Source organism: Roseospira visakhapatnamensis (assembly GCF_014197915.1).
Taxonomy (GTDB): domain Bacteria; phylum Pseudomonadota; class Alphaproteobacteria; order Rhodospirillales; family Rhodospirillaceae; genus Rhodospira; species Rhodospira visakhapatnamensis.
In genome coordinates this window covers 1-57671 of the sequence record NZ_JACIGK010000020.1, presented here as the reverse complement: position 1 = coordinate 57671, position 57671 = coordinate 1, and the positions used below count along the sequence as shown (strand labels likewise).

Sequence of the window (57671 nt, the reverse complement as noted above, 5' to 3'; positions counted from 1 at the left end):
AGGCTCCCAGGGACCTTCCTTGGCGACGGCCCTGATCAGGGCGTGGGACGGCCGGTCATGGTTGCGCGGCATCTGCACGGCCAGCACGCCGCCCGGGGCCAGGGCGTCCAGAAGACGCGGGAACAGCACGTCGTGCCCGTCCAGCCAGTGCAGCGCGGCATTGGATGTGATCAGGTCCGGAGAACCCTGGTCGTCCGGCGTCCAGGTGGCGATATCGCCCTGAACCCAGGTGATGGTCTTGCCGCCGTCCTCGGCTTGGGCGCGGCTCAGCATCTCGGCCGACGTGTCCAGCCCGGTGATCTCCGCGTTGGGCCAGCGCGCCGCCAAGTGACGGGTCAGCGCGCCGGTGCCGCATCCCAGGTCGACGATCCGTCTCGGCGCATCCATCGGGATGCGGGCCAGCAGGTCCAGGGCCGGCCGCAGGCGATGGTCGGCGAAGGTCAGGTAGGTGTCGGGCGTCCAGTCGGTCATGAGGATCCTTCTCCCTTGCCGCCGTCCCTCGCAGCCGGCACGATGGCGGCCAAACGGTGGCGTATGGACTCCGCGCCACCGCGATCCGTCACAGTGTTGGGAGGTGCTCGCCCCATGCCCGTCTATGCCTTCGAAAACCTGGTGCCCGTGGTGCACTCGACCGCCTTCGTTCACCCCACCGCCATCCTGATCGGTGACGTGATCGTCGGTCCCGGCGTCTACGTGGGGCCGTCGGCCTCGCTGCGCGGCGACTTCGGGCGCATCATCCTCGAAGACGGCAGCAACATCCAGGACAACTGCACCATGCATGGTTTCCAGGGCACGGATACGGTGGTCGAGGTGGACGGCCACATTGGCCACGGCGCCATCCTGCACAGCGCGCGCGTCGGCCGCGGCGCCCTGGTGGGCATGAACAGCGTGGTGATGGACGGGGCGGTGGTCGGCGCCGAGAGCATCGTCGCCGCGCAGTGCTTCGTGAAGGCCGGGACCGTGTTTCCGGAGCGCTCGCTGGTGGCCGGTGTGCCGGGCAAGGTGGTGCGCCAGGTCACCGACGCGGAGTACGCCTGGAAGATGGAAGGCACCAAGCAATATCAGCAACTCGCGCAACGCTGCCGGGTGGGACTTCGCGAGACCACGCCCCTGACCGAGCCGGAACCCGACCGGCCCACCGTTCAGTGGGAAGACCTGAAGCCACTCTACCAGTCAAGGGGGTAGGGCGCGGCGGTCTCAGGCATGCAAGGGGGCCTGGGGGAACGGCAGGACGGTGCCGCCCTGGCCGGACGAGGCGGCCAGGGCGCCGGTTCCGGTGCCGGTGGTGGCGGACACCAGGGCGACCACCTTCTCGGTCTGGGCCACCAGGGCGGCGGCGCGGCTGTCGTGGGCGTCGTCGTCGTTGCTGGGGATCGCGCGGTCCGGGTCGCGGGCCTGGCGGGCCACGGTCGCCAGGGACTCCAGGTCGCCCAGCGTGACCACATCGTCGTCACCCAGCACGCCAAGCTCGATCAGGTCGACCGCCAGCAGCGCCGGATTGCTGGTGGACAGGGGGCGATGTCCTGACTCCAGGGCCAGCCCCTTCAGCGCCCGCTCCGCCGCCTGATGGGCCGCGAAGCAGGCCCAGTCCAGATGACCCGCCTGCAACGACCATTGGGCATGAATCAGATCGTTGTGCGCCTGTCGCAGCCACCCCTGGGCCGATTCGCGCGGGGTCATGGATTGGGCCTCCCCCCTGTCATGTTGGATCACCGTCGTACCGAGTTCGCCTCCAGGATGACAGCAGGCTCGGGCGATGGTCAATCGCGCCAAAGGAACGAGGCCCCTCCGCTGAAGGAAGGGCGTCGCGCGGATTTTCGCCCCCCTCGTGGCCAAAGGAGCACGGCGGTGGCGCGAACGGCGGCCAGCGGGGCTACCCGAAGAAGACGCTCGGCAGCCAGGTGGCCATCTGCGGAAACATCGCCAGCAGGCCAAGGCCAATGAGCTGGATGACGATGAACGGCAGCACGCCCCGGTAGATGGACTGGGTGCGGATGGAGGGTGGCGCCACGCCGCGCAGGTAGAACAGCGCGAAGCCGAACGGCGGCGTCAGGAAGGAGGTCTGGAGGTTCATGGCGATCATCACGCCCAGCCACACCGGGTCCAGGTCCATGCGCAGCAGCACCGGCCCGACGATGGGCACGACGACGAAGATGATCTCGATGAAGTCCAGGAAGAAGCCCAGCACGAACATCACCAGCATCACCACCAGCATGGCGCCGAAGGCGCCGCCGGGCAGGTTGGTGAGGAACGCGTGCACCATCTCCTCGCCGCCCAGGCCCCGGAACACCAGCGAGAACAGGCCGGCGCCGACGATGATCACGAACACCATGGAGGAGATCTTGAGGGTCTGGCGCATCACATCCTGAAGGATCGCCATGCGCCAGACCCGCCGCAGGCTCTCGCCGATCCCCAGGAAGACGATCGCGGTGCAGGCCACGGCCACCCAGATCCAGACGGTCTCGGCGGGGCCGATCACCTCGCGCGCGACTCGCAGATCCACGGTGCGCGCCAGCACCAGCATCAGCACCAGGGCGGCGAAAGTGGCCAGGATGGGCCAGCGGCTGCTGGCCTGAAGCTTCAGGCCGGCGAGCAGCAGGGCGCCGACGGCGCCGACGGCGGCGGCCTCGGTCGGGGTCGCCACGCCGGTCAGGATGGAGCCCAGCACGGCGACGATGAGGATCACCGGCGGCAGCAGGGCGTTGGCCAGCGTCGCGATGGTCTGCCAGGGGCTCAGGTCATGATCGGCCTCGTCCCGGATGGAGGGCGCGCGCTTGGGCTGGAGCCAGGCCACCAGCGCCACATACAGCACGTACAGCGCCACCAGGCCCAGGCCGGGCAGCAGCGCCCCGGCGAACAGATCCCCCACCGATACCGGCTCGGGCGACCAGTTGCCGATGGACCGCTGGGCATCGGTGTAGGCGTTGGAGATCTGGTCGCCCAGCAGCACCAGCACGATCGACGGCGGGATGATCTGGCCCAGGGTGCCGGCGGCGCAGATGGTGCCGCAGGACAGCCTCGGGCAATAGCCCCGACGCAGCATGGTGGGCAGGGACAGCAGGCCCATGGTGACCACCGTGGCGCCGACGATGCCGGTGGAGGCGGCCAGCAGGGCGCCGACGATGCACACCGAGATGCCCAGGCCGCCCCGCAGGGTGCCGAACAGCTTGCCCATGCTGTCCAGCAGGTCCTCGGCCACCCGCGAGCGCTCCAGCATGACCCCCATGAACACGAACAACGGGACCGCGATCAGCACCTCGTTGGTCATGGTGCCGAAGATGCGTTGCGGCATGGCCGCCAGGAAGCTCAGGTCGAAGATGCCCAGGCCCCAGCCGATCAGCCCGAATACCAGCGCCGAGCCGCCCAGGGTGAAGGCCACCGGAAAGCCCGCGACCAGGAACAGGCAGGTGCCCGCGAACATGGCCAGGGCGTAGATCTCGCGTTCCAGCATGTGGTCCATCAGCCCGCCTCCCCCTCGCCGGGCCGGGGCGCGTCGCCGTCCCGGCCGGTCAGCGTGAGGAGGGACCGCGCGATGACCGACACGCCTTGCAGGAGGACCAGGGCGCCGAACACCAGGATCACCGACTTGAGCAGGAAGACGCCCTGAATGCCGCTGGTCTCCTTGGAGCCCTCCAGGACGCGCCAGGCGTTGCCCACGTAGTCGATGGAGACCCACAGGATCAGGGTACAGAAGGGAATCAGGAACAGGACCGACCCCGCCAGGTTGACCAGCGCCTGCCGCCGGCGCGAGGCATCCCGGTAAAACACGTCCACCCGCACATGCCCATCCTGGAGCAGGGTATAGCCGGCGCCCACCATGAACAGCAGTCCATGCATGTACACGATGCTTTCCTGCATCCATATGAACCCAAGGCCGAAAACATAGCGCAGAACGACCACCAGGAACTGAACCAGTACCATGAACAGGGCCAGCCAGGCCGTGGCCTGACCGATGCCACGGTTGAGGCCGTCGATCGCGCGGGCTAGCGAGGGTAGCGAGATCACCCCCTGAACTCCTATGGTTTTCGGGTGAGGGGGTCAAAGACACGTCGGCCCCCGAGATCGGGAGCCGACGAGCCCTTGACGGGACAGCAATGGGGTGTGAGGCCGACGTGGTCTCCGGCCCCATCGACGAGACCGACCGGAGGTCGGCCGGACCTATTGTCCGTAGGCGTACGGGAGTTCGCGGGCGGTCCAGTACGCCTGGTCGGCGATCCGCGCCCAGCCGACGGCCTTGGTGCGGAAGTCGATGAAGGAGTCGTAGACCTTCTTGGTCATCGGGTCCTCGGCCGCCACCTCGGCCACCACCTCGCCGGCGGCGTCGCCGATGGCCTTCATGATGTCGTCGGAGAACTTGCGCAGTTCAACGCCGTGCTCATTGACCAGAGTGGCCAGCGCGTCACCGTTGCGGGTGTTGAACTCGGCCAGGGTGTAGTCGTTCTCGGCGGCGGCGGCGGCCTCGATGATCGCCTTGTCGGCGTCGCTCAGGCTGTCCCAGACGGCCAGGTTGACGCCGCCGGACAGGGCCGTGCCGGGTTCGTGGAAGCCGGGATAGTAATAATACTTCGCTACCTTGTAGAACCCGAAAGCCAGGTCGTTCCAGGGGCCGACCCATTCGGTGGCGTCGATGGCGCCGGATTGCAGGGCCGGGAAGACCTCGCCGCCCGGCAGCGACACGGCCGCCGCGCCGATCCGCCGCAGCACCTCGCCCCCCAGGCCCGGAATGCGGATCTTGAGGCCCTTGTAGTCCTCAACGGCGTTGATTTCCTTGTTGAACCAGCCGCCCATCTGGACCCCGGTGTTGGCCACCAGCATGGGTTTGATGTTGAAGCCCGCCGACAACTCATCCCAAAGCTGCTGGCCGCCGGCATGATAGACCCAGGCGTTGATCTCGGTGGCGGTCAGGCCGAAGGGGACGGCGGCGAAGAAGTTGAACGCCTTGGACTTGCCCTGCCAGTAGTATTCGGCGCCGTGATACATGTCGGCGGTGCCGGAGGACACGGCATCGAACGCCTCGAACGCGGGCACCAGTTCGCCGGCCGCGTAGACCTTGACGGTCAGGCGGCCGTCCGACATGGCGGTGATGCGCTGGGCCCAGCGCTCGGCGCTGGTGCCCAGGCCGGGGAAATTCTTCGGCCAGGTGGTGACAAGCTTCAACTCGCGCCTGTCCTGGGCGATCGCCGGGGTCGACAGGGCGGAGGCGACCGTGGTCGCCGTGGCGGCGCCGGTGATGGCGGCGCCGGACAGGAAATCACGACGTTTCATGGACCGATTTCTCCCTCGTATTTTTTGGCGGCGGGCGGCCTTTCCTGGGCACGATCCCGCGTGACACGGACAGCCGCATGTTGCCGGGGAGGCGCGCCAGCGGACACACCCCGAGTGTGCGCAGCATAGCGTCGAACCGGAACGGTGAACAATGGGCAGGGCGTTGTCGCGACCACGAAATGACCAGGACTCGGGAGGGGGGGGATGCGCGGCGCCGTCCATCGCGCCCGCCCATGCCCCAAAGGCCGTCCGTCGCCGACCCCCGCGAGGCCCGGCGGGACCGGCGGTCTGATCAAACACCGGTGTCCCGGGGCGTTTGCGGTATCGTGGGCCGAGCGTCGGAGTCGGGACACTCGGGGGCGGGCCGGGGCATGGGCCGGGACACGGATGGAGACCGAGGCAGGCCATGGAGACGAGGGAGGACGGGGTGAGGCTGATCGCCATCTTCACGGACTTTGGGCTCGACGGTCCGTACACCGGCCAGATGAAGGCGGTGCTGCACCAGGGGGCGCCGGGCGCGCCGGTGGTCGACCTGTTCGCCGATGCGCCGGCGTTCGATGCCCGGGCGTCGGCCTACCTTCTGGCGGCCCATGTGGCGCCACTGCCGCCGGACACCATCGTTCTGGGGGTGGTGGATCCGGGCGTGGGCTCCGACCGCGCCGGCCTGATGGTCGAGGCCGACGGGCGCTGGTTCGTGGGACCGGACAACGGCCTGTTCGCCCTGGTGGCGCGGCGGGCCGCCCGCCTGCGCGCCTATCCGGTGTTTCCGCCGCCCGGTCGTCTCAGCGCCAGTTTCCATGGGCGCGACGTGTTCGCGCCGGCGGCGGCGCGCCTGGCCCGGGGCGATCGGCCGGACGCGCGGGAGGCGCTGGACCCGGGGTGCGTGGACCGCGCCGACTGGCCGGAGGATCTGGCCCGCGTCGTCTATATCGATCGGTACGGCAACGCCATGACGGGCATGCGGGCGTCCACCCTGGCGGCGACCGCCGAGTTGATGGTTCACGGCCGGCCCCTGCGCCGGGCCCGCACGTTCTCGGACGTGCCGGTCGGTCACCCGTTCTGGTACGAGAACGCCAATGGTCTGGCGGAAGTCGCCGTGAACCAGGGGCGGGCCGACGAGGCCTTGGGGGTCCGGCTGGGCGATCGCGTCGACCCCAGACAGGGGACGGTGGCGACAGGCGCGCCGGGGGCCGTGGCATAGGACCGTTCGATGACGTATGGTGGTTGCTGGCATGCAAACAGACGGCAGCCGGTCCCGTCGGGGGCGCGGTCCCCGGTCGGCGGAGGGAACGGGCAACGCAGAGGGACAAGGGCATAGACGCATAGACGCATAGACGCATAGACGTATAGACGCATAGACGCATAAAGAGGCGCCGATGAGTTGCTGGGTGAAGTTCTGGGGTGTGCGCGGTAGTATTCCCTGTCCGTCGCCCGACCACGTGATCTACGGCGGCAACACGAGTTGCGTGGAAGTCCATCTGGACGGACGCCATGTCGTCTTCGATGCCGGCACGGGGCTTCGCCTTCTCGGACGTTCGTTCCTTGACCGCGGCGTGTCCGCCGCGACCCTGCTGATGACGCATACCCACTGGGACCACATCATCGGCTTTCCCTTCTTCGCGCCGGCCTATCGGCCCGATTTCTCGCTGACGGTCATGGCCGGCCATGTGGCCGACAACGGCGGTATTCGCGCCCTGTTCTCCACCCACATGTCCGATCCCATGTTTCCCGTGCCGCTGGAGGCCATGAACGCCCGCATGGCCTTTCGCGACTTCAAGCCTCGGGACGGGTTCGCGCTCGACCCGGCGGTGCGGGTCACCACCACGCCGCTGAACCACCCCAATGGCGCCACCGGCTACCGTCTGGATTACGCGGGCCTGTCGATCTGTTACGTCACGGATACCGAACATGTGCCCGGCGCGCCGGACGAGAATGTCCTGTCCCTGATTGCCGAGGCCGATCTGGTGATCTACGACAGCACCTACACGGACGAGGAGTTCCCGGCCAAGCTGGGGTGGGGCCACTCCACTTGGTGCGAGGGGATGCGCCTGTGCCGCGCGGCCCGGGCCCGCCGGCTGGTGGTCTTCCATCACGACCCGGACCACGATGACGCCTTCATGGGCTGCCTGGAGGACGAGATCCGGCGGGCCTGCCCCGAGGCCCTGGTGGCGCGGGACGGCATGGGCGTGACGCTGCGCCCGTGATCCTGAAACGATGGAGTGACCGATGCCGCCCAGTGATGCCGCCATCCCCGACCCCGACGTTCTGTATCCCCTGGCGGGGTTCACGGGGATGGTGCTTTTGAAGCCGCTGCTGGCGCAACGGCCGCCGATGGCGGGGGCGGATACCGTCGATGTGGGCGCCTACAGTTACTACAGTGACTTCCAGGATCCGCTGGCCTTCTTTGAGCGCAACGTGTGCTACCACTTCGGCTACGGACAAGCGCGCCTGCGCATCGGCCGGTTCTGCGCCATCGCCCACGGCACCACCATCATGATGGCCGACGCCAACCACGCCATGGCCGGACCCAGCACATTCCCGTTCCCGGTCTTTGGCGGGGCCTGGGCGGCGGCCGTGCCGATGCGGGACATGCCCTTTCCCAAGCGTGGCGATACCGTCATCGGCAACGATGTCTGGCTGGGCCACGAGTGTCTGCTGATGCCCGGCGTCACGGTGGGGGACGGGGCCATCGTCGCCGCGCGCGCGGTGGTCAGCCGGGACGTGCCGCCCTACGCGGTGGTCGCCGGCAATCCGGCGCGGGTGGTGCGCCAACGGTTCTCGGACGACGAGATCGCCCGGCTTCGCGCCCTGGCCTGGTGGACCTGGCCGCCCGAGACGCTGATCCGCGCCCTGCCGACCGTGGTCCGGGGCGACGTGGCCGCCCTGGAGACCCTGGCGCCCGAGGGAGTCAGCGTGGCATGACCCGCACCGAGACCCGGCGGTTGATCTCCTGGTTGTTGGGGAGCGGGTTGCCGTCCGGATCGCGGTTGGGCACCTTCGGCGCGGTGTCCGCGAGGCCGACGGCGCGCAGGCGCTGGCTGTCCAGACCCACGTCCTCCAGGAAACGGACCACCCGCGTCGCCCGGGTCGCCGACAGCTCCCAGTTCGAGGGATAGACGCGCGTGCTGACCGGCGTGTCGTCGGTGTGGCCCTGCACCTCGATCTGGAAGTTGCGGTACTTCATCGACCCCAAGGTCACGGCCATGCGCTCCAGCACCGGGAGCGCTTCCTCGCGCAGGTCGGCCGACCCGGGCTTGTAGAACGCGGTGCTCGCGAAGTCGATCACCAGTCCCTGTTGGTCCACGCCCAGGCCGATCACGTCGTCCACCTTCATCAGGTCGATGGCGGCGGTGATGTCGTTGCGCAGGGCCTCGATGGGGCGCTCGATGTCCCGCTGGCCTATGCCCTTGGCCATGCCGGCCTTGACCTGCTCGAACAGCACGGGATCGATCTTCGAAATGGCCGCCAGCAGGATGAAGAACGCCAACAGCAACGTCGCCATGTCGGCGAAGGTGGTGATCCAGTCATCCTCGGCCTCTTTTCGAGAGGCTTTCTTGGACCAATGCTGTCCCTGGTTCTCGAACATCGCTCCGGTGCCTTTTCCCAGGTCGCGGACGGGCTTGCCCTCAGCTTCCGGAGGACCCGCCGGACGGACTGCTGGCGGGGCCGGTGGCGGTGCCAGTCCCGGGGCTGAAGGATGGGGCGCGCCCGCCCCGCGCGCGCATCATGCTGTCGATGCTGAAGTGGAGCCCGGGGTCCAGGTAGCTGTTCATCTTGTCCTGGATGTAGCGCGGGCTCTTGCGCTCGGCGAGCAGGGCCAGGCCCTCCGCCAGCAAGTAATTGCGGAAGCGCACGATTTCCTCGCGCTGCTGCACCTTGTTGGCGGCCGGCAGGAAGATCAGCCGGGCCGACAGCACGCCATAAAGGGTCGTGACCAGCGCCACGGCCATGCCCGGCCCCAGGGACGCCGGGTCCTTGCCCATGTTGTCGAGCATGATGATCAGGCCGACCAGGGTGCCGATCATGCCGAAGGCCGGGGCGGTGGAGCCCATGTTGCGCAGGATGTCCGAGTAGACGGTGTTGCGCATGAACGTGGTTTCCACGGTGTTGGCCAGGATGTCCCGAACCTCCTGGCCGGTATAGCCGGTGATCACCAGTTCGATGCCATAGCCGAGAAAGCGATCCGTCTTGGTGGCGCGGCCGGCGTCCGTCTCCAGGCCCGGCAGGCCGCTTTTCTGAATCACATAGCCCCAGCGGATCACCCGGCCGACCTCGTGCGTGAGGATCGCCCGCGTGACCTCGTGCGTGAACAAAATGGAACTCATCACGCGCAGGGCGTGGACAACGTAGCGGGGCTCGAAGGAAATAAAGGCCGCCGCCAGCGTTCCCCCCAGGACCATGATGAAACTGGGCAGGTTGAGAAAGATGAAAACGTTGTCGGTGCTCAGGACGATGGCGCCGACGAACAGGCCAAATCCGAAGATGACGCCCAGGATGGTGGCGAAGGACATGCGGTCGGTTTCCCTTGACCAGCACACCGTGCTGCGGTGCGCCGCCGGACCTCTGGCGCCGATTCCGCCGACCCGGGTGACGGAGGCGCCCCATACGCCTCATTAACACCCAACCTTTGTGTCAGGGCAAGCGCGGAAGTCGGCGGGAGTTCGGCCCCGGGGGCCGGGCGGCGCCCGCGCGGGGCGGCGGCGGACACCGGTCCGGGCGCAGGCTGACCGTCCGAGAGTTTCCAGGAGATGGCGATCTTTCAGGGGCTTCGCGCCGTCCGGGGGACGACACTTCAAAAGCGGCACGCCTCATCCGGAGCACCTTGACGGTGTGAGGACTCTCCTTCGAAACACAAATTAATTGTTTGTATAGCATATTTCCCGTTTAAGTAACGAGTCTCGTCCGCCTCTTGATTTTTTGATTAAGCTTATTTACCATATGGATCTCCAGCGACGGAGTCCGGGGATCCGGCCTTGAGCGACAATCTTGTTCCAAAATATCCTGCATCGACGACCTGGGGGCGCGGTGTCCAACAGCACCGGCTCGTCCACATAGTAAGGTAACTTAATAAATAAGCGATGGCCATGGTGGCGCCCTCGGCCGCCCTCACGCGCCGTCTCTCTCATGCGAAGGACTGAAGAGATGCCCCTCCCGAAACCCACCTGCCAGTTCGACCCCGTGGAAGAGTTGCTGACCGACGGGATCGCGGCCAAGGTCGTCGAGGACTCCGTGCGTCTGAACCTCTACGACCTATTGGATGATCCCCGGAGCCTGGAGCAGATATCGGCGAGTCTGGGGGGCAACACGGGCGTGACGGAAGCCATGCTGGATGTGCTGCGACTCAAGGGGCTCGTGGTGAAACGGGGCGACACCTACGCGAACACGCCGCTCGCGTCGGAGTTCCTGGTCTCCGGGTCGCCCTTCTGGCAGGGATCCTTTCTGCTGTCCCAACAACAGCGACACGCCGCCATCGCGAACGACCTGTCGGACATCCTGCGGGGCAAGCCGCGCGCCAAACAGGGCGCGCCCGGACAGCATTGGGTCAGTGTCGACGCGTTGAACACGTTGGCCCAGTACAGCATGCAGGGATCCTTGCAGGACATGGTCGCGTTCATCGCCGGCTTGCCCGGCTTCCCGGCCATGCGCCGGATGAGCGACATCGGCGGCAACCATGGCCGGTACACAATGGCCCTGCTGGACGAGAATCCCCAGTTGACGGCGGAGATTCTGGACGTGCCGCCGGCGGTGCCGGCGATCCAGACGGTGTGCCGGGAGTCCGGTCATGGCGACCGTCTGTCGGCGCGGGGATTCGACCTTCGCCAGGACACCCTACCCGTCGCGGCCTACGACCTGATCGTCGTCTCTCATGTCCTGCATATGTTCTCGGAGTCCCTGCCGACGACCGTCAGGACCATCGCCGCCGGCGTCGCGCCCGGGGGATGGCTGGTGTCCCAGACCCTGGATCCCGATGGCCAGGGGTCGCCGATCTTAAAGAGCGTCCGGGAATTGATCACGCGCATGGTGGGCGTCCAGACCCACTTCCTGACGGCGGAGGCGATGGACGGGATGCGCCGCACCCTGGCCGACGAAGGCTTCGGCGACTTCACCTCCCGGGCGGGGGGACCGAACGGGGTCAACCTGATCTTCGCCGCCCGCAAGGCGGGGTGATGTCTTGGGACCCGGATCCAGGGGCCGCCGCCGACGATCACCGCTCGTCGCCCGTCGACGTCGATGGGGGCGGCCTCTTGATCCCATGGTTAAAGCGCCATACTGTCTGAGACATGCACGGCGACAGCAAGGACGATCTGGTCAAGACGACGGTGCGGCAGCTCATGCGGGTTGCCCACCGGGTGGCGCGCGTCGAGGACCTGCCCATCCGGGTCCATGACGACCTGGAGATCACCACCAAGGAAGCGCACACCATCGAGGCCGTCGGCGAACGCCCGGGGCTGAGCGTCACCGACGTGGCGACCACCTTCGGCATCACCAAGAGCGCCGCCTCGCAGATGGTGACCAAGCTGGTGGCCAAGGGGTTCCTGACCAAGGTTCGCGCGCCGCACAGCAACAAGGAATGGGAACTCGGTCTGACTCCGCTGGGATGGACGGCCTTTCGGGCCCATGAGTCGGCCCATGGGCGGGACTTCGCCCGTCTGGTCGATCACCTGAACAGCTTCTCGCTGAGCCAGATCGCGACCCTCACGGTCCTGCTGGAGGCCATCGGCGGAATCATGGAAGACCGCTTGGGGGAGTGACCCGCCCCTGGGTCCGGCGCCGGACCCACGATCCGTCCCCCACGCCAGCCACGCACGGAGTCTCCCAAGCGAGACCAAACCGGGGGACGACGAGATCCACCCTGCCGGAGGCGTTCCCAAGCCCGGACCAGCAGGACTAAGATACGGGTCTCGTCGACCGGATGGGCGCCGATGACCGATCCTGCCTCCGATTCAGAGCCGTCCGACCCGCTGCTGACAAGGGCGGCGGTGCGGCTGCGGACGCCGACGCCGCAGACCCTGCCCCTGGTCGTGGCCTCGCCGCATTCCGGCACCGCCTATCCGGCGGCCTTCCTGGCGGTGGCGCGCCCGCCGCTGGCGAAGCTGCGGGCCAGCGAGGACACCCATGTGGAGGCCATGATGGCGGCCGCGCCGGAGCTGGGCGCGCCGCTGCTGGCCGCGCTGTTCCCGCGCGTGTTCCTGGACGTGAACCGGGAACCGTGGGAGCTGGACCCGGCCATGTTCTCCGACCCGTTGCCGGCCTGCGCCAACACCACCTCGCCCCGGGTGCGCGCGGGCTTGGGCACGCTGCCGCGCCTGGCCGGCGACGGCGCGCCCATCTATGCGCGCCGGCTGCCCCTGGCCGAAGCGGAACGCCGGCTGGCGCGCCACTACTATCCCTATCACGAGACGCTCGCCCGGCTGGTGAGCCAGACGCGGGTTCGATTCGGACACTGCGTGCTGCTGGACTGTCACTCCATGCCGTCCTCCGCGCTGGAGGAGGAACGGGCCTGGACCCGCCCGGACGTGATCCTCGGCGACCGCCACGGCACCGCCTGCGACCCACTGGTCACGGACACCGTGGAGGCGGTGCTGGGGGACATGGGGTTGCGGGTGCGCCGCAACCGGCCCTACGCCGGGGGGCACACCACCCGCCATCACGGCCGGCCCGACGCCGGGATCCATGCCCTGCAGATCGAGGTCAACCGGGCGCTTTACATGGACGAGGGCACCCGCCGGCCCACCGACGGCCTGGCGCGCCTGGGCCGATCCATGGCGGTGCTGATGGAGGCGGTGGGATCGCTGCCCCGCCGGTCGCTGGCGGCGGAGTGACGCCGGAGACGATCTCGTCCGTCCGGCCGGGACAGGCCAGCCGATGGGACAGGTTGGAGCGGGTGATGGGAATCGAACCCACGACATACAGCTTGGGAAGCTGTCGTTCTACCACTGAACTACACCCGCAGGGAGGCCCTGGCGACCGGCCTAGCATGTCCCTACATACGATGCCCGCCGCCGCCGGGCAAGGGGCCTGTCGGGCGTCCGAGGGTCGAGCCCTGACTCATACCAACGGTCATGGAGACTGACCGTTGCAGTCCGTGTGAGCAACCGGGGACATGGGTAACACTCATCCGCCACTGATATCACGCCTCCAGGCAGCCGGCCAGCTGGGCGCGCAGGCGCACCAGCGCCAGCACGGTGTCGAGGGTCGGCGTCGCCGCCCCCACCAGGCGGCCCAGTTCGGCCACCGCGCCCACCAGGGCCTCGATTTCCATCGGCCGGCCGCGCTCCAGGTCCTGAAGCATGGATGTCTTGTGGGCGCCCACGGCGGCGGCGCCGGCGATGCGCCGGTCCACGTCGATGGGAACGTGGATGCCCAGGGACTCGGCCACCGCCTGCGCCTCCAGCATCATCGCCCGGGCGACCCCGCGCGTGCCCGGGTCGGCACACAGCGCGTCCAGCGGCGCGCCGGTCAGCGCGCTCAAGGGATTGAAGCACAGGTTGCCCCACAGCTTCACCCAGATCTCGGTGCGGATGTCGGATCGGACCGGCGCCTTCAGGCCGGCCGCCGACAGCGCCGCCGCCAGCACCAGCGCCCGCCGGGAGCGGTCGCCCGAGGGCTCGCCGAGGGAAAACCGCGTGCCCTCGATGTGGCGCACAACGCCAGGGGCCTCGACCTCGGCGGCGGGATGAACCACGCAGCCCAGCACGCGGTCGGGTCCGATGCCGGTCCATTGGGCGTCGCCGGGATCGACGCTGGCCAGCCGGTGGTCCTCCCAGGGTCCCGGACACCTGTGGAAGTACCACCAGGGCACGCCGTTGACGCCCATCACCACGCAGGTTTCCGGCCCCAGGAGCGCCTGGAGCAGGGGCACGGCGTCCGGCACGGCGTTGGCCTTGAGGGTGACGATGACATAGTCCTGCGGCCCCAGGTCGGCGGGCGTGTCGGTGGCCGGCACCCGCACCGTGTGGTGGCGGTCGCCCTCGATCAGCGTCAGGCCATGGGTGCGCAGGGCCTCCAGATGCGGCCCGCGCGCCACGAGGGAGACCTCGGCGGTTCCGGCCAGGGCAAGCCGCGCCCCCAGGTAGCCGCCGATGGCCCCGGCGCCGAGGATGCAGACCCGGGGGAGGGTCATCGGCCCGCCACCCCAAGGGCCTGGGCCAGCCCGACCCGGCGCGGCTTGCCGGTCGGTCCCTTGGGGATCTCGTCCAGGATGAGCACCGTGCGCGGTACCTTGAAGGGCGCCAGCCGTTCGGCGGCGAAGGCCCGCAGATCCCGGTCGGTGGTGCCGTGCCCCTCGCGCAGCACCACGGCGGCGCCGACGTCCTCGCCCAGGGAGCGGTGGGGCACGGCGAAGGTGATCACCTGGCGCACCGCCGGGTGATCCATCAGCACGCCGTCGACCTCCAGCGGGCTGATCTTCTCGCCGCCGCGATTGATGATCTCCTTCAGGCGCCCGGTGAGGGTCAGCATGCCGTCGGCGTCCATCCACCCCTGGTCCCCGGTGCGGAACCAGCGCCGTCCCTCCGCCCGGAAGAAGGCCGAGGCGTTGGCATCGGGGTTGTTCTCGTAGCCGGGGGTGACGTTGGGGCCGCTGATGACCACCTCGCCGATCTCGGCCGGGCCATCCAGCAGGCGGGGCGCGCCTTCGTCGGCCAGCCGCACCCCGGGTCCGGCCGCCACGCCGACGCAGCCCGCACGGCGCGGGGCCGGCGGCAACCGGTTGGAGGTCATCTGATGACACGCCTCGGTCATGCCGTAGCTTTCGATCACCGGAGCCTGGAAGGCGCCTTCCAGGGCGGTCATCACCTGCGCCGGCAGCGACGCCGACGACGACCGGATGAAGCGCAGCCCGGCGGCCGCCGCCGCGTCCGGGGTGCGCTCGGCCCGGGCCAGGATGGCCTGGTGCATGGTGGGCACGGCGGTATACCACGTGGGCCGCGCCGCCTTCAGCCAGCCCTGGAACCGCAGCGCGTCGAAGCCCGGCGCGCACCACACCGAGGCCCCGTGCGCCAGCGACGCGATGACCGCCGCGATCAGGCCGTGGATATGGAACAGCGGCATGATGTTCAGGCACCGGTCGTCGGGCGTCAGCGCCAGCGTCGCGCCGATGTGCCGGGCCGAGGCGGCCACGTTGCGGTTCAGCAGCGGCACGATCTTCGGCCGCGCGGTGGTGCCCGAGGTGTGCAGCACCAGGGCGCCGTCGTCGGGCCCGGAGGCGCCCGGTCGGGCCGGCGTCCCCAAGGCCGCCGGGCTGGCGCCCTCGCCGGCCATCAGGGTGACGGCCCCGGCCGGGCCGTCGGCCCGGCGCTCCAGGCGGGCCACGGGGATGCCCAGCCCCCGGGCGGCGGCCACGGCCGGGCCGTCGTCGGTCGCCGCCACCACCAGCAGCCGAGCCCGCAGATCGTTCAGATAGAAGGCGACCTCGTCGTGGGTATAGGCCGGGTTGAGGGGCGCCACGTCCACGCAGCACGCCAGGCCGACGAAGGCGGCGGCCATCTCCGGGCCGTTGGGCAGCACCAGCGCCACCCGGTCGCCGCGTCCCACGCCCAGCCCGTTCACGGTGGCGCACAGCTGCGCCGCCACGGCCTCCAGCGCCCCGAAGGTCAGCCAGGGACGGTCGGGGGCGCCGATCGCCGGACGGTCGGGGGCGTGGCCCGCCAGCAGGTCGCGCACGGTGTCGGCCATGAGGGTCACCCCAGCCAGGACAGCAGGCGCACCAGGCGGCGGGTGCGCTCGGAAAACAGGGCCGGCTCGTGGAACGCCCCGGCGGCGCGCTTGCTGGCCTCGGTGCGGGTCGGATAGGGCGCGATCATGGTGGCCAGGGCGCCGAGGCGGATCCGGTGGCGGATGGCCATCACCCAGGGCTGGATCAACTCGCCGGCGTCGCGGCCCACAACCCCGGCGCCCAGCACCCGCCCGCGCGGGGTGGCCACCACCTTGACCATGCCCTCGGACCGGCGCTCGCACCGCGCCCGGTCGTTCTCGGCGAACGTCCAGCGCACCACGCGGGGGGACCGGTCGTGATGCCTGGCCAGGGCCTGGGTCTCGGTCAGGCCCACCCAGGCCAGTTCGGGATCGGTGTAGGTGACATGGGGCACGACCCCGAGGTCCACCCGCGCCGGCAGGCGGAACAGCGCCTGTCGCACCACCACGGAGGCCCCGTGGCTGGCCATGTGGGTGAACATCGGGCCGCCGGTGACGTCGCCGATGGCGAACACCCGGCGGTTGGTGGTGCGCAGGCGGTCGTCCACCCGGATCCCCTGCGGGGTGGCTATGATGTCGGCCGAGGCCAGCTTGAGTCCCTTCAGGGCGGCGCGCCGGCCCAGGGCGACCAGGAGGTGACTGCCGGTCAGGGTATCGACGCCGCCGGCCCCGTCGATGGCGGTGAGGCCGAGGCGGGTCTCCGCGCCACGCCCGGGGCCGTCGTCGGGGCGGGTCTCGACCGAGGTGGCCCGCCAACCCTCGCGCAGGTCCACGCCCTCGGCGATCAGGCGGGTCCGCACCACCGCGGCCATGTCGGGGTCGTCGCCGCCCAGGACTCGGTCAACCTCCAGGATCGTGACCCGGCTGCCAAGCCGGCGAAACGCCTGGCCCAGTTCGCAGCCGATCGGTCCGCCGCCCAGGATCATCAGGTGTGTCGGTCGCTCGCGCAGCGCGAAGACGGTCTCGTTGGTCAGGTAGGGCGAGTCGGCAAGCCCGGGGATGGTCGGCACATGGGGGCGTGATCCGGCGGCCACGACGAAGCGCCGTGCCCGCACCCGGTGCGCGCCAGCCAGGACGGTGTGCGGATCGCCGAAGCGGGCCTCCTCGCGCAGCACCGTGACGCCCAGGGACTCGAAGCGCGCCTGGGAGTCCATGGGCGTGATGCCGTCGATAACGCCCCGCACGTGGTCCATGACGGCGGCGAAGTCGACGGCCGGTTCGCCCGCGTGCACTCCGAAGCGGCCGGCCTCGCGGATGTCCTGCGCGGCGCGGGCGGCGGCCAGCAGCGACTTCGACGGCACGCAGCCCGCGTTCAGGCAGTCGCCGCCCATCTCGCCCTTCTCGATCAACACCACCGACGCCCCCAGCCGCGCGGCGCCGGCGGCCACGCTCAGGCCGCCGGAGCCCGCGCCGATGACGCACAGGTCCGGTGTCAATGTCGGGCCTCTCATGCCTCCGGTCCCTTCCAGCGTCGCCACAGAGTCGGCAGCAGGGCCAGCACCGCCAGCCCCAGCAGCGGTCCCAGGACCTGGGGATCGTACACCACGCCCAGGTCCGGCTGGTCCCCGGCCGCCAGCACCCGGTCCAGCCCGGCGCCGACACCGGCGAAAACGACCGCTCCGGGAATGATACCCAACAGCGTCGCCAGCACATAGACGCGCACCGAGACATCCAGGAAGGCCGGCACAAGATTCACCAGCCAGAACGGGAAGACCGGCACCAAACGCAACACAAGAAGGCCGGTGAAGGCGCTGTCCCGCAGCCGTTCGGCCAGCCGCCGCCCGGTACCCGAGAACGCGCGCCGCCGCCACCCGTCGCCGAGAATGGTGCGCGCCGCCAGGAACACGGCCGTCGCCCCCAGGGTCGCCGCCAGTACGACCAGCGCCGACCCCAGCACTGTGCCGAACAGGTAGCCTCCGGCGATGCTCAGCCACACCGCTCCCGGGACGCTGAAGGTGACGGCCAGGACGTAGGTCAGCACGAAGGCCACCACGGCCATCCCCTGGTGCGCGGAGACCCACGCGGCGATGGCCGCATGGTGCCGGCCCAGCGTGTCGAACGACAGCAGGCGCGGCCCGCCGAGGGCCACGAAGGCGGCAAGACCGGCGACCAGGAGCACGAGCAGCCCGAGTCGCAGCGTCCACCCCCGTCTCGTGTTGGCGAGGCCGTCGGGCGCGCCGGTCGCGGGCGCCTCACCGGCGGCGCCGGCGTTCGGAGGCGTCGGTCCGGCGGCGGGGTCGGCTCCGGTGTGGTTGGCGCTCATGCGGATCCCCTGTCATACCAGTGGCGGATGAGTGTGACTCATCCGCCGAGCGGCACCGGCCCGCTCCCCCTCCCGGCCACCCACGGCAGTATACTTGGGGTGGCCGGGAGGGGGAGCGGGCCGGCCACGGACTGCAACGGTCATTCTCAATGACCGTTGGTATCATAGGATACGGAAGGCGACATCGGACCGGTGCGTCGCGCCAGGGTCTCCGCGCCGGATCCCCGACACCGATCCCGATCATCATAGGTCATGGCTGGCGGCCTCGGCGAGCCCGCGTGTCCGTTCGCCCCGCGTGGGGCCGCACGGTCCTTGGTCTGGCGGATGCCCGACCCCCGACCGGCCACGGGCGTCAACGGTCGTGGTCAAGGACCGTGGGCGCAAGCTCCCTCCGCTCAGGGGCGTGAGGGCGCCCACCGGTCGAGCCGGAGCCGGTGGCGGTCGTCGGTGAGGCGCCGGGCGCCGCCCAGGACGGCCGCCGACAAACCCAGGGACGCGGCCAGGGCCTCCACCCGCGCAGGTGATTCCCTACGCGCTCGGCCCACCAGCCCGGCGCGACCGGTCACGCCCGGCCCGTCTCCCGCCCCGTCGTCTCCTGGCGGCGCAGGCGGACCCGCTGGGTCCACCAGACGACCAGCAGCAGCGCCAGCGCCGGGATGAAGAAGAGCTGGTTGGGGGGCCGCTCCTCGTTCTTCACCATGACCTTGGTGATTTCCCAGTCGAAGTCGAAGCCGAGCTTGTCGGCGGTGCTGTCGAAGACGATGTCGTCCACCAGAACGCGGCCGTCCTCCTCGCGCAGGGCCAGGCCGGCGCTCAACAAACGCTCAGCGCCGGTGCCCAGGCCGCCCATGGGCAGCATGACGGCCTTGCTGACCTCATCGCCTTCCAGGGTCATGCCCTCGACGCGCACCCTGAGGCGGCCGTTCTCGGGGACCTGCTCGGCCATGGCCTCGATGCGGGTGGGATCGATCTCCAGCAGTTCCGGCGCCACCATGTCCATCCAGAAGCCGGGCCGGAACATGGTGAAGGCGATCAGCAGCAGGGCCGCCACCTCGTACGGGCGGCAGCGCACGATGAAATAGCGCTGTGTGGCCGCCGCGAAGGTCAGCATGGCCACCAGGGCGAAGCAGAAGACGACAATGCCGTGTATCCAAGAATTCACGCCGATCAGCAGCAGTTCGGTATTGAAGATGAACAGGAACGGCAGGATCGCGGTGCGGATGTCGTAGGTGAACCCCTGGATGCCGGTCTTGATGGGATCGGATCCCGAGATGGCCGAGGCCGCGAAGGCCGCCAGGCCCACCGGGGGCGTGTCGTCGGCCAGGATGCCGAAGTAGAACACGAACATGTGCGCGGCGATCAGCGGCACGATCAGGCCGTTTTCCGCGCCCAGGGTGACGATCACCGGGGCCATCAGGGTGGAGACGACGATGTAGTTGGCGGTGGTCGGCAAGCCCATGCCCAGCAGCAGGCTGGTGACCGCGGTCAGCAGCAGCATGATCATCAGCGAGCCGCCGGACAGGTACTCGATCATCTCGGTGAGCACCTGTCCGACACCGGTCAGGGTCACCGCGCCGACGATGATGCCGGCGGCGGCGGTGGCCACGCCGATGCCGATCATGTTGCGCGCGGCCATCACCGTGCCGTGATACAGGTCCGTCAGGCCGTGCCAGGCGGCGGACCCGATGGCGCCGCCGTCCAGGCCCCGGAACCGGGCCGCCAACGGGCGCTGGGTCACCACGTTGAACACCATCATGGTGGCCGCCCAGAAGGCGGACAGGCCGGGCGAGAGCTGTTCGATCATCAGGCACCAGACCAGCACCACCACCGGCAGCAGGAAATGCAGGCCCGACAGGACGGTGGGGCCGGCCGCCGGCACCTCGGTGATCTCGGCGGTCTCGGGCATGGGCGGCACGCGGCTGACCACCCAGACCAGCGCCACATGGGCGATCAGCAGGACGCTCGCGGCGATCCAGGGGGTGGCGTCTCCGGCCACCGGCTTCAGCCATCCGAACCCGTAGTAGACCACCGCCGCCATGCCGGAAACCACGAGGAAGCTGCCCAGGAAGCCGATGGCCGCCTGGTGCCAGGGGCGCACGGTCGCGCGCGGCAGGCCCTTCATGCCCGCCTTCACCGCCTCCAGATGGACGATGTAGACCAGCGCGATGTAGCTGATCAGCGCCGGCACGATGGCGTGCTTCATCACCTCCATGTAGCTGATGCCCACGTACTCAACCATCAGGAAGGCCGCCGCGCCCATGATGGGCGGGGTGAGCTGGCCGTTGGTGGAGGAGGCCACCTCGACCGCGCCGGCCTTGGTGCCCGGGAAGCCCACCTTCTTCATCAGCGGGATGGTGAAGGTGCCGGTGGTGACCACGTTGGCGATGGAGGATCCGGAGATCAGCCCCGTCATGGCCGAGGACACCACCGCCGCCTTGGCCGGGCCGCCGCGCAGATGGCCCATGAATGCGAAAGCGACGCGGATGAAGTAGAGGCCGGCGCCGGCGCGCTCCAGGAAGGCGCCGAAGGCCACGAACAGGAACACCATGGTGGTGGAGACGCCGAGTGCGACGCCGAACACGCCCTCGGTCGAGAGCCAGAAGTGCGACATCGCCTTTTCCAGCGAGGCGCCCTTGTGGGCGATCACGTCCGGCATGTACTGCCCACCAAACGTGTAGCCCAGGAACACCAGGGCCACGACCAGGAGGGGAGGGCCGAGCGCGCGTCGCGTGGCTTCCAGCAGCAGCAGCAGGCCGATCACGCCGACCGTCACGTCCGTCGTGGTGGGCGCGCCCGGGCGGGTCGCCAGGGCATCGTTGAACAGCACCAGGTAGGCGGCGCAGAACGCCCCCGCCAGGGCGAACAGCCAGTCCAACACCGGGATATGGTGGCGGGGCGACGCCTTGAAGGCCGGGTAGGCGGTGAAGGCCAGGAACAGCGCGAACGCCAGGTGGATCGAGCGGGCCTCGGTGCCGTTGAAAATCCCGAAGCCCAAGACGAACGGCAGCGGCGAGGCGAACCACAACTGGAACAGGGTCCAGGCCACGCAGGTGACGATGATGATCCGTCCGGAGATGCCCCGGGGGGTGCGGGCGCCGGACTCCACCTGGGCGACGATGTCCTCGGCGGCGCGCGAACCGCCCGATCCTGTCTCGCTCTCGGGGGGGGGCGCTCTGTCGTCGGCGGCCGTGTCATTCGACGGGCGCGCGCGCGTGGTCCGGGTGTCCTCGCTCATGAATAGGGGGCCTCCTGACGCTCGGGCGGAGGCTCGGGCGGGACAGACCCTGATCGGAGCTGGACACCGGGCCGAGCCAACGGGCGGGAGTGTTCGGGCCGGACGACCGGCGGCGCGGTTGGGCGGACCGGCGCCGGGCGCCATGGCGAGGTCCCTGTCCGGGGGCCTCGACCGCCGCGTCCCGGCGCCGACCGATGGAGTCGAGGCCTATTCGATCAGGCCAGCCTCACGATAGTACTTCTCGGCGCCCGGATGCAGGGGCGCGGACAGGGAGGCGGAGACCATCTCCTCCTTTTCCAGCACCGCGAAGGCCGGGTGCAGCTTCTTGAAGTCCTCGAAGTTCTCGAACACCGCCTTGACGAGCTGGTAGACCACCTCGTCGGACACGGCGGCCGAGGTCACCAGGGTCGCGCGCACGCCGAAGGTGGTGGTGTCCTCGTCGCTGCCCCGGTACATGCCGCCGGGAATGGTGGCCATGGAGTAGTACGGGTTCTCGGCCACCAGGGTCGCCGTGGCGTCGTTGTCCACGTTCACCAGATTGGCGTCACAGGCGGTCGTGGCTTCCTTGATGGAGCCGTTGGGATGACCGACGGTGTAGACGAAGGCGTCGATGTTGTTGTCGCACAGGGCCTGCGACTGCTCGGCGGCCTTCAACTCGGCGGCCAGGGAGAAGGTGTCGGGGGTCCAGCCCATGGCCTCCATCAGCACCTCGATGGTGCCGCGCTGGCCGGAGCCGGGATTGCCGATGCTCATCCGCTTGCCTTCGAGATCCTCGAAGTTGGTCACGCCGGCATCGGCCCGGGCGACCACGGTGAACGGTTCGGGGTGCAGGGAGAACACCGCGCGCAGGTCCTCGAAGGCGCCGGCCTCCTCGAACGTGGCGCTGCCGTTGAAGGAATGGAACTGCCAGTCGGACTGGGCGACGCCGAAGTCCAGTTCGCCCGCGCGGATGGTGTTGAGGTTGTAAACGGAGCCGCCGGTGCTCTCCACCGAGCAGCGGATGCCATGATCGGCCCGGTTCTTGTTGACCAGGCGGCAGATGGCCCCGCCGGTGGGATAGTAGACGCCGGTGACGCCCCCGGTGCCGATGGTGATGAACTGCTGGTCGGCGGCCGAAGCGGCCCCGGCCGTCATGAGGCCGGCGGCGAGTACGGCGCCGGCGGTCGCGGCGGTCAGAGTCTTCATGGTGTCAAGCCTCCAGGTTCCCAGGTTGTTGTTCGATGGCCGGCGAGGAGCCCCCACCCGGCCTTGCCGCATCCGCGCCCCCATCCATCCCATCCCGGCAGGCCCGTCGATGCGTTGGGCGGGCCTTCCACGGGCGCGGCCGGGGGGCGGCCACGGCATCACCACCGGTCACGTGGGGTGACCGCTGGTCGTCGGTGTCCTGGCGTGGCGCCCGGGTCATGCCCGGCGCCCCACCGAGGTCTGGTCCGGACAGATGATCCCGGACCTGTTCGGCCGGACCGTCCCCGATGGATGATCCCGGCAACAGGTTGCCCCACCCCACCCGAAGGTGGGCGGGACCCAGTGTTTCGCGCCTGACCGGCGAAGGCAAGCGTTCGCGCGCTCGTCCGCTCCGGTCGGTCGCGTCATGCCGTCGAGGCCGGGGCGCGCGCCGGCGTGTCCAGCGCTTCGGCGAGCGCCTCGCCCAGGCGGTCGACGATCTCGTGCCGATGCGCGTCTTCGATGATGAACGGGGGTGCCAGCAACACATGGTCTCCATGGCGGCCGTCGATGGTCCCGCCCATGGGGTAGACCATCAGGCCCCGGGCCATGGCGGCCCGCTTGACGCGCGCGTGAAGCTTGACGGCCGGATCGAAGGGGGCCTTGGTCTCGCGGTCGGTCACCAGTTCCAGGCCCAGCAGCAGCCCGCGCCCGCGAATGTCGCCGACGTGGGGATGCTGTCCCAGCGTCTCCTCCAGGTCGCGGCGCAGGGCCGCGCCCTGGCGGCGCACGTTGTCCAGCAGGTTGTCGTCCCGCAGGCGCCGCTGCACCGCGAGCGCGCCGGCGCAGGCCGTCACATGCCCCATGTAGGTGTGGCCGTGCTGGAAGAATCCGCTGCCGGCGACCACCGCGTCGAACAGCACGGCCGAGCACAGCATGGCGCCGATGGGCTGGTAGCCGGCGCCCAGCCCCTTGGCGGCGATCAGGATATCCGGGCCGATGCCGTCCTCGGCGCAGGCGAACATGTGGCCGGTGCGGCCCATGCCGCACATCACCTCGTCCAGGATCAGCAGCACGCCGTACCGGTCGCAGATCTCGCGGATGCGCCGGAAGTAGCCCGGCACGGCCGGCACCGCGCCGGCGGTGGCGCCGACCACCGGCTCGGCGATGAAGGCCGCCACCGTCTCCGGTCCCAGGGTCTGGATGGCGGCCTCCAACTGGTCGGCGGCGCGCCGGCCATAGGCTTCGGGGCTTTCGCCTTCGGCCTGCTCGCGATAGGCGTAGCAGGGCGCGATGTGGGTGGCGGGCATGAGCATGGGCTCGAACGGCTGACGCCGCCACTGGTTGCCACCCACCGACAGCGCGCCCAATGTGTTGCCATGGTAGCTTTGCCGGCGGGCGATGACGCGATGCCGGTCGGGCTGGCCGATCTCCAGGAAGTACTGACGCGCGAGCTTCAGCGCCGCCTCGGCCGCCTCGGAGCCGCCGGAGACGAAATAGACCTTGTCGAGGCGGTTGCCGGGGATCACCGCGTTGGCCTGGGCGATCAGGTGCGCGGCCAGGTCCTCGGCCGCCTCGGTGGTGAAGAAGCCGGTATGGGCGTAGGCCAGGGTGTCCACCTGGCTCAGGACGGCGGCGCGCACGGCCGCGTCGCTGTGCCCCAGGCAGGACACGGCCGCGCCGCCGCAGGCGTCCAGGTAGCGGCGCCCGTCGCCATCAATCAGCCAGGGGCCATCCCCGGCGACCGCCACGGGATAGGTGGCGCCGGGCTGGCGATGAAACACGTGAGTCATGAAGGTCTCCGTCGCCTTTTCGGCTCCTGCCAATAGGCGTCCATGATGTCCAACTGGTGTTCGGTCTCGGTGATCGCCGCCAACGTGGCGTCACCGCCCTCGGCCACCACCAGCGCCAGCAGTGCCTGAATCTGGGCCAGCGCCGGCACCAGCGACTGGAAATAGCTGGGCGAGGCCGTGTCGGTCAGTAGCACCTGACTGGCCCGCTCGGCCAGGGGGGAGACCAGACTGTCGGTCAGGGCGATCACGCGCACGCCCTGGTCCGCGGCCATGTCGGTGGCGCGCACGGAGTCGTGGGTGTAAGGGCGAAAACCGATGACCAGCGCCACGTCGGCGGGGTCACCCCGGGCCAGGCGATCGAACAGGGTGCCGGCGTGGCTGTCCACCAGCACCGCGTTGCCATGCACGATCGAGTAGGCGTAGTGGAAGAACGAGGCCAGCGCGTAGCATGAGCGCAGGCCGAGCACGAATACCGTGCGGGCCTCGCAGATCATATCGCGCGCGCGCGTCAGCGCGGTGACGTTGGCGGCGCCGACGGTCTCGCGCAGGGCGGCCATATCGGCGGCGGTCATGTCCTCCAGCAGCGTCCCCGGGCTTCCGGCCTCGCCCCGGCCCCGTTCCTGCAAGGTGCGGGCGCGCGCCACGAAGGCGCTCTCGCCGCCACGCAGCCAGAGCCGATAGGGCTCGCGGAAGGCGTCGTAGCCGTCGAAGCCCAGGGCCCGGGCCAGTCGCACCATGGTCGAGGGCTTGACGCCGGCGTGTTCGGCCAGGCGCCGCATGGAGGTCAGGGCCACGTCCTCGGGGTGCGCCAGCACGTAGCGCGCCGCCTGGCGCAACTGCGGGCTGAGGGCGGCATGGGTCTGCTGGATCCGCTCGCTGATATGGGTCAGGGCCTGGGCGCTCCCGGCGGGCGCGCCGTGGGGGGCGGTCGCGCCCGTCGGTCCGACGTCGTCGTCGCCGTTTCCACCACCACCGCCACGACCGCCGTCGCCGCCGCCCTTGTCCGTCCGATCGGTTTTGTCGGTGATGCCCTCGTCCATGGTACCGGTTCCCCAAGAATCGTCGGGTCCGCGGGGGGCCGGGCCACGCAACCGTCCCGGCTTCCGCCTTTCCGGTGCCTCGCGGCGGCCTGGGTGGAGCCCCGCGACTCCTGGCCGCCAAGGTCAGCCCTGGACCAACGGTCATCGAGAATGACCGGTGCCGCCCTGGCACCTGACTCTGAAGCTTATCCGGTGCCGCCCTGGCACCTGACTCTGAAGCTTATGCGGCGCGCCCCCATGGTGCCAAGGCACAATTGACTCCCGGTCCGGGCGTGGCGTGCCAGTGCACTGATCCAGACAAAAGATGCAATCCGCATTCTTTTTTGAATCGAAATCGCAATAAAAACAATGTTTTGTGCAGCGACGCATGCACGGGGGACTCCCTTGAATGCGTCGCTGCCCTAGGCGTTTCGCGGCCCGGGGGCCGTGACGCGGGGCGTCGGCGCGCCCGGTGGGACGCGGGTCGGCCACGGGCGGTCTCGACCCGTTCCGTTAACCATTGGTGTTGTTATCCGCGTGGTCCTGCTTCTGGTGATCCGGCGTCCGTCGCCCGGGGCGGCCGCGCCGCCGGGGTCTCGGTGCTTTCCTTATGCGATCCAGGGAACTAGGATGCCCCGCCTGAACAAGGGAGGGGTTGCCCAATGGACCTAAAGGACCACATCCGCGAAATTCCTGATTTTCCGAAACCCGGCATTCTGTTCTACGACATCTCGACCCTGCTCGCGCATGCCGACGCTTGGCAGGTGACCATGGGGCGCATGGCCAAGGCGGCGCGGCAGCACCAGCCCGACGTGATCGCGGGGATCGAGTCCCGGGGGTTCCTGGTCGCGGCGCCGCTGGCCCTGAAGCTGGGGTGCGGGTTCATCATGGTGCGCAAGCAAGGCAAGTTGCCCGGCAAGACCATCCGTCACACCTACGCCCTGGAGTACGGCGAGGACACCGTCGAGATCCAGGACAACGCCATCGAACCGGGACAACGGGTGATCCTCGTCGACGACCTGCTGGCCACCGGCGGGACCTTCGCCGCCTCCGTCGAACTGCTGCGCAAGGTTGGGGCCGATGTGACCAGCGCGGCCTGCATCATCGAATTGGAGTTTCTCAAGGGACGCGACAAGCTGGACATTCCGGTGCACGCGCTTGTCAGCTACGATCAGTGATCGGACAGTCCATGACCGAGGGGGCGCGAGGGGACAGGCGCCCGCTCCGCAAGCCGCGTCGCCGTTTCTCACCGCCGTTTCTGACCGGGGTTTCGGCAGGATGGGGTCCGGTGGTCGACGGAGCGGGTTCGGTGACGCGGAGGGCTCGACACCAGCGCGTGTGACCGGCGCGCCCCGGTGACGGCACGGGGCGGCCGCACGCCATCGAAAGCCAGCGCGGGGGGGCCGACACGAGATCGGACCGCTTGGGGGCGCGCCGGCGTCATCCATGGTCCGGTGGGGAGGGAGCGGCGAGGGCATGGAACTTGCCGTCGGCATGGCTCAGGGGGGCGCCGCCTTCGGGTTCGGCATCCTCACCCTGGTGGCTGTCTACGCTCGCACGCTGCCCGCGGCGCCGCCCGCCCTGACGTCATGGACACTCGGTTTTCTAGCATTTTCGATTAGTTATGTCGTTTTGATTGTTCCTGTCGTGCCGCCAGCGGCGCGTCTGATTCTGTCGGACCTGGCCCAGGCGTCGGCCGGCGCGCTGCTGGTGATCGGGACGGCGTCGCTTCGGCGGTGGCGGCTCACCCGGGCCAGGACGGCTGGTCTGTGGGCCGTGGCGATGGCTTGGCCGCTGGTGGCGTCCGCTCTGGCGAGTCCCCTGGGCGTGGTCCCCGACCAGCCGCTGCACGGCATCGCCGGCCTGGCCTTCCTGGTCACCGCCTGGGGTCTTGCGCGCGCGCGGCTCGACGGCGACGACGGCAGCCGTTGGCTGGCCGCCGCCGCCCTCGCCGTGTGCGGGGTGCATCAGGGGCTGGTCCCCGCGTTGCACACCCGGCCTGACCTGATCCCGTGGAGCTACGGGACCGCGCAGGTCACCGCCATCGGCCTTGCGCTCATGCTGGCCCTGATGGTGGTGAACCGCCAGCGGGTCGAGGGCGACGCCCATCGGACGCGCGCCAATCGCCGCGAGGCGCAGTTGCGGGACGCCATCGAGGCGGTGTCGGAGGCCTTCCTGCTTTGCGATGCCGACGACCGCGTGGTCATGTGCAACGCCCGGAGCCGTGCCCTCTATGCCGGCATCGCCGACCTGATGGTGCCCGGAACGCCTTATGAAACCCTGCTGCGCGCGGCGGTCGCGCGCGGCGTCATCGCCGAGCCGGAAACCGCGAACCCGGACGATGAGCGCGAGGCGTGGATCCAGGCCCGCATCGCCCGGCATCGCGACCCACCGCCCTATGCCGTGACCCAGCGTCTGACCGGCGGGGTGGTGGTGGAAATCCATGAGACCCGCGCCGAGGAGGGCGGGCGGGTGCTGATCGCCAACGACATCACCGACCGGGTGCGCTGGGAGGAGGATCTGCGGGACAGCCGCCGGCGGTTCCGCGATCTGGCGGAGATCGCCTCGGACTGGTTCTGGGAAACCGGACCCGACCATCGGTTCACCTTCGTCTCCAACCGGGTGGAGCGCACCCTGGGTGTGACCCCGGCGCACTTCATGGGGCGGACCCTGATCGACGTCTCGGGCATGGAGACGCCGCCGCGAAGCTGGCGCGAACTGGCCGGACTGATGGATCGGCGCGAGCAGTTCCGGGACGTGGTGGTCGAACAGACGCTGCCGAAGGGCGAGACGCGTCACGTGCGCATGAGCGGCCTGCCGATCATCGACATGGCCGGGACCTTCGACGGCTACCGTGGTGCCGCCACCGACATCACCGAACAGAAGCTGACCGAGCATATCCTGCGCGAGACCCGCGATGCCGCCGAGCGCGCGAGCCGGGCCAAGGCGGCGTTCCTGGCGAACGTCAGCCACGAACTGCGCACGCCCCTGAACGCGATCATCGGCTTCTCGGAGATCATGGAGGCCGAATTGCTCGGCCCGCTGGAGAACCAGAGCTACAAGGGCTACGTCGTCGACATCCTGCACAGCGCCCGTCACCTGCTCAGCGTCATCAACGATATCCTCGACATGTCCAAGTCCGAGGCCGGCCGGCTGGACCTGTCCGAGTCCGAGTTCTCGCTGACCGATCTGGTACAGGACGCCCTGCGCATGGTCGGCCCCCTGGCCGGGCCTCGGGGGCTGATCCTGGCGAGCGAATTGCCGCTGCATCCGCCCCGGCTGTTCGGGGACGAGCGCCGCTTGCGCCAGGTGATGCTCAACCTGCTGTCCAACGCCATCAAGTTTTCCGACTGCGGCAGCCGGGTGGCGGTCCGCGCCGGACTCAATGCCACCAGGGACGTGATGGTGGAGGTCAGCGACCAGGGCATCGGCATGACCGAGGCGGAGATGCGCGAGGCGCTGGAAACCTTCGGCCAGGTGGACAACCGACTCGCGCGCCGGAGCGAGGGTACGGGCCTCGGCCTTCCCCTGTCGCGCGTCCTGATGGAGCTTCATGGCGGCAGCCTGACCATGACCAGCGTCAAGGGGTCGGGGACCACCGTCATCCTGACCATGCCGGCCAGCCGCGTGATTGCCGACCGCGACACCTTGGCGGGCCAGGCGCCGGCGCCTGACGACGGGACGCTTGCGGGCGAGTGATACCAGCGGCCTGAGGGTCTGATACCAGCGGCGGATGAGCGTGACTCATCCGCAGAACGGCACCGGCCCGCTCCCCCACCCGGCCACCCCAAGCATACTGTCGTGGGTGGCCGGGTGGGGGAGCGGGCCGGCCAAGGACTGCAACGGTCATTCTCAATGACCGTTGGTCTGACTCTCTGTGGGCACTCTTCGGGGATTCCCAGCCTGTAGGGGATGTGTTTCGGTGGTCTCTCCAGATGTTGTGTTGGGGGGACGCATGGGCACAGCCATTAAGGTCACGTGGGCCGACCACGATGCGGTCTCATTGCGGCGATTGGCGGGAACGTGCGGGGAGGCGGAGGCGACCCGTCGGCTGTTGGCGATGGCGATGGTTCTGGAGGGAACGAACCGTCGGGATGCGGCCCGTCAGGCTGGGATGGATCGGCAGACGCTGTGCGATTGGGTGCACCGCTCCAATGCGGCGGGCCGGGACGCGTTCTCGAACCGTAAACCGCCGGGCCAGGCGCCGTGTGGTTCGCCATGGCCACGGGCCGGAACGGGTGATCCTGACGGGCATCGGTCCTGTCGCCGTGAGACGGCCGAAGGTCCGCGACCGGGCTGGTGAAGGGGGGCGCATCCGCTTGCTTCACCTCGGCCATCCTGCCGCGTTTTGCCCGCCGGTACGTGTACGTCTGGGCCGACGGGATTGACCTTCAGGGCAGGATGGAAGACGAGAAGCCGTGCATCCTGGTCGTCATCGGCGCCACACCCGAGGGCCGGAAGGACCTGGTCGGGGTCCAGGCGGGTTTCCGCGAAAGCACCCAGAACTGGCGCGAACTCCTGAACGACCTGAAAGGACGCGGCCTTTCCAACGGGCCGGACCTGGCCGTCGGCGACGGCGCGCTCGGCTTCTGGACCGCCATCGACGACGTCTTCCCCGGCGCCCGCCACCAGCGCTGCTGGGTTCACAACACGGCCAACGTGCTCAACAAGGTCCCGAAGTCCAAGCAGAAAGCCGCGAAAGACGACCTCCATGCCATCTGGATGGCCGAGGGGCGCGCCGAGGCCGAGAAAGGCGATGGACACCTTCAAAGCCAAGTAGCAACGTGCTCGTCTGCATCGCGCCACTGCGCACGGTGACCCGCCAGCACGCGCCCGTCCTTCTGATGCGCGGCGTCCGGCTGGTCTTCGGCGGGCACCTGTCCTACAGCCGCTCGGCGGGGTTTCGAACCAAGAGTCTGACCTTACCCTTCAAGGTCTTAACCGGCCCGACCGGCACCGAGTGGGGTTTGGTGGGCCCGGCAGGACTCGAACCCGCAACCAGACCGTTATGAGCGGTCGGCTCTAACCAATTGAGCTACAGGCCCCCACCACCACTCCCTCCCGTCTGCAAACCCCGTTGCCACAAGGGAGGTCAGCTTACACCTGCGGCGGATGAGTCACACTCACCCGCCGCAGGTCTCACGTCTCTCATGTCATGGTCGGAGAGGCGGGATTCGAACCCACGACCCCTTGACCCCCAGTCAAGTGCGCTACCAGACTGCGCCACTCTCCGACAGGACTTTCGATCAATTGCCGCGGACCGACGATGCCACGGGTTCGACCAGTGCATGCCCCGAAGACGGGCACGCGGGGGAGGACGTTTCCACCACGTCGCGGCACCGGGGTCAAGGGAATTCCGCGCCGCACCCGGGGATCGCGCCGCGATCATCCGTCCAATGGCATGGAGGGCGGCCGGGTGGCGTTCAGCGCCTGTCCCATCAGGGACCGCAGGGCCACCAAGTCCTCCAGAATCGACTCCAGTTCCTGGCGATGGGCCGGGTCCAGCCCCGCCGGGCCTCTCGCGCCGGACGCCACGGGCTCGGTCCTCATGGCGGCGCCATCATCCACCCCCGGCGCCTCGGCCACCCGCGCCGCCGCGATGCCATCCACCCACGGCTCGTCGGGGGTGGCTGCCTCAGGACCGTCCACGACGGACGGCGTGGCCCCCGCGTCGCCGTCATCGGACACGTCGTCCCCCACCTCGCCCAGGCCGGATGCCGCGTCGCCGATCACCGGCCCCCCGGACACCAGTCCGTCGTCATGGGCCGCCGCCGCCATGCCGACCAGCGTCAGCGCCCCGGCGTCGTCCTCTGCGCGGTCCTGCAAGGCGTTCACGACCGCCTTGGCGCCATTGTCCCGCAGCAGCTTCTGCACGCCCTTGATGGTGTACCCCTCGCGGTACAGCAGATCCCGGATGGTGGTCAGCAGCACCACATCCTCGGGCCGATAGTAGCGCCGGCCGCCTCCCCGCTTCATGGGGCGGATATGCGAGAACTTGGTTTCCCAGAACCGCAGGACGTGCTGTGGGACATCCAGTTCGGTGGCCACCTCACTGATGGTGCGAAAAGCCGCGTCGGACTTCCCTCCCCGACGCGAGGTGCCCCCTTGGGCCTGGCCGTCGGCCAAGGTTTTCTCCTTCTTGTCCGAAGCGCCCGCGTTGCCCATCGTGTCCCCCTCTACTCACCCCGAGGGCCGTCGCCGACGGCGTCCTTGTTGATGCGGTTCTTGAGCAACTGAGAGGGCCGGAAGACCAGAACCTTGCGCGGCATGATCGGGACCTCTTCCCCCGTCTTGGGGTTGCGCCCGACTCGCTGCCCTTTCTCGCGCACGGAAAAACTGCCGAACGATGAAATCTTCACGACCTCGCCGCGAGCCAGCGCCAGGGACATTTCCTCAAGCACGGACTCCAGCAAGTCAGACGACTCGTTGCGGGACAGGCCGACCTCCTGATAGACGGCCTCGCTCAATTGGGCGCGCGTGACGGTTTGCCCACTCATGCCATTCCGTTCCCCACTGTCGCGCGGCGATGTCGTGAGGCCATCTCGCCCGGCGATCCGCCCGACTCCTCGGGACTCAGGGTGCTCACGGGGATCACACCCCTGGTCCCGTGGCCGGGACGTTATCCGGCGATCTTCGACACACGCGTCGTTCCGCGTCCCTGGCATCATCCGGCCATGCCGACTCCCAGGGTCATGTCAAAGAGTACCGGGTCGCCGGAAAACCGTCAATATCAGGGATTTGGCGGGTGGAGGTGAACTGGCGGTGCAAGCTTGGAATGACCCAAGTCCACACGACGCGCGGCGCCGGGCGGGCACACGCCTAGACGCGCGCCAGGACCGAGCCCCAGGTGAACCCGCCGCCCATGCCCTCCAGAAGCACCAACTGGCCGGGCCGGACCCGCCCGTCCCGGATGGCCTCGTCCAGGGCCAGGGGAATGGAGGCCGCCGAGGTATTGGCATGGCGGTCCACGGTCACCACCACCTTCTCCGGCGGCAGGCCCAGCTTGCGGGCGGTGCTGTCGATGATGCGCCGGTTGGCCTGATGCGGCACCAGCCAGTCCAGTTCCTCGGCGGTCACGTCATTGGCCGCCAGGGCCTCTTCCACGGCCATGGACAGCTTGGACACGGCGTGCCGGAACACCTCCCGGCCCTGCATGCGCACCACACCCGTGGTCTGGGTGCTGGACGGCCCCCCGTCCACGTACAGCATGTCGTAGTGCTGGCCGTCGGCGTGCAGGTGCGTCGACAGGATGCCCCGATCGCTCTTGTCGCCCCGCCCGCCGTCCTCGGCCCGCAGCACCACGGCGCCGGCGCCGTCGCCGAACAGCACGCAGGTGCCCCGGTCCTGCCAGTCCAGAATGCGCGAGAAGGTCTCGGCGCCGATGACCAGCGCGGTGCGCGCCTGGCCGCATCGCAGGAAGGCGTCGGCCGTGGCGAGGGCATAGACGAAGCCGGTGCACACCGCCTGAAGGTCAAAGGCCATGCAGCCGGCGGCGCCCAGGGCCGCCTGCACCTTGGTGGCGCTGGCCGGGAAGGTGTTGTCCGGCGTCGCGGTGGCCAGGATGATCAGGTCGAGCGTGGACGGGTCGATGTCGCTGCCGTCCAGGGCGGCGCGGGCGGCGGCGATGGCCAGGTCCGACGTGGTCTCGTCATTGGCCGCGATGCGCCGCTGGGCGATGCCCGACCGCTCGCGGATCCAGGCATCGGAGGTCTCGACGGTGTGAGCCAGGTCTTCGTTGGTCACGATACGGGCCGGAAGATAGGAACCGCAGCCCACGATCACGGAGCGTTTGACCATTAGCCGTTCGCCGCCCGCTCTAGATCGCCCGGCGCCACGCCGGAGGCCCGCTGCACCTTCATGAACTCGCCCTTGATGGTCTCGTTGAACCCATGGGTCACCAGATCCACCGCCACGGAGACGGCATTGGCGAAGCCCAGGGCATCGGTGCCGCCGTGCGATTTGACCGCGATGCCGTTGAGCCCCAGGAACATGGCGCCGTTGTAGCGACGGGGATCGGTCCGCATGCGCACCTTGTTGATGGCCGGCCGCGCCAGCAGGTACCCCAGGCGGGGCAGCAGGGCGCTTTGAAACGCCCCCTTGATGAACGACGTGTACAACTTCGCCGTGCCCTCGATGGCCTTGAGGGCCACGTTGCCGGTGAAGCCGTCCGTGACCACCACGTCCACCGATCCCTTGCCGATGTCGTCGCCCTCAATGAAGCCCTGAAAGCGGATCGGCAAGGTGCTCTCCCGCAACAGCGCCGCGGCCTGTCGCAGGGTCTCGGTGCCCTTCTGGTCCTCGGCGCCGATGTTCAGCAGGCCGATGGTCGGATTCTGCAATCCCAGCACCGTGCGGGCGAAGACCTCGCCCATGACGGCGAACTGGACCAGATTGTCCGTGCTGCACTCGGCGTTGGCGCCCATGTCCAGGGCCACGCAGTCGCCGCGCGCGGTCGGCATGATGGCGGCGATCGCCGGCCGGTCGATGCCCGGCAGGGTCCGCAGGGCCAGCTTGGCCATGGCCATGAAGGCCCCGGTGTTGCCGGCCGAGACCACGCCCGCGGCGTGGCCGTCCTTGACCGCCTGGATGGACTGCCAGAGGCTGCTGTCCCGGCCGCGCCGGACCGCCTGCGAGGGTTTTTCGTCGTTGCCGACCACCGTGGCCGCGTGGCGCACCTCACAGACCGAGGCCAGACCGGATTCGCGCGCGACCAGGGGCGCCAGCACCGATTCGTCGCCGAACAGGAGATAGCGCGCGTCGGGATGCCGCTTTCGGGCGACCTGGACCCCCTTGAGCACCATGTCAGGGGATTGATCGCCGCCCATGGCATCCAGAGATAGGATCACGCTTCCGCTCACAAGGCCCCCTTCGCCAATCCATGCCAGACCACCGACCCGCCCCCCTTCCCTAAGGAAGCGGGGCCGAGACGGTCAGTCGGGTTCACACCAACCTGACGTCAGGCCGTTTCCGGATTGACCACCTCGCGACCATCATAGTGGCCGCAATGCGGGCAGACGTGGTGCGGCCGCTTCAACTCGCCGCAGTTCGCGCACTCGTTATAAGCCCCGCTCTTGGGAGCGTGGTGGGACCGGCGCATGTTGCGCCGGGACTGCGATACTTTGCTCTTCGGAACCGCCATGAGACTCTACCGTTTGAAGTAGACAATAGCCAAACCCGACGCCGGCCGACAGAGAAGGGCCACGACATCCAGGGTCGAGAACCCCGGCGGGCCGTGATCCGCCGGGGCGGGGTCCGAACGGGAGCGCGTTTATGTACCGGAAAACCCCCTACCCCGCAAGCGACCCGGTTCCCCGGAACTTTGTTTTTTTCGGGACCCACCGGTCACCGCAACGCCGCCAGCGCCGCGAACGGACCGGACGCCTGGTCGGGCGCGGTATCCGGCTCGACGCCGCCGGCCTCCTCCCCGATCGTCCCGTCGGGTGGGGGCGTAAACACCGCGTCGTCGGCCCGGGGATGCGGATCGATGGCCAGGCCCAGCCCCTCGGCCAGGACCTCGCCCACGTCGATGCAGCCGGCCACGATCGGCTCGGGCGGATCCAGGACCGCCTCGGGGTCCACGTCCACCGCCGAGCCACGATCGGGGCCTTTCGCCGAGTCGGAGCCGACGAACCGCTGACACACGGTTTCGGTGATCTCCCGGACCAGGGAGTCCAGGGTCACCACGCAGGTCTGGCGGACCCGGGCGGTCACGGTGGCGTCCACGCCGTAAAGGGGGGCGCGACGCCGGCCGCCCAGGGGCCGGACGACGGCGGTTCCCGTCAGGGACTCCAGGGCATCGAGTCCGAACCGAGCGGCGAGCGCCGCGCACTCGGCCTCCGTCGCGACCACCGCCAGGGTTCGTCCCTCGGGAGGCAGCCGATCCACGACCACCGGGCGCGACAGCTCGGGCGCGGGTCCCGCGTCCGGCGGCGGGACGGTCATGGCGTGCCCTCCAGATCGGTCGCGGACTCGCCGCCGATGGGGTTGGCCGGCTCCAGGGTCACGGTCCCCCGGGCCAGATCGTCCCAGGACCAGCCCGCGGACTCCGCCACCAGGCCCCGCATGTAGGCGACCAGGGCCGACAGGCCCTCCGGCGGCGCCGCGACGGTGGTGTAGACATTGCGATCCAGGGCGTCGCGCAGCACGGCGTCGCCGGACTCGGCCAGACCGGCTTCATAGGCGGCCACCCGCCCATAGAACGCCTTGGTTCGGGCCTTCACCTTGGCGCCGATGCGGATGTCGCTGACCCCGGCCTCGCGCAGGTTGGTGTCCAGGTCCCGCATCATGTGATTGAACAGCGCCTGGGACAGGCCGGCCGGTTCGGTCCGTGTCTCCGGCACCCCGGCGCGCGCCGCTTCCTCGCGCATCAGCGTGCCCAGGCGATGGAACACCACGAAGGCATGCAGAACCAGCATGTCGTATCGACCGTCGAGGGTGTCCGGCACCCCCCAGTGCACGTAGGGCCCGGGTTGGCGTGTCGCCCGGACGATCTCGTCGTACAGCCGCGCGACAATGGCATGGCCATCGTCCCGCGCCTTCGATCGCGCGCCAAACAGCAGGTTGAGCATGGCTCCTCGCCGTTATCTCGATCACCGTCCGCGGGCCGGCGGCCGTGGTGTCGCACCGACACCTTTTCGTCATCGCGGTCGATTGATATACAGGACCGGAACGCCGCCCCGCAACGGGAGCGGCCTGGATTGTCGCCGGCGGCGCGCGGGCACGGTCCAGTGCGGACATGGAGAGTGGCGACAATGACGATCGACGCCCGGCGGCGTGCCCCGCGCCTACTGGGACTGGCGATGGCCATCTCGGTGGTGCTGGCGGCCGGCGCATGCTCCCCGGACCTGCGGGCGCGCGGCAACAATCCGACCGACGACCGCCTGGCCCAGATCGAGCCCGGCAAGCAGACCCGGCGGGAGGTGGCCTCGCTTCTGGGATCGCCCTCCACGACGGCGACCTTCGATTCCGAGACCTGGTTCTACATCAGCGCTCAGACTCGCCAGTACGCCATCTTCAAGCGCGAGGAAATGGAACGCCGCATCATCGCCATCACCTTCGACGAGGGCGGCACCGTCAAGACGGTGCGCGAGTTGACCCTGGAGGACGGCCGCGACATCGCCATGCTCGGCCGGGAGACCCCCACGATGGGCAACGAGATGGGGATCCTGGAGCAGTTGATGGGCAATCTCGGCCGCTTTGAGGAGCGCAAGACGACCACCATCCCGGGGCTCTAGTGCGCTGACCCAGACAAAAGATGCAGTCCGCATTCTATTGTATGGATCGAAAGCGCACTCTGTTTAGCATGTTGTCTAGAGACTTAGGTCGTCAAGGATGATGTCCCTTGACGGCCTCGCCTTATACCAACGGTCCTTGAGAATGACCGTTGGAGTCCGTGTGAGCAACCGGGGACATGGGTAACACCAGGGCTATCGCATTTGGCCGAAGTTCGTCCAGCGCCAGCCAAGTGATGTAACGAACTTCGGATTCAGGACACTCGCGGTTTCGCGCCCGGTCTTCGTCGAAGGTCATGTCGAGCACCCAGTGCAGGCCGTTCTCGATCGACCCGTGGGATCGTGCGGCGGCGAGATAGGCCTCGGGCGTCAGCTCCCGCGCAGCCAGGAGAGATCGGTGCTGACCACAGCCTTGCGGACCTCGACGCGGCCGGTGTCGGTCTCCACGATCCCGACCGGCTCCCCCACCAGGGCCTCGGAGACGAACACAAACACACCGGCCCATTTGATCGAGCCGTTGACGCGGACCCGCCGAACGGCATGGTCGGGGTCGTACCAAGGTTCAAGAAGGTGGTCCGGATACGGCCGACGCGACGGACGCCACAGCGTTGCCGGAGGAACCTGCCCCAAGGCTTCATGCGGCCGCTCGTCGTTGTACACCACCTCACGGGATACGATCCACTTCAGGCGAAGACCTCGTCGACGTCTCGGTCTTGCTCATGGTTCCATCCTCTCAAGAGTTGGAGCCTCCGGCAAAACCGGCGCGGTTCACTCGCCGCCACGCCGGCGGCGCGCGGTATCGGGTCATGCCGGGGCGGCGGCGGCGTCGTCCAGGTCGTGGCCGTCATCGTGGGGTGGTCGCGGGCGCGTCGCCCGCGGGGGCGCGGGAAGCGCGGGCGCGCCGCCAGGCGCGGGCAGGTGCCGGGCCAGGAAGGCGTGGATCAGGGTGCCCGCCTGGTCCAAGACGCTCTCGCCGGTGTTGGCATCGGTTCCATAGTGGGTGGCGCCGGGCAGGGTCACGGACTCCACGACCCGACCGGCGGCCACGGCGGCGTCGCGCAGCCGCTCCATGTCCTCAATCGGCACCACCGCGTCCCGCGCGCCGTGCATCAGGAGGACGGGCGCGTGCTGGCGGGTCACCGTGCGCAGTGGCGCGATCTTGCGGAACCGATGGCCGATGACGCGCTCCACATAACGGTTGGTGGCCCAGCCCAGCGGCCGATACGGGACCCGCCAGGCGGTCAGCGTGCGACGCATGACTTCCTCCGGGTGGGCGAAGGCGGCCAGGCTGATCACCGCCGCGAGGTCGCGCCGGCGGCTTCCGGTCAGAAGCGCGGCCCCGGCACCCACCGAGTGCCCCAGCACCGCCAGGCGCGCCGGGTCGATGTGCGGGTGGGCGCGCAGCCAGTCGACGCCGTGCGACAGGTCCTCGGCGAAGCGGGGCAGGGAGGCGAAGTCATCGTCGTCGCTGCGTCCGTGGCAGCGGGCATCCAGCAGCAACAGGCCGTATCCGGCCTTCTGCAGGACGCCGGCCAGCGGCAGCAGGCCATCGGCATTGCCGCCCCAGCCGTGGATCGCCACCAGGCCGGGTGCCGGTGCGCGGGCCCGGGCCCCGGGTGGCGGGCAATACCAGCCGAAGATCAGCTTGCCCTGGCTGGTGACCAGGCGCACGCCCTCGGCCTGGACGCCGTGGTCCGCCGGATCGTCCGCGCCCGGCAGGCGCGGGGCGCGGAAGGCGCGATGCAGACCCTTGTGCACGGCATAGCCGCCGGCCGCGCCCAGGGCCAGCACGGTCATTCCCTGTACCCAAACCATGGCTTGCGACCTCCCTTGTTCATGACGGCCATGCTCCCCGTGCGATTCAGATGGGGGTGACGGCGGCCGCTGTCACCGAAAATCGCTTTTCCGGGCTCGCCGGGACCACCATAGTCTACGGAGAAACACGAACAGGTCGCGACCGGTCACCGGCATCGCCGACCAGGATATGGACGATCCGTGGAGGAGGGACCATGCCCGGCATCAAGACCATCCTGACCGTAGCCAGTGATGCCGCGAGTGCCTCGGCACCCATCCGCACCGCCTTGCGGGTGGGGCGCGCCCTGGGCGCGCATGTGGAGGTCGCGCACGTCCGGCCCGACCCGGCGGCCGCCGTTCCCTATGTGGGCGAGGCCATGGCGGGCGCGCTGGTCGAGGAGATGATGGACGCCGCCGAGCGCGACGGCCGACACCGGGCGGAGGCCACCCGCGCGGTCTTCGACGACCTGGTGGCGGAGGAGGGCGTTCCCGAGCGCCATGCGCCGGTGGCGGGTGACGAGGTCTCGGCGGCCTGGGTGGCGCTGGACGGCGGCGAGCCGGAGGAAATCGCCGCGCGCGGCCGGGTCTGCGACCTGATCGTGGCGGGCCGGCCGCTGCCCGATCGGGAACTGCCCTCGCTGATCACGCTCAACGCCGCGCTGATGGAGGCGGGCCGCCCGGTGCTGGTGGCGCCGCCGACGCCGGTGCCGGAGGTGGGCGGGGTGGTGGCCATCGCCTGGAACGGCGCCCCGGAGGCGGCGCGGGCGGTGCAGGGCGCGCTGCCGTTCCTGGACCGGGCCGACAAGGTGATCGTCCTGGCGGGCGAGGAGGCCGACGTTCCCTGCGGCGCCGATGCCCTGGTCCGCGCCCTGGCCTGGCACGGCGTCACCGCCGCCCTGCGCCCGGTCAAGGGGCATGGCGGCGACGAGGTCGGACGGGCGGTGTTGACGCATTGCGACCACCTGGGCGCCGACCTGCTGGTCATGGGTGCGTACACCCACAGCCGCTTGCGGCAGCTCATCCTGGGGGGCGTGACCCGGCATGTGCTCGACCACGCGCCGCTGCCGGTGCTGTTGTCGCACTGAACCGATGCCGTTTCTCTCCGGGGCAACAGTGCTCCGGCTCAGGCGACGGGCACCACCAGGGCGGCGCCCCCGCGCCGGGAATCGCCCACGGCCTCGACGGCGCCCGTCGGCGCGTGGCGGGCGACCGCGTGCACGCCGCCATAGAACATGGATCGCTCCGGCCAGGCGCGGCTGTCCGGGAAAGCCAGGCGCAGGGCGGCCACCACGGCGGCCTCCCAGCCGCCCTCGATGTCCAGGTGGCCGCGCTCCATGTGCAGGCGCGGCGCGGCGACCGCCTCGGCCAGGGGGCTCCCCTGGGCCAGCACGGGTCCCAGCACCTGCAACAGGGCCGTGCGGATGCGGTTGGATCCCCCGGAGCCCAGGGCGATGACCGTGCCGTCGGGGCATTCGGCCAGCGTCGGCGCCATCATGGACGACACCCGGGTGTCGGGCCGCCAGCGGAAGAAGCCGGCCGGGTTCAGGTCCTCCTCGCCCAGCATGTTGTTGAGCATGAACCCGCAGCCGGGGACCATGTGGCCGCAGCCCTCGCCGTTGGAGACGGTGCAGGCGGCGGCGTTGCCGGCGGCGTCGATCACCGAGACATGGGTGGTGCCGCCGGTCTTCAGCGCCCGCGCGCCGCCGGCCAGGGCGGCGCGACCCTCGGCCACGCCGGCGGCGGACAGCAACCGCGCCGCCCGGTCGTCGTCCACGCCCTCGGCCAGTCCCGCCGCGTCCCGGGCCAACCCGGTCTGGTGCATGACGCGCACCAGGGTTTCCGGGGCCGGCGCGCCGGCCGCGCCCTCCAGCAGGGCCAGCCCATAGGCGATCAGCGCGCCGCCGGACGACGGCGGCGGATTGGTCAGCACCCGGGCGCCGTGGAACCGCCGCGCCAGGGGCCGGCGCTCATGGACCTGATAGCGGCGGATGTCCTCAATGGTGATCAGGCCGCCGTCGGCCGTCAGGTCGGCCATGGCCCGGGCGGCCGGTCCGTCCCGGAACAGGGCCTCGCCCTCGCGGCCCAGGGCCTCCAGGCAGTCGGCCAGCAGCGGGAGGGGCAGGGGGGTCCCGGCGGGGCGCGTCCGGGTCCGATCGGACGGGTCGCCGAGGCAGGCGTGCGCCTCCGCCGTCAGTGTCATGATGGGGCCGATGACCCGCATGATGTGGGCCTGGAGCGGCGCCAGCGGGCGGCCTTGACGGGCCAGCCGGATCCCCGGCTCCAGCAGGCGGGCCAGCGGCAGGCGCCCCCACCGGCGCTGGATGGCGCAGAGTCCCGGGATCATGCCCGGCACGGCGGCCGCCGCGCGGCCCACGTGGAACTCTTGCGTGGTGGTGCCGAAATCGGCCAGCACGGGGTGGAAGTCCAGGGTCGCGCCTGGATTCGGGGGATCGGGCGCCGACCGTCCGGGCGTCTGGGCGAAGAAGTCCAGCACCAGCGGGGCGGCATCCACCGGATGGGCGAGCAGAAAACCACCGCCGCCGGGGGAACTCAGCGCCGGCTCCACGGCGAACGAGGCTCCCAGCGCCGCCACGATGGCATCGAAGGCAGTGCCGCCATCCGCCAGGATCTCCGCCGCCGCCCCCGCCGTGTCCGGGTGTCCCGCCGCCACCGCGCCGCCGCCGTGTCCGGTGGCCGTTGCCGCCGCCTCCATGCCCGCGTCTCCCGCCCCGCCCCTGTCCTCGACCAGCCATGCCGGAAGGGCGGGGTGACGTCAACCCGCCCGCGCGTCGGTCGCGTCCCGGACCGCCTCGGCGACGCGGGTCAGGGTGGCGACCACCGCCGGCAGGTGGGTGTTCTCCAGCAGTTCCAGGTGGTCCTCGAACGGCAGGCCGATGCGGGTGAAGGGGCCCTTGGCGAAGGGCAGCCAGCCGTTGTTGGGATCCAGGCGGCAGGCCACCGGATCGCCGTCGGAGGCGATCAGCGTGACCGGCACGGTGGTCGGCGCGGGCCGATAGCCGTGAAGGGCGTTGGTGTGGATGGCCATCAGGTCCCGGTAGCCGGGCAGGTCGGCCATTTCCGGCTCGAACAGCGGCGGCGGGACGTAGCGCCCGATCAGCTTCAGGGCATTGCGGCGCACCTTGTCGCGGAACCACGTCAGCCGGTCGTCGGCGAAGCGGGCTTCGAGCCACGCGCGATGCAGCTTGAACCACAACGATTCCGGCAGGTCCAGAACCGTGTCCAGGAGAATCAATCCGGCGACGGGCTGTCCACGGGCGGTGAGCCGCTGGGCGGCCTCGTAGGCCAGCGCGCCACCGAACGAGAAGCCGCCCAGAAGCAGCGGATGGTCGCCGCTGATGGCCGCGACGTCGGGTAGGAAGGCTTCGACGATGTCGCCCATGGACGTCCGGTCCAGCAGGTCCACCGACTGTTCGAAGGCCCACAGCGGGGCCTCCAGGCCGGGCGTGATCGCCAGTTTGCGGTAGCGCAGGATCTGCCCCCCCTGCGGCGGGAACAGGATGATCGGGGGCAGGTCGGGGCGACCGGTCGCGAGGCAGGTGGCGCGCGCGATGCCGCTGGGCCGGATCCGCGCGGCCATCAGGGTGGCCAGCGTGCGGGGCGTGTCATGGGCGAAGACGTCGCCCAGCGTCGGTTGCGAGCCGTAGACGGCGCCGATCTCCACCGCCAGGGTGGCGGCGTCCAGGGAGGTCCCGCCCAGGGCGAAGAACGAGGCATCCACGCCGATGTCGCGGCGCGCCAGCACCTCCTCCCACAGGTCCACCATGCGCGCCAGATGGGCCGGCAGGGCCTTGGGGGCGGGGCGGCCCCTGATTTCGGCGGGGGCGGGCGGCATGGCGGGGGACGCGGCGGGTGTCGGGACCGCCGCCGGCATGGTCGACGGGGGCGCGCCCTCCGCTGGCGGGGCCGCCGGCGGCGCGGTCTGCGTCGCCGGTGCGGGGACCTCGCGCAGCGTGGCCAGCAGCGCCTTGCGATCCAGCTTCCCGGTGGCCGTTTGCGGCAGGCGGTCCAGGCAATGGATTCCCTTGGGGATCATGGCTTCCGGCAGATCCACGAGCAGGCGGGCGCGCACCATCTCCTCCGTCACCGGCCCACGGCCCGGGGCCGTGACCAGGGCGGCGATCAGGTGGGCGCGCGGCGTGCCCGCGTCGGCCAGCACCACCCCGGCCTGGGTGATGCCATCCAGGTGCATCAAACGGGCCTCGATCTCCTCCAGTTCGATGCGATGGCCATGCAGCTTGATCTGCGCGTCGGCGCGCCCGCGATGGTGCAGCCGTCCGTCCGCGCCCCATCGTCCCAGGTCGCCGGTGCGATAGACCCGGCGGCCGTCGGGGTCGCTGAAGAACGCCTTGGCGGTCTGGTCCGGCCTGTCGTGATAGCCCGCCGCGACGGGCGTCCCGGCGATGAGGATCTCACCCACCGCGCCCGGAGGCACCCGTTCGCCCGCGCGGTCCACCACCCGGATCTCGTAGCCGGGCAGGGGCACGCCGACGGTCACCGGCTCATCGCGTGCCACGCGGCCGGCGGTGGCGTAGACCGTGGTCTCGGTGGGGCCGTAGAAGTTCCACAGCGCCGCGACCCGGTCCAGCAAGGCGTCGGCCAGGGCGCGCGGCAGCGGCTCGCCGCCGCTGATCAGGCTCAGACGGGCGTTCCCCTCCCATCCCAGACCGACCAGCATGCGCCAGGACGTGGGCGTCGCCTGCCAGTGGGTCACGCCCTCCCGGTCCGCCAGGGCGGCCAGGGCCAGGGGATCGCGGCGCGTCTCGGTGCCGGCGACCACCACGCGGCCCCCGTGCATCAGGGGAATCAGGCAATCCTGAAGCACCACATCGAATACCACCGACGCCTGGGTCATCCACACCATGCCGGCGTGGGCCTCCATCACCTGGGCGGTGCCGGCCATGAAGAGCATCAGCGCCCGGTGCGTCAGCGGGATTCCCTTGGGTGTCCCGGTCGAGCCGGAGGTGTAGTAATGGTGCGACAGGGTGTCGGGCGTCGGCGGAGACGGCAACGGTCCCTCGGTCAACAGGGCCTCGGGCAGGGTCAGCACGCGGCTCGCGGCCGGGGCAAGGCGGGCGACGGCCTCGCCGTCCTCCGCCTCGACCAGCAGCACGGCCGGCGCGGCGTCCGCCAGTACCTCGCGGCGGCGGCCCTGCGGCTGGCCCGGATCCAGGAACAGCAGGCAGCACCCGGCCCGCAGCACCCCCAAGAGCGCGGTCACCAGGTCGGCGTGCCGGTCCAGGTGGATCGCCACCCGGTCGCCCGGCCCGGCGCCGGCCATCGCCAGGGCGGCGGCGACGCGCTCCGCCCGGTTGAGAACCTCGCGGTATGTCAGGGTCGCGCCGCGATCGTCGTGGACGGCCGGGCGGTCGCCCCAGGCGGTGGCCGCCGCCCAGATGGCCGCCGGCACGGTTTCGCGGCCGGTGGTCGGGGGCGGGGCTGGGGGGCCATGACCGAACCGGTCCAGACGCGCCAGATCCTCGGCGGAGATCAGCGGCAGGCGCGACACGCGGGTGTCCGGGGCCTCCACCATGGCCCTGAGAATCACCTCCAGGGACCGGTTGAAGCGGGCGATGGTCTCGCGCTCGAACAGCACCGACGACGCGTTCCAGCGCAAGTGCAGGCCGTCGGCCGCGTCCAGCATGTCCAGGAACAGCTCGAAGTTCTCGAAGCGGCGTGCCTCGTCAACCAGGCGGACGGCCTGCCCGCCCATGTGGGTCGGCCCCATGGTGCCGTCGATGTTGATCAGCACGGGCACCAGGGGCACGCGGCCCGGGCTTCGGCGCACCGGCAGGTTCTCCAGCAACAGGCCGAAGTCCACCGCATGGTGCTCGCGGGCGTCCAGCACCGTCTCGCGCAACTCGCCGGCCAGGTCCAGCAGCGGCAGGTCCCGGGTCAGGCGGCTGCGCACGGGCAGCAGGTGGACGCCATGCCCGATCATGGTCGGATGGCCGCTGATCGCCTGCCCGGCCACCGGGATGCCCACCACCAGGTCATCGGCGCCCGACAGGCGATGCAGCAGGGCCGTGACGGCCGACAGGATCATGGTGTGGAAGGTCATGCCATGGGCGATGCCCAGGGCCTTGATGCGGCCGACGAGGTCGGCGGCCAGCACGTCGTCGACCCGGTGGCTCGCGAAGTGGCGTCCGGGCGCCGGATCATGATCCAGCGGCAGCGACCAGTCGGGACCGCCGTCGGCCAGCACGTCCCGCCAGTAGTCCAGGTCGGCGGCGAAGGCGTCGGCGTCCTCCTGCGCCAGGGCCTGTTCCATGAAGTCGAGAACCGGGTCGTCGGGCTCGCCGGCCGTCCCGTCGAGAACGGCCCCCAGGTCGTTGAGCAGGACGTCCCAGGACAGGCCGTCGCACAGAATATGGCTGACTGTCAGGGTGACGCGGGTGCGCCGGCCGGGCAGGCGCGCCACGGTGGCCCGCAGGCCGGTCGGACGGGACAGGTCGAAGGGTTCGGTCACGTTGCGGGTGACGATATCGTCCAGCGCCGTGGTCAGGGCGTCGGCGCCCAGGGGCCGCAGGTCGGCGACGGTGATGTCCGGGGTGCCCGAGGCGAACACCGACAGCCAGTGACCGTCCGCCGAGAACCCGGCCCGCAGCAGGGGATGTCGCGCGACCAGCCTGCGCAGGGCGGTGGTCAGGTGGTCCACCTCCACCGGGTTCTCGAACCAGAGCGAGACGGTGTTGTTGTAGGCCGCGTGCGCGTCCGGGCCGAAGGCCAGGCTGGTCCAGATCTCGCGCTGGGCGGCAATGGTGGGGACGGCGGCCTTGATTTCGCCGTCCGCGAGCGGGTCGAAGGCGATCATGGGACCGGTCGGGTAGAGCGGCAGGTCCGTGTCGTCACGCATCGTCCTGTCCCCCTCTCAGGGCCGCGCCGCTGCTGGCCGCCGGGCCGTCCGGCAAGGCGACCATGGTGCCGTCGGGGCGGGGCAGCACCCAGCACGGCCGGCCGGCCGGGTCCCGGCCCAGGCGGGCGCCCGGCACCGGCGGGTGATCCCGGCGCGGGCCGTTCCGGCTGGGCAGCAGGTCGCCCGCCACCATGGCGCCGATGGACTCCCGGAAGGCGTGGGCGATGACCGCGAGGTCCCGGTCGTCATGGGCACAGGTCAGGAACCAGGTGCGATGTTCCTGAATGAATACGCCCTGGTTGCGCATGTGCCAGAACAGCAGCGGCGCCCAGGGCGCCTCGGCCGGGGTCCACTCCACCCGCCAGGCCGACGCGAAATGCCGCACCGTCAGGGGAACCCCGGTGCTGTCGATGGCGTGCCGGAAGGCCGTGACCAGGGCCGTGGTGCGGGCGGTCAGGCGCTCCTGGAGTGCCGGTCCCTCGTCCAGCAGGCGGCGCAGCACCGCCCGCGCCGCCGCCAGCATCAGCGGGTGGCGGACGAACGTGCCGGCGAAATAGGTCATGCCGGCTTCCGGCCGGCTGTCGTCGCCGTAGCGCCACGGGCCGCCGTCGAACGGTGCCATGAAAGGGGCGCGCCCGGCGATGGCCGCCAGCGACAGGCCGCCGCCGATGATCTTGCCGTAGCACGCCATGTCGGCCTGGATGCCGAACAGGGCCTGGGCGCCGCCGGGGGCGGCCCGGAAGCCGGTGATGACCTCGTCGAAGATCAAGGCGGCGCCGCCGCGCGTGGTGATGCCGCGCAGTTCGTGCAGGAAGTCGCGCGGCACCAGGTCGAGTTGGCGGCTCTGCACGGGCTCCACCAGTACCGCCGCCAGATGCTCCCCGTGCGCGCGGATCCAGTCCAGGGCCGCCGGGTCGCCATAGGACAGCACGACCATGTTCGCCACCTTGTCGGGCGGGATGCCGGGCGCGCCGGGCACGCCCCGGCCGTCGGCGCCGGGACGGGCGATCACCTCGTCGAAGATGCCGTGGTAGCTGCGGTCGAACATCACCACCAGGTCGCGCCCCGTGGCGGTGCGGGCCGCGCGCACCGCGCCCATGACGGCCTCGGAGCCGGTGTTGCAGAAGGTGACCCGCTCCTGCCCGGTCACCTCGGTCAGCAGCGCCGCCACCTCGCCGGCCAGCGGGGTCTGCGGGCCGATCTCCAGGCCGGTGTGCAGTTGCGCGCTCAGGGCCGCCTCGATATCGGGGGGGCGGTGGCCGAACAGGTTGGCGCCGAAGCCGCCGAACAGGTCGATGTAGCGATTGTCGTCGATGTCCCACAGGGCCGACCCCTGGGAACGGGTGACGACCACGGGATAGCAGATCTCCTTGTACAGCGGGTGGAAGCCGCTCACCGTGCGGGGGTCGGCCAGACGGTCGCGGTTGGCGGCCACCCAGTCCCGGGATCCGGGCGTGCGCGCCAGGGTCTCGGCGGTGAGCCGGTCGAGGGCCTTGCGCTGACGGCTGCTCAGGGTCTGGTCCGACTGCCGGGTGACCCGGGCCATGGCGCCGAACGGCTGCTGGGTTTGCGTCTGGGGCTGAGTCTGGGACCGGGCCGGAGGCGTGAGCGCGCGCGCCGGTGGGTCCGGCGCGCTGGTGGGGGGTGGGGGCGCGGCGCCGGGCGGCGCGCCGGCCCGGGCTACCCAATGCGGCGCCAGGTGGTCGGCCAGCGCCCGCACCGTGGACAACGGCCCCATCAGGGCGGGCTGGCCGAGGGTGACGGACAGGGCGCGGCGCGCCGCCAGCGACACCTGGGTGAGCATCAGGCTGTCGAAGCCCAGGTCCAGCAGGTGGTCGTGGTCGCCGATGGCCTGGGCCGGCAGGCCGATCACCCCGGCCAGCAGGTCCCGGGTCGCGGCCAGGGGATCGACCGGCGCGGCGCTCAATGGTGTGTCCGGCGCCGGGGCCGTGTCGAGGGCGGGGGATGTCTCCGGATCCGGTGGCGGGGCGGCGGGCGGTGTCTCGGCGGGGGGGGCCGGCGCGATCGATGGCGGGGCCGCGCCGCCGTCGTCCACCCAGAACCGCTCGCGCGCGAACGGCGGCGGCAGGGTGACGAAGGCTCGCCGGCCCTGGGGCGGGCGCAGGATCGACCAGTCCAGGTCCGCGCCGCGCGTCCACAGGGTGCCCAGGGCGGCGGCCAGGGTCGCGACCTCCTCGCCGATGCGCGCGCCCATCAGCGGCACGGCCGGCCGCTCCGGCCGGCGCCGCCGCGCCAGCGCGGTCAGGGCGCCGCGCGGGCCGACCTCCACCAGCACGCTCGCGTCCTCGTCCGTCAGCGCCGCCAGGGCCTCGTCGAAGCGCACGGTGCGGCGCATGTGCATGGCCCAGTAGTCCGGGTCCCGGGCCTCGGCGGCGGTCAGCGGCCGGCCGGTCACCGTGGAGCGGATGGGCAGCGCCGGGTCCTGGCGGGGGACCCCGGCCACCACCGCCCGGAAGGGGGCGATGGCCGGGTCCACCATCGGGCTGTGGAAGGCATGGCTGGTGGGCAGCACCCGGTGGGCGATCTCGGCCGTTTCCAGGGATGCGACCACGGTCGCCACGGCATCGGGCACACCGGCCACCACCGTCTGGTCCGGGGCATTGAGGGCGGCGATGGAGACACCCTCGACCCGCGCCAGCAGCGGCGCGATGGTGGCCTCGTCGGCCCAGATGGCGACCAGCCGGCCGGGCGGCAGGGATTGCAGGCGGTGGCCGCGTTCCCACACCAGGCGCATGACATCCGAGAGGGAGAACACGCCGGCCAGATGCGCCGCCACAAGCTCGCCGACCGAATGGCCCATCAGCACCGCCGGGCGCAGTCCCAGGGCCTCCAGGGTGCGCGCGAGGGCGATTTCCACGGCGGCGAGGCCCGGCTGGGCGATCGCCGTGTTTTCGACCGGGGGCTGGTCGGGGTCCGGGGTGGCCAACAGGATCGGCTCGACACGGCGTCGCCCGGCGGCGGGCAGGGCGGCCAGGGCGTCGGCCAGGGCATCGGCGAAGACCGGGATCTGGTCGGCCAGGGGTCGCGCCATGCCGGCGTACTGGCTGCCCTGGCCGGGGAACAGGAAGGCGAGACGATCGGCCATGCGGCCCTTGGTATCCGTCGCCGGGGACGGATCCCGCGCCAGGGCCTCCAGCGCGGCGCGGCCGGTGCTCGCGTCGGGGCTCATCACGGCGTGCCGCAGGGGCAGCGCCGCGCGCCCCTGTTGCGCGCCCACCAGGGCGGCGGGATCGTCGGCGGCCGCGAGCCGCGCGCCAAGGGCGCCGGCCAGCGCCGCCAGCCCCGCCGGGGTGCGCGCCGACAGCGGCAGAACCGGCAGCGGCGGACCGATCCGCGTCTCGGCCTCGATCACGGCGCCCTCGGCACCCTCCGCGGCCGGGGTGGTGTCGGGCGCGGGCGGCGGCGGGGCCTCCTCCAGGATCACATGCACATTGGTGCCGCCCACCCCCAGGCTGGTGACGGCGGCGCGGCGTGGCCGGTCCCAGCGTGGCCAGGGGCGCGGACCGCTCCAGACCGTCAGGTGGTCGCGGCTGCTCTCGATGGCCGGGTTGAGGGCGCGGAAGCCCAGGGTGCCGGGCAGCATCTCCCGGTCCAGCGCCAGGGAGGCCTTGATCAGGCTGGCCACCCCCGCGCCGGCCACCAGATGGCCGACGTGCCCCTTGACCGACCCCAGCAACAGGGTGGTCGGCCGACGCGCCAGATCGTAGGCGTCGGCCAGGGCGGCGACCTCGATGGGGTCGCCAAGCGGCGTGCCGGTGCCATGGGCCTCGACGAACGCGATGCTGTCGGCGGGGACATCGGCGTCCGCCAGCGCCGCCCGCAGCGCCGCCGCCTGTCCGGCCACGGACGGGGCGGTGAAGCTGGCCTTGTCGGCGCCGTCGTTGTTGATGCCGACGCCGCGAATCACCGCGAGCACCGGGTCGCCATCGTCGAGCGCGCGGTCCAGCGGTTTCAGCAGCACCAATCCGCCGCCATCGCAGAACAGGGTGCCGGTGGCGTCGGTGTCGAACGGCCGGCACGTGCCGTCGGCCGAGAACATGGCGCCTTCCTGGTACAGGTGGCCCACCCGCTGCGGCACCTGCACCGACAGGCCGCCGGCCACCGCCAGGGCGCAGCGCCCGGCACGCAGCGCGTCCACCGCCGCCGCCACCGTGGCCAGGCTGGTGGAACACGCCGTCTGCACCGTGACCGCCGGGCCGGTCAGGTTGAGCCGGTGGGCGAGGCGCGGCGCGGCGTAGTCCTTGTCGTTGGCCCAACTGACCGGCCAGTCGCCGAAGCCGGCGGCGGTCGGCGAGCCGGCCAGCGCATGCCAGCGGTAGAAGGCATCGCCAACCCCCACGAACACGCCCGTGGGCGCCGCCTCGGGCAGGGCGCCGGCCTGGTCGAGCAGTTGCCAGGCCAGGTCCAGCAACAGGCGCTGTTGCGGGTCGATGATCGCCGCCTCGCGGGCGCCGATGCCGAAGAAGCGGGCGTCGAAGCGGTCGGCGTCGGCGATGATGCCGCGCGCGGGGACATAGTCGGGATCCGTGTGCAGGGCCTCGGCGACGCCGGGGTCGAGGGTGTCCGGGTCGAAGTGGGTGATGCCGTCGCGGTCGGCCAGCAGGTTGGCCCAGAAGGTCTCCACGTCATCGGCGCCGGGGACCCGGGCGACGGCGCCGATGATGGCGATGGCGCCATCCGCCGCCGCGCGGTCTCGGGAACCCGTGCCGGGCCCGGCGGGGGCTCCGGTCGCGGAGGGCGGTGTCTCGGGGCCGGGGCGGGCCTTGGCGATGGCGTCGGCCAGGGCCGCGGGCGTGCGGTGGGTGAACGCGGTGATCACCGGCAGGGTCACGCCGAACCGCGCATTGACGCGGCCGATCATGCGCCGCGCCAGCAACGAGCCGCCGCCCAGGTCGAAGAAACTGGCATCCGCGACGATGTCCGACGGGTCCAGGTCCAGCAGGTCGGCCCACAGGGCGACCAGCGGATCCGGCGTGGGCGCCCGGTCGGCGCGAACGGGCGCCCGGGACCCGCCGGGGGACGGGATAGGGGGGGCATCCGGTGGCGGCGCGGGTTTTGGCGCGGACCGTGGTCGGGCGGGGGGATCGGGCGTCGCGGGGGCGGACGATGTCGCGGGCTCGGCGGGGAGCGGCGGATCCGCCGTGTCCTCGCCCAGCAGCGTCCGCGCGGCGGTCAGGAGGGCTGGCCGGTCCACCTTGCCGTTGGGGAGGTGGGGCAGGGTGGCGCGGACCTCGGTCGCGTCGGGGATGACCGCCAGCGGCAGGCGCGCGGCCAGGGCCTGTCGCAGGGCGACCGCCGTTAGCGGCGTGGCGGCATCCTCCGGCACCACATGGGCCACCAGGGTCTTGCGGCCGTCCGCGTCGGCCACGGGACTGACGGCGGCGGTGGCGATCCCGTCCACGGTGGTCAACGCGGCCTCGATCTCCGCCAGTTCGAAGCGCACGCCGTTGACCTTGACCTGTCCGTCCTGGCGGCCCAGGCAATGCAGCAGCCCGTGGGCATCGACGCGCCCCATGTCGCCGGTGCGGTAATGGCGGTCGTGGGGAAGGCCGGGCAGGGGGCCGTCGAGGAAGCGGGCCTCGGTCTCCTCGGGCCGGTTCCAGTAGCCGAGCCCCACCGGCGGGCCGGAAATCAGCAGTTCGCCGACCGTGCCGTCGGGGACCGGGCGCAGCGCCTCGTCCACGACGGTGACCGCCATGCCGGGGCCTGGCCGGCCGATGGGGGCGATGGCGGTCTCGGTCCAGTCGCGCTCCAGGGAGGACACCCAGGTCGTGACGGCCACCGCCGCTTCCGCGGGGCCGTACTGGTTCTCCACCGGGCATCCCAGGCGGTCGTGCACCGCCCGCACCAGGTCCATGGGCAACGGCTCGCCGATCGACGCCACCCGGCGCAGGCGCGGCAGCGCGGGCAGGGTCTCCTGATCCAGGAACGCGCGCAGCGTGGTCGGCACGAAGGTGACGAGGGTGACGTCGTGCGCGGCCATCAGCGCCGCCAGATGGGCCGGGTCGTGCTGGGCGTGCGGGATCGGCAGGATCAGCCGCGCGCCGCGCGCCAGCGGCCAGAGGATTTCCGGCAGCGCGGCGTCGAAGCCGATGGTCGTTCTTTGAAGGATGGCGTCGTCCGGCCCCAGCGGCAGCGACGCATCATACCAGGCAATCAGGGTGGCAAGCGCGCCATGGGTGTTCAGGCATCCCTTGGGCTGTCCGGTCGATCCCGAGGTGTACAGCATGTAGGCCGGCTGGTCGGGTGTCGTGGGCGCCGCGGGCCGGGTCTCGTCCCCGGGCTGCGGGCGCAGCGCCTCCACGTCGATCAGGCGCGCCGCCGGCGGCGCCAGATCCCGCAGTCCGGCGCGAACCGCCGCCGTGGTCAGGATCACCCGGGCGCCGCAGTCATCCAGTTGCACGCGGACCCGGTCCGGTGGGTCGTCGGGGGGGATGGGCACCAGACAGGCGCCCTGGGCCAGCACGCCGAGCATGGACGCGGGCAGGGCATGGCCGCGCGGCTGCGCCACCACCACGGGCTCGCCGGGGGCCACGCCGGCGGCCTCCAGCGTCCGGGCGACGGCTGCGGCCAGGATCCGCGCCGCCGCGTAGGACCGCGCCGTGCCGTCGAATACCGTTGCCACCTGCTCGGGCCGGCGATCCGCCATCGAGAGAATGGCACCGGGGCAGGATGATGGTCCCGATGATGGCGTCACTATCGTCATGCGGTTGAGTCGTGCGACGGGGAGGAAACGATCGAATGATCATCAAACCCTATCACAGATGTTGCACGCAAGGCGGAAAAACCAACGGGTCCAATACTCGCAAACACCTTAAGATTTAAATCGCCCTTTGCGTTAGGCCGGCGGTCTCCAGCACAGTCCGCAAGGGGGTCAACGGGGCGTCGTAGCGCCGCCAGCGGCCCACGGACCTGGTGAACACCGGCTGGCGGACTTGCCACTTGCTGGCGGTGTACACCGGCCGGTCGGTTTCATGGAATCGCAGCACCGCCGGGTCCCAGTCCAGCCCCAGGAACGCGATGAGGCGCCGGCCCTCGCCCTCCAGGTCCGTGACCAGGGTCTCGTAGTCCACCGCCAGCATCGGCAGCGGCAGCACGTCCCGCCAGTGCGCCATGAGGCGGTCGTGGGCGATCATCGCCCGGCCGATGGTCTCCAGGCCGGTGGCATAGGGAATGCCGCCGGCGAAGTTCTGCTGGAACAACGACAGGCCGGTATCCAAGGGATCCCGCCGGCAGACGACCACCCGCGCCCTGGGAAACAGCAGCGCGATCAGGCCCAGGCGCATGGCGTTGTCGGGCAGCTTGTCGCTGACCCGCGCGGCCTCGGGCTTGCCGACCCGGCGGGCGGCCTCGTCCAGGCGTGCCAGATAGTGGCCGGCGAAGCCGCGCGCCACGTCGCCCTTCAGGCCATAGAGGCAGGCGGGGTAGTCCACCGCCGCCCCCAGGTGGCGCGGCAGGTGGCGCTGGAACTCGGCCAGGTGACCCAGTTCGCCCGCGCCGGCCGCGGCCGGATGACTGGCCAGCATCTGCTCGACCAGAGAGGTTCCGGAGCGCGGCATGCCGACGATGAACACCGGCCGTGTGCTGGGATCGCCCAGGGCCGTCATGCCCTCGAACAGGTCGGCCGTGAACACGTCGCGCGACTGCTCCACCAGATCGTCCAGGGCCGCGGCATCGAAGGGGCGCGCCGCCGCCTGCACGGCGTTGGCCTCGGCCCAGGCGGCGAAGGCGCCCGAGGTGTCGCCCGTATCGTCGAGGGCCTTGCCGAGGGCATACAAGGCTTCGACGCGGGCGCCCTCGGGAGCCTTGGCGTCGGCGCTGGCGGCCCGCAGCCGCTCGATGACGGGATCGCCGGGGGCAACCCGGCCCGCCTTCGCCACGCCCCGCAAGGCGATGACGTTGGCCGGGTCATGGTCGAGCACGGCCTGGAACAGGGCGCGGGACTCCGCGAAACGGCCCTGGCGCTGCATCGCGTCGCCCAGGGTCAGGCGCAGGCCCTGGTGATCCGGATGGGTCTCCAGAAGGGGGGCCAGCAGGGCCTCGGCCTCTTCCGCGCGCTGGTCGGCGATCAGCGTGCCGGCCAGGTTGAGGGCCATCTCCACCGCGCGCGGACCCTTGCCGGCCAGGGCCAGCGCCTGGCGCAGGGCCTCCACGGCGCCCGGGCGGTCCCCGCCGGCCGACAGCGCCAGGGCCAGGTCGTTCCAGTGGGCCGGGTGATCCGGTGCCTGGCGCGTGGCCTCGCGAAGGGCGGCGACGGCCGCGTCGGGCCGTCCGCCGCGCAGGTGCACCCGGCCCAGCAGGGCATGCGCGGCGGCGGCGGTGCGGTCCAGGGCCAGCAGCGCCTCGGCCTCGGCGCGCGCGGCGTCGAGGTGGCCCATCTCCAGCAGCGCCGAGGCCAGGGACTGGCGGGCGCGCCGGTGCCGGGGGGCGGCGCGGGCGGTGGCGCCGAAGACCTCCAGGGCCTCCGGCCGGCGGTTCAGGCTCCACAGCGCCGAGCCCAGGTTGACGCCGTGGTCGGGCTCCTTGGGGTCGGCCTGGCGGGCTTGGTCGAACAGGCGCGCCGCCGCCTCGCCGTGGCCGGCGCGAGCCGCGACGATGCCGAGGCCGCCCAGGGCCGGACCGTTGCGGGGCGCCGAGGCCAGGGCCTGACGGAACAGCCGTTCGGCGCCCGGCAGGTCGCCGCGCGCGAGGCGCTGGTGTCCCTCCGCCACCGCGCGTCGGGGGCTGATCGGGCCCGCGCCGTCTCCGGCCGCCGGCGCGGTGGATCGCGCGCCGGGCACCATGTGCGAGAGGGTGCCGGCGCCGCCGGGCATGGCGCGACGGGGCGTGGAGCGCGTGGGGGCGGAGTGGGGGGGTGTTTTCGGCGTCTTGCTCATGGACTCGTCAGGCGCGAGGGAAGGTGGGGGAGTCCGCACCATAGTCGTCCCATGGCCCGGGGGCCAGACGCGGTGGCGAGGCACGGCGTCAATGGGGGACACTCGCGTCATCGCCGAGGTCGAGCCCGTGCCCCACGCGCGCCGGTGGATGCGCGGATCGGTCCCCGGCGGAGACGGACCGCCAGCGCGGAAAGGTGATGGAAACCGTCGTGCCGACGCCGGGCGTGCTGTCGATGCTCAGGCGACCGTCGTGCAGGGCCACCAGATGATGGGCGAAGGGCAGGCCGAGGCCCGAGCCCTCCGCGCCGCTGGCCATCGCCGACAGGGTCCGGGCGAAGGGTTGCAAGGCACGCTCGATGTCCGCCGGGGTCATGCCCTGTCCACTGTCGGTGACGGACACCATCAGACCCCCGCCCGGGTCCTGGCCCCCGCGAACGGTCACATGGCCGTGGTCCCGGTTGTACTTCACCGCGTTGGACAAGATGTTGATCAGCGCCTGACGCAGGCGCCGCCGATCCGCGAGCAGGCTGGGCACGGGATCGATCTTGACCGTCACGGTGACCGATCGTTTCTCGGCCAGATGGTGGACATGCACCAGGCTTTCGCGGATCAGGTCGGCGATGTCGATGACCTGATCCGAAAGCAGCAGGCCCCCGTTCTCGGCCTCCGATGCACCCAGCAGGTCGTTGACCAGTTCCAGCAGGATATCGGCCGCGCCGACGATGTTCCGCGCGAACTCCCGGGTGCGCTGCGGTTCGATTCTCATCTCGATCATCTCGGCGTAGGCGCGCAAGGCGGTGATCGGCGTCCGCAGGTCATGCACCGTATTGGCGATGAAGCCCTGTTGAGCCAGGAAGGATCGACTGAGGACTTCGGTGGTGATGTCGACGTGGACCATGATCACGGTGTCGTCGATATGCCGGCCCATCAGCAGCTTGAACCAGCGCTTTTCCGTGGGGGCGTGGCAGGGATACACCTGCTCGAACACGGACTCGCGTCCCTCGACCAGGGCGCGGATCCCGTCCGCCACCGCCACGGCGGCGCCCCGCTCCACACCGGAGACCGAACCGCACAGGGACAGATAGTTCAAGCCCTGGAAGGCCGGGCCGCCATAGCTGTTCTGCGCGGCGAACCGGGTCCAGGCCCGGTTGACATCCAGGATCACGCCATCCCGATCCAGGATCGCGACCTGCCCCGGAAAGCTGTCAAGAAACCCATCCATGGTCCGCTGCCATCACGCGCCAAACCTCCCGGCGACGCCACCCGGATCGGTGGACCGGGTCGTCCGGTCCCGTGCCACCAACTGTATCGTGTGATGGTTTCACACACAAATGGACCCGTGTCGGGCAGGCCCTAGCCAGGGGGCAGGAGGCCAGTGGGGGCGGTGCCCGTGGCGCTCGACCGCCGCTGGCGGGTGAACCGTCAGGGCGGGGTGGGCCTCCAGGCGCCCACGGCGGCGAGGCCGGACACGGCGCCGGGCGGCAGGCGGCGGGCCGTTTCGGGGGTGATCCCGCCCAGGGCGATGACGGGGCAGGATGCGGCGCGCGCCAAGCGTGCGACTCGAACCGGCCCCAGGGTCGGCGCGCCCGGATGGCTGGCGGTGGGGAAGGCCGGGGACAGCAGCACTGCGTCGGCGTCCAGGTCGCCGGCCCGCGCCAGGGCGCGCGCGCCATGACTGGCGATGGTCAGCAGGCGGCCGCCCTTGCGGTGGCGCCAGGCCAGCACCGCCGCCAGCACGCCATGGCGCGCCAGTCCCTCGGACAGGTGCAGGCCGTCCGCGCCGAGGATGGCGGCCAGCCGCACATCGCCGGCCACCACGAAGGTCACGCCCCTTTGGCGGGTGAGGCGCCGCAGACGGCGTCCGCGCGTGCGTGCCTCGGCCGGCGGCAGATCGTAGGGGCGCCAGAGCAACGCCGCGCCGCGTGGCGCGCGGTGCAGCGCGGGGGCCGGGTCGGGCAGGCGCTGGGGATCGCTGACCAGCCACAGGCGGGGCAGGTCGCGGCCATGCCGCGTCCGCGCCGGTTTGAGCCGCGCGGCGGCCTCTGCTAAGGTTCCCGTCATCTCGGGTGACTCCGATCTCCCTCGGTCAGTACGCGGAGCCCATGCCAGACCTTGAACCGTCTTCGCAAGCGGATGCCACGCCGCGCCTCGGCGCCGACACCCTTGCCGCCGATGTGGGCGCCAATCTGGCCGCCGTGCGCGACCGTATCGCCGCCGCCGCCCGCGCCGCCGGGCGCGAGCCCGCGTCGGTCACCCTGGTGGCCATCTCCAAGACCCACGGCGTGGAGCGGGCCCGGGCCGCCCTGGACGCCGGGCACCGCGTGTTCGGCGAGAACCGGGTGCAGGAGGCCCAGCGCAAGTGGCCGCCCCTGCGCGCCGCCGTCCCCGATCTCGAACTGCGCCTGAACGGACCGCTGCAGACCAACAAGGCGGCCGACGCCGTGGCGCTGTTCGATGTGATCGAGACCGTGGACCGGCCCAAGCTGGCCGCCGCCCTGGCCCGTGAGATGGACCGGCAGGGGCGCCGTCCCGCCTGCCTGATCCAGGTCAACACCGGCGAGGAGCCCCAGAAGGCGGGCGTGACGCCCGACGCGGCCGACGCCTTCGTCGCTCACTGTCGCGATGGCCTGGGATTGCCCATCGTCGGCCTCATGTGCATCCCGCCGGCCGACGAGGAGCCGTCGCCCCATTTCGCCCTGCTGCGCGAGATCGGCCGGCGTACCGGGCTGTCGGTCCTGAGCATGGGCATGAGCGGCGATTACGAGGTGGCGGTGGCTCTCGGCGCCACCCACGTGCGGGTGGGCACGGCCATCTTCGGCGCGCGCCCGCCGCTAGTGCACTGATCCAGACAAAGGATGCAGTTCGCATTCTATTGTCTGGATCGAAAGTGCACTAATAACAATATTTTGTGCAGCGACGCTTGCATTCAAGGGGGACTCCCTTGAATGCGTCGCTGCACTAGCGACCCGATCCCCATCCGTTCCCTCTGGAGTCGACGATGCCGCCCAAGGCCAATCCCAAGAAGCTCAATCCGCTACAACTGCGGACCTTGACTCTGTTGCAGGAACTGGCCCGTGATCCCGAGGTGACGGCCACCGACGCGGAGACCGGGGACCGGATCATCGGTGTGCTGCCCCAGCCTCACGGGGACCATTTCCACCTCGGACCCTATGTGGTGATGCGCGCCGACGCCACCGGCCTGCACAACCCCGCCGTGATGGCCGCGCTGACCCGCAAGGGACTGGCGCGACGCGACCCGCTGGGTGCGACGGTCCTGACGCCGGATGGCCTGGGGTATGACACGGGCCTCCGCGAGGCCATTCTTCACGGTGCCGATCATTGAGGACCTGATACCAGTGGCGGATGAGTGTGACTCATCCGCCCCCGGGCGCCTTGCAGGCGCCCGGATGTTCCAGATCTTGGCACCGCAAAGCGGTGCCA

General features: G+C 70.6%; 44 protein-coding genes, 3 tRNA genes and 1 pseudogene (1 of these 48 running past the window's edge). 15 read left to right on the top strand and 33 right to left on the bottom strand.

The window, feature by feature from the left end; genetic code table 11:
* On the bottom strand, positions 1 to 471 hold the 5' portion of the coding sequence (locus GGD89_RS13190) for a methyltransferase domain-containing protein (protein ID WP_184046003.1). It extends 339 nt beyond the left edge of the window; only the first 471 of its 810 coding nucleotides appear in the window; the start codon lies at positions 469 to 471; its stop codon lies off the left edge, out of view.
* 114 nt (positions 472 to 585) lie between these two features.
* Here GGD89_RS13190 and GGD89_RS13185 point away from each other — a divergent pair, with 114 nt between their 5' ends.
* Positions 586 to 1185 carry a phenylacetic acid degradation protein PaaY gene (locus GGD89_RS13185; protein ID WP_184046001.1) on the top strand — a complete coding sequence of 200 codons (600 nt, stop codon included), beginning with the start codon at positions 586 to 588 and terminating at the stop codon, positions 1183 to 1185.
* A 12-nt stretch (positions 1186 to 1197) separates the two neighbouring features.
* On the opposite strand, the gene GGD89_RS13180 is transcribed toward GGD89_RS13185, so the two are convergent.
* The 4 genes from GGD89_RS13180 to GGD89_RS13165 all read right to left on the bottom strand — a co-directional run bounded on the left by GGD89_RS13180 (position 1198) and on the right by GGD89_RS13165 (position 5265).
* Entirely contained in the window at positions 1198 to 1680 is a 483-nt protein-coding gene (locus GGD89_RS13180; RefSeq protein ID WP_184045999.1) for a HEPN domain-containing protein, read from the bottom strand.
* 193 nt (positions 1681 to 1873) lie between these two features.
* A complete protein-coding gene (locus GGD89_RS13175; RefSeq protein WP_184045997.1) occupies positions 1874 to 3460 on the bottom strand; it encodes a TRAP transporter large permease in 1587 nt (528 codons plus the stop codon).
* Positions 3460 to 4005, bottom strand: a complete 546-nt coding sequence (locus tag GGD89_RS13170; RefSeq protein ID WP_343058601.1) for a TRAP transporter small permease subunit — start codon at positions 4003 to 4005, stop codon at positions 3460 to 3462. Before GGD89_RS13170 ends, GGD89_RS13175 begins: the two co-directional genes overlap by 1 nt.
* 153 nt (positions 4006 to 4158) lie before the next feature.
* The gene (locus GGD89_RS13165) at positions 4159 to 5265 is read right to left on the bottom strand and encodes a TRAP transporter substrate-binding protein (RefSeq protein WP_184045995.1); all 1107 of its coding nucleotides are present in this window, start codon (positions 5263 to 5265) and stop codon (positions 4159 to 4161) included.
* Between the two features lie 406 nt (positions 5266 to 5671).
* Here GGD89_RS13165 and GGD89_RS13160 point away from each other — a divergent pair, with 406 nt between their 5' ends.
* The 3 genes from GGD89_RS13160 (at position 5672) to GGD89_RS13150 (ending at position 8187) form a co-directional block, all read left to right on the top strand.
* Positions 5672 to 6466: an SAM hydrolase/SAM-dependent halogenase family protein gene (locus tag GGD89_RS13160; protein ID WP_246423101.1), complete on the top strand. Its 795-nt coding sequence runs from the start codon at positions 5672 to 5674 to the stop codon at positions 6464 to 6466.
* 175 nt (positions 6467 to 6641) lie between these two features.
* Entirely contained in the window at positions 6642 to 7469 is an 828-nt protein-coding gene (locus tag GGD89_RS13155; RefSeq protein ID WP_184045993.1) for an MBL fold metallo-hydrolase, read from the top strand.
* Between the two features lie 22 nt (positions 7470 to 7491).
* Complete coding sequence (locus GGD89_RS13150; RefSeq protein WP_184045991.1) at positions 7492 to 8187, top strand: CatB-related O-acetyltransferase; 696 nt, start codon at positions 7492 to 7494, stop codon at positions 8185 to 8187.
* Here GGD89_RS13150 and GGD89_RS13145 read toward each other — a convergent pair.
* Together GGD89_RS13145 and GGD89_RS13140 are read right to left on the bottom strand one after the other, a co-directional pair.
* Complete coding sequence (locus GGD89_RS13145) at positions 8174 to 8851, bottom strand: OmpA/MotB family protein (RefSeq protein WP_184045989.1); 678 nt, start codon at positions 8849 to 8851, stop codon at positions 8174 to 8176. The genes GGD89_RS13150 and GGD89_RS13145 overlap by 14 nt on opposite strands.
* A gap of 40 nt (positions 8852 to 8891) precedes the next feature.
* Positions 8892 to 9776 carry a motility protein A gene (locus GGD89_RS13140; protein WP_184045987.1) on the bottom strand — a complete coding sequence of 295 codons (885 nt, stop codon included), beginning with the start codon at positions 9774 to 9776 and terminating at the stop codon, positions 8892 to 8894.
* 631 nt (positions 9777 to 10407) lie between these two features.
* Between GGD89_RS13140 and GGD89_RS13135 the strand changes: the two genes are divergently transcribed.
* From GGD89_RS13135 to GGD89_RS13125, 3 genes are all read left to right on the top strand, one after another.
* Entirely contained in the window at positions 10408 to 11433 is a 1026-nt protein-coding gene (locus tag GGD89_RS13135) for a methyltransferase domain-containing protein (protein ID WP_184045985.1), read from the top strand.
* Between the two features lie 113 nt (positions 11434 to 11546).
* Positions 11547 to 12017, top strand: a complete 471-nt coding sequence (locus GGD89_RS13130) for a MarR family winged helix-turn-helix transcriptional regulator (protein WP_184045982.1) — start codon at positions 11547 to 11549, stop codon at positions 12015 to 12017.
* Positions 12018 to 12188: 171 nt separating this feature from the next.
* Positions 12189 to 13088 carry an N-formylglutamate amidohydrolase gene (locus GGD89_RS13125; RefSeq protein WP_184045980.1) on the top strand — a complete coding sequence of 300 codons (900 nt, stop codon included), beginning with the start codon at positions 12189 to 12191 and terminating at the stop codon, positions 13086 to 13088.
* A gap of 54 nt (positions 13089 to 13142) precedes the next feature.
* On the opposite strand, the gene GGD89_RS13120 is transcribed toward GGD89_RS13125, so the two are convergent.
* The 9 genes from GGD89_RS13120 to GGD89_RS13080 form a co-directional block, all read right to left on the bottom strand.
* Positions 13143 to 13217: transfer RNA gene (locus GGD89_RS13120), tRNA-Gly, on the bottom strand.
* Between the two features lie 179 nt (positions 13218 to 13396).
* Positions 13397 to 14389 (bottom strand): 2-dehydropantoate 2-reductase, encoded by a 993-nt coding sequence (locus tag GGD89_RS13115; RefSeq protein ID WP_184045978.1) that lies wholly within the window; start codon positions 14387 to 14389, stop codon positions 13397 to 13399.
* Entirely contained in the window at positions 14386 to 15942 is a 1557-nt protein-coding gene (locus GGD89_RS13110; RefSeq protein WP_184045976.1) for an acyl--CoA ligase, read from the bottom strand. The genes GGD89_RS13115 and GGD89_RS13110 overlap by 4 nt, the downstream gene beginning before the upstream one ends.
* A gap of 5 nt (positions 15943 to 15947) precedes the next feature.
* Positions 15948 to 17411, bottom strand: a complete 1464-nt coding sequence (locus GGD89_RS13105; RefSeq protein ID WP_184045974.1) for a dihydrolipoyl dehydrogenase family protein — start codon at positions 17409 to 17411, stop codon at positions 15948 to 15950.
* Positions 17408 to 18223 (bottom strand): TVP38/TMEM64 family protein, encoded by an 816-nt coding sequence (locus tag GGD89_RS13100; RefSeq protein ID WP_221238454.1) that lies wholly within the window; start codon positions 18221 to 18223, stop codon positions 17408 to 17410. The genes GGD89_RS13105 and GGD89_RS13100 overlap by 4 nt, the downstream gene beginning before the upstream one ends.
* A 562-nt stretch (positions 18224 to 18785) precedes the next feature.
* On the bottom strand, positions 18786 to 21458 hold the full coding sequence (locus GGD89_RS13095; protein WP_184045972.1) for a TRAP transporter permease: 2673 nt from the start codon (positions 21456 to 21458) through the stop codon (positions 18786 to 18788).
* A 207-nt stretch (positions 21459 to 21665) separates the two neighbouring features.
* Positions 21666 to 22643 carry a TAXI family TRAP transporter solute-binding subunit gene (locus tag GGD89_RS13090; protein ID WP_184045970.1) on the bottom strand — a complete coding sequence of 326 codons (978 nt, stop codon included), beginning with the start codon at positions 22641 to 22643 and terminating at the stop codon, positions 21666 to 21668.
* Positions 22644 to 23047: 404 nt separating this feature from the next.
* A complete protein-coding gene (locus GGD89_RS13085) occupies positions 23048 to 24415 on the bottom strand; it encodes an aspartate aminotransferase family protein (RefSeq protein ID WP_184045968.1) in 1368 nt (455 codons plus the stop codon).
* Positions 24412 to 25455 carry a MurR/RpiR family transcriptional regulator gene (locus GGD89_RS13080; protein WP_184045966.1) on the bottom strand — a complete coding sequence of 348 codons (1044 nt, stop codon included), beginning with the start codon at positions 25453 to 25455 and terminating at the stop codon, positions 24412 to 24414. Before GGD89_RS13080 ends, GGD89_RS13085 begins: the two co-directional genes overlap by 4 nt.
* A gap of 641 nt (positions 25456 to 26096) precedes the next feature.
* Between GGD89_RS13080 and GGD89_RS13075 the strand changes: the two genes are divergently transcribed.
* From GGD89_RS13075 to GGD89_RS13060, 4 genes and pseudogenes are all read left to right on the top strand, one after another.
* Positions 26097 to 26612, top strand: coding sequence for an adenine phosphoribosyltransferase (locus GGD89_RS13075; protein WP_184045964.1), 516 nt, complete (start codon positions 26097 to 26099; stop codon positions 26610 to 26612).
* A 298-nt stretch (positions 26613 to 26910) separates the two neighbouring features.
* Positions 26911 to 29133, top strand: a complete 2223-nt coding sequence (locus GGD89_RS13070; protein WP_184045962.1) for a sensor histidine kinase — start codon at positions 26911 to 26913, stop codon at positions 29131 to 29133.
* Between the two features lie 256 nt (positions 29134 to 29389).
* Positions 29390 to 29737, top strand: coding sequence for a helix-turn-helix domain-containing protein (locus tag GGD89_RS20665; RefSeq protein ID WP_184045960.1), 348 nt, complete (start codon positions 29390 to 29392; stop codon positions 29735 to 29737).
* Positions 29634 to 30183: pseudogene (locus tag GGD89_RS13060) on the top strand (transposase); the annotation flags it as partial. The gene GGD89_RS20665 and the pseudogene GGD89_RS13060, both read left to right, overlap by 104 nt.
* A 219-nt stretch (positions 30184 to 30402) precedes the next feature.
* Here the strand turns inward: GGD89_RS13060 and GGD89_RS13055 are convergent.
* The 9 genes from GGD89_RS13055 to GGD89_RS13015 all read right to left on the bottom strand — a co-directional run bounded on the left by GGD89_RS13055 (position 30403) and on the right by GGD89_RS13015 (position 36002).
* Positions 30403 to 30479, bottom strand: a tRNA-Ile gene (locus GGD89_RS13055).
* 111 nt (positions 30480 to 30590) lie between these two features.
* A tRNA-Pro gene (locus tag GGD89_RS13050) sits at positions 30591 to 30667 on the bottom strand.
* A 152-nt stretch (positions 30668 to 30819) separates the two neighbouring features.
* Positions 30820 to 31560, bottom strand: coding sequence for a MerR family transcriptional regulator (locus GGD89_RS13045; protein WP_246423100.1), 741 nt, complete (start codon positions 31558 to 31560; stop codon positions 30820 to 30822).
* A gap of 50 nt (positions 31561 to 31610) precedes the next feature.
* Positions 31611 to 31931 (bottom strand): integration host factor subunit alpha, encoded by a 321-nt coding sequence (locus GGD89_RS13040; protein WP_184045956.1) that lies wholly within the window; start codon positions 31929 to 31931, stop codon positions 31611 to 31613.
* A gap of 322 nt (positions 31932 to 32253) precedes the next feature.
* Entirely contained in the window at positions 32254 to 33231 is a 978-nt protein-coding gene (locus GGD89_RS13035) for a beta-ketoacyl-ACP synthase III (protein WP_184045954.1), read from the bottom strand.
* A complete protein-coding gene (plsX, locus tag GGD89_RS13030; protein WP_184045952.1) occupies positions 33231 to 34292 on the bottom strand; it encodes a phosphate acyltransferase PlsX in 1062 nt (353 codons plus the stop codon). Before plsX ends, GGD89_RS13035 begins: the two co-directional genes overlap by 1 nt.
* Positions 34293 to 34390: 98 nt before the next feature.
* The gene (gene rpmF, locus GGD89_RS13025; RefSeq protein ID WP_184045950.1) at positions 34391 to 34573 is read right to left on the bottom strand and encodes a 50S ribosomal protein L32; all 183 of its coding nucleotides are present in this window, start codon (positions 34571 to 34573) and stop codon (positions 34391 to 34393) included.
* A 203-nt stretch (positions 34574 to 34776) separates the two neighbouring features.
* Positions 34777 to 35376, bottom strand: a complete 600-nt coding sequence (locus tag GGD89_RS13020) for a DUF177 domain-containing protein (RefSeq protein WP_184045948.1) — start codon at positions 35374 to 35376, stop codon at positions 34777 to 34779.
* Positions 35373 to 36002, bottom strand: coding sequence for a ubiquinol-cytochrome C chaperone family protein (locus GGD89_RS13015; RefSeq protein WP_184045946.1), 630 nt, complete (start codon positions 36000 to 36002; stop codon positions 35373 to 35375). Before GGD89_RS13015 ends, GGD89_RS13020 begins: the two co-directional genes overlap by 4 nt.
* 183 nt (positions 36003 to 36185) lie before the next feature.
* Here GGD89_RS13015 and GGD89_RS13010 point away from each other — a divergent pair, with 183 nt between their 5' ends.
* Entirely contained in the window at positions 36186 to 36668 is a 483-nt protein-coding gene (locus GGD89_RS13010) for an outer membrane protein assembly factor BamE (RefSeq protein WP_184045944.1), read from the top strand.
* A gap of 366 nt (positions 36669 to 37034) precedes the next feature.
* On the opposite strand, the gene GGD89_RS13005 is transcribed toward GGD89_RS13010, so the two are convergent.
* On the bottom strand, positions 37035 to 37328 hold the full coding sequence (locus GGD89_RS13005; RefSeq protein ID WP_184046072.1) for an integrase core domain-containing protein: 294 nt from the start codon (positions 37326 to 37328) through the stop codon (positions 37035 to 37037).
* 141 nt (positions 37329 to 37469) lie between these two features.
* Entirely contained in the window at positions 37470 to 38480 is a 1011-nt protein-coding gene (locus tag GGD89_RS13000) for an alpha/beta hydrolase family protein (RefSeq protein ID WP_221238453.1), read from the bottom strand.
* 194 nt (positions 38481 to 38674) lie between these two features.
* On the opposite strand from GGD89_RS13000, the gene GGD89_RS12995 reads away from it, so the two are divergent.
* A complete protein-coding gene (locus GGD89_RS12995; protein WP_184045942.1) occupies positions 38675 to 39544 on the top strand; it encodes a universal stress protein in 870 nt (289 codons plus the stop codon).
* A 38-nt stretch (positions 39545 to 39582) separates the two neighbouring features.
* Here the strand turns inward: GGD89_RS12995 and GGD89_RS12990 are convergent, their stop codons facing one another.
* The 6 genes from GGD89_RS12990 to GGD89_RS12965 all read right to left on the bottom strand — a co-directional run bounded on the left by GGD89_RS12990 (position 39583) and on the right by GGD89_RS12965 (position 56291).
* Entirely contained in the window at positions 39583 to 41172 is a 1590-nt protein-coding gene (locus tag GGD89_RS12990) for a gamma-glutamyltransferase (protein ID WP_184045940.1), read from the bottom strand.
* 60 nt (positions 41173 to 41232) lie between these two features.
* Positions 41233 to 45333, bottom strand: coding sequence for a non-ribosomal peptide synthetase (locus GGD89_RS12985; RefSeq protein ID WP_184045938.1), 4101 nt, complete (start codon positions 45331 to 45333; stop codon positions 41233 to 41235).
* Positions 45326 to 52003 carry a polyketide synthase gene (locus GGD89_RS12980; RefSeq protein WP_184045936.1) on the bottom strand — a complete coding sequence of 2226 codons (6678 nt, stop codon included), beginning with the start codon at positions 52001 to 52003 and terminating at the stop codon, positions 45326 to 45328. Before GGD89_RS12980 ends, GGD89_RS12985 begins: the two co-directional genes overlap by 8 nt.
* A 172-nt stretch (positions 52004 to 52175) precedes the next feature.
* Positions 52176 to 54230: a tetratricopeptide repeat-containing sulfotransferase family protein gene (locus tag GGD89_RS12975; protein WP_184045934.1), complete on the bottom strand. Its 2055-nt coding sequence runs from the start codon at positions 54228 to 54230 to the stop codon at positions 52176 to 52178.
* Between the two features lie 88 nt (positions 54231 to 54318).
* Positions 54319 to 55452 (bottom strand): sensor histidine kinase, encoded by a 1134-nt coding sequence (locus GGD89_RS12970; RefSeq protein WP_184045932.1) that lies wholly within the window; start codon positions 55450 to 55452, stop codon positions 54319 to 54321.
* Between the two features lie 200 nt (positions 55453 to 55652).
* Positions 55653 to 56291: a thiamine phosphate synthase gene (locus GGD89_RS12965; RefSeq protein ID WP_184045930.1), complete on the bottom strand. Its 639-nt coding sequence runs from the start codon at positions 56289 to 56291 to the stop codon at positions 55653 to 55655.
* A 41-nt stretch (positions 56292 to 56332) separates the two neighbouring features.
* Between GGD89_RS12965 and GGD89_RS12960 the strand changes: the two genes are divergently transcribed.
* Together GGD89_RS12960 and GGD89_RS12955 are read left to right on the top strand one after the other, a co-directional pair.
* The gene (locus GGD89_RS12960) at positions 56333 to 57073 is read left to right on the top strand and encodes a YggS family pyridoxal phosphate-dependent enzyme (RefSeq protein ID WP_184045927.1); all 741 of its coding nucleotides are present in this window, start codon (positions 56333 to 56335) and stop codon (positions 57071 to 57073) included.
* Between the two features lie 155 nt (positions 57074 to 57228).
* A complete protein-coding gene (locus GGD89_RS12955) occupies positions 57229 to 57573 on the top strand; it encodes a hypothetical protein (RefSeq protein ID WP_184045925.1) in 345 nt (114 codons plus the stop codon).
* The last annotated feature ends 98 nt before the right edge of the window (positions 57574 to 57671 follow it).

Excerpts from the sequence above, each read along its gene's own strand:
- GGD89_RS13040 (WP_184045956.1), bottom strand. The coding sequence starts at position 31,931 with ATGAGTGGGCAAACCGTCACGCGCGCCCAATTGAGCGAGGCCGTCTAT.
- GGD89_RS12975 (WP_184045934.1), bottom strand. The coding sequence starts at position 54,230 with ATGAGCAAGACGCCGAAAACACCCCCCCACTCCGCCCCCACGCGCTCC.
- GGD89_RS12990 (WP_184045940.1), bottom strand. The coding sequence starts at position 41,172 with ATGGAGGCGGCGGCAACGGCCACCGGACACGGCGGCGGCGCGGTGGCG.
- GGD89_RS12985 (WP_184045938.1), bottom strand. The coding sequence starts at position 45,333 with ATGCGTGACGACACGGACCTGCCGCTCTACCCGACCGGTCCCATGATC.
- GGD89_RS12960 (WP_184045927.1), top strand. The coding sequence starts at position 56,333 with ATGCCAGACCTTGAACCGTCTTCGCAAGCGGATGCCACGCCGCGCCTC.
- GGD89_RS13035 (WP_184045954.1), bottom strand. The coding sequence starts at position 33,231 with ATGGTCAAACGCTCCGTGATCGTGGGCTGCGGTTCCTATCTTCCGGCC.
- rpmF (WP_184045950.1), bottom strand. The coding sequence starts at position 34,573 with ATGGCGGTTCCGAAGAGCAAAGTATCGCAGTCCCGGCGCAACATGCGC.
- GGD89_RS13085 (WP_184045968.1), bottom strand. The coding sequence starts at position 24,415 with ATGACTCACGTGTTTCATCGCCAGCCCGGCGCCACCTATCCCGTGGCG.
- GGD89_RS13140 (WP_184045987.1), bottom strand. The coding sequence starts at position 9,776 with ATGTCCTTCGCCACCATCCTGGGCGTCATCTTCGGATTTGGCCTGTTC.
- GGD89_RS13110 (WP_184045976.1), bottom strand. The coding sequence starts at position 15,942 with ATGGCCGACACCGTGCGCGACCTGCTGGCGGGCCACGCCCCCGACCGT.
- GGD89_RS13165 (WP_184045995.1), bottom strand. The coding sequence starts at position 5,265 with ATGAAACGTCGTGATTTCCTGTCCGGCGCCGCCATCACCGGCGCCGCC.
- GGD89_RS13175 (WP_184045997.1), bottom strand. The coding sequence starts at position 3,460 with ATGGACCACATGCTGGAACGCGAGATCTACGCCCTGGCCATGTTCGCG.
- GGD89_RS13080 (WP_184045966.1), bottom strand. The coding sequence starts at position 25,455 with ATGGACGAGGGCATCACCGACAAAACCGATCGGACGGACAAGGGCGGC.
- GGD89_RS13020 (WP_184045948.1), bottom strand. The coding sequence starts at position 35,376 with ATGACCGTCCCGCCGCCGGACGCGGGACCCGCGCCCGAGCTGTCGCGC.
- GGD89_RS13180 (WP_184045999.1), bottom strand. The coding sequence starts at position 1,680 with ATGACCCCGCGCGAATCGGCCCAGGGGTGGCTGCGACAGGCGCACAAC.
- GGD89_RS20665 (WP_184045960.1), top strand. The coding sequence starts at position 29,390 with ATGGGCACAGCCATTAAGGTCACGTGGGCCGACCACGATGCGGTCTCA.
- GGD89_RS13010 (WP_184045944.1), top strand. The coding sequence starts at position 36,186 with ATGACGATCGACGCCCGGCGGCGTGCCCCGCGCCTACTGGGACTGGCG.
- GGD89_RS13185 (WP_184046001.1), top strand. The coding sequence starts at position 586 with ATGCCCGTCTATGCCTTCGAAAACCTGGTGCCCGTGGTGCACTCGACC.
- GGD89_RS13075 (WP_184045964.1), top strand. The coding sequence starts at position 26,097 with ATGGACCTAAAGGACCACATCCGCGAAATTCCTGATTTTCCGAAACCC.
- GGD89_RS13125 (WP_184045980.1), top strand. The coding sequence starts at position 12,189 with ATGACCGATCCTGCCTCCGATTCAGAGCCGTCCGACCCGCTGCTGACA.
- GGD89_RS13095 (WP_184045972.1), bottom strand. The coding sequence starts at position 21,458 with ATGAGCGAGGACACCCGGACCACGCGCGCGCGCCCGTCGAATGACACG.
- GGD89_RS13105 (WP_184045974.1), bottom strand. The coding sequence starts at position 17,411 with ATGAGAGGCCCGACATTGACACCGGACCTGTGCGTCATCGGCGCGGGC.
- GGD89_RS13100 (WP_221238454.1), bottom strand. The coding sequence starts at position 18,223 with ATGAGCGCCAACCACACCGGAGCCGACCCCGCCGCCGGACCGACGCCT.
- GGD89_RS13070 (WP_184045962.1), top strand. The coding sequence starts at position 26,911 with ATGGAACTTGCCGTCGGCATGGCTCAGGGGGGCGCCGCCTTCGGGTTC.
- GGD89_RS12970 (WP_184045932.1), bottom strand. The coding sequence starts at position 55,452 with ATGGATGGGTTTCTTGACAGCTTTCCGGGGCAGGTCGCGATCCTGGAT.
- GGD89_RS13150 (WP_184045991.1), top strand. The coding sequence starts at position 7,492 with ATGCCGCCCAGTGATGCCGCCATCCCCGACCCCGACGTTCTGTATCCC.
- GGD89_RS12995 (WP_184045942.1), top strand. The coding sequence starts at position 38,675 with ATGCCCGGCATCAAGACCATCCTGACCGTAGCCAGTGATGCCGCGAGT.
- GGD89_RS13115 (WP_184045978.1), bottom strand. The coding sequence starts at position 14,389 with ATGACCCTCCCCCGGGTCTGCATCCTCGGCGCCGGGGCCATCGGCGGC.
- GGD89_RS13155 (WP_184045993.1), top strand. The coding sequence starts at position 6,642 with ATGAGTTGCTGGGTGAAGTTCTGGGGTGTGCGCGGTAGTATTCCCTGT.
- GGD89_RS13000 (WP_221238453.1), bottom strand. The coding sequence starts at position 38,480 with ATGGTTTGGGTACAGGGAATGACCGTGCTGGCCCTGGGCGCGGCCGGC.
- GGD89_RS13015 (WP_184045946.1), bottom strand. The coding sequence starts at position 36,002 with ATGCTCAACCTGCTGTTTGGCGCGCGATCGAAGGCGCGGGACGATGGC.
- GGD89_RS13135 (WP_184045985.1), top strand. The coding sequence starts at position 10,408 with ATGCCCCTCCCGAAACCCACCTGCCAGTTCGACCCCGTGGAAGAGTTG.
- GGD89_RS13090 (WP_184045970.1), bottom strand. The coding sequence starts at position 22,643 with ATGAAGACTCTGACCGCCGCGACCGCCGGCGCCGTACTCGCCGCCGGC.
- GGD89_RS12955 (WP_184045925.1), top strand. The coding sequence starts at position 57,229 with ATGCCGCCCAAGGCCAATCCCAAGAAGCTCAATCCGCTACAACTGCGG.
- GGD89_RS12980 (WP_184045936.1), bottom strand. The coding sequence starts at position 52,003 with ATGGCGGATCGCCGGCCCGAGCAGGTGGCAACGGTATTCGACGGCACG.
- GGD89_RS13145 (WP_184045989.1), bottom strand. The coding sequence starts at position 8,851 with ATGTTCGAGAACCAGGGACAGCATTGGTCCAAGAAAGCCTCTCGAAAA.
- GGD89_RS13130 (WP_184045982.1), top strand. The coding sequence starts at position 11,547 with ATGCACGGCGACAGCAAGGACGATCTGGTCAAGACGACGGTGCGGCAG.
- GGD89_RS13160 (WP_246423101.1), top strand. The coding sequence starts at position 5,672 with ATGGAGACGAGGGAGGACGGGGTGAGGCTGATCGCCATCTTCACGGAC.
- GGD89_RS12965 (WP_184045930.1), bottom strand. The coding sequence starts at position 56,291 with ATGACGGGAACCTTAGCAGAGGCCGCCGCGCGGCTCAAACCGGCGCGG.